This is a genomic window from Haloarchaeobius litoreus, from assembly GCF_024495425.1.
In the GTDB taxonomy this organism is placed as follows: Archaea; Halobacteriota; Halobacteria; order Halobacteriales; family Natrialbaceae; genus Haloarchaeobius; species Haloarchaeobius litoreus.
Window position 1 is genome coordinate 444279 of the sequence record NZ_JANHJR010000001.1, and the last position, 57671, is coordinate 501949.

Here is a 57671-nt window from a genome sequence, read left to right on the forward strand (position 1 = left end):
TATCATGAATGGCCCACTTCGGAGACTATGGCGTTGGACTCGCCGGGGCTTAACCAACGTTACCCCGGGCGTAGGTTAAGCGTCGCCGAGGAAGCTCTCGACGACTTCGCTGTGGAGCCGGGGGTTGTTCGAGCACAAAGAGACGTCTCTGGTGGGCTCGAACAGCTTAGCGAACTCATCGTGATAGCTGTCGGGTCGGTCCACCTTGACCGCGAAGTCAACGACACACCGATATTCATGAATACGGCTCCAGGTGGTGACTTAATTGATTGAAGGTAGGTTTGGACGACTGGGTGGGCGGTGGACCGTTCGTGAGGGGTCTGTTCACGTGGTGAGAGCGCCTATCGGGGTTTAACTATGGAGGTCTCAATGGTGAGGGTGACCAGGTCGTATCCCAGCCTGGTGCGTTGGCGTTTATCCCACACTGGTCGGGCATGGTGCGTCGGGGGTGGCGTACCGTGTCCGGCTGGCTCCACTGACCGCGCGCGAGCAGTGAGACGTGTCGCGATTGGTAATGGTACATAACCCTGTTGGCCACCGCTGGAAAGTGTCAGTTTCGTAGGTGTGTGAATGGGGTAGCGGTTTCAATGTTGATAATCACTTGGTTACTGGAGTTATGAACTATCTCGATACATTTCAATAGAGGCTTGACGCGACCCAAGGAGGGGTTGAAGCAGGCAGGTAATGCCGTATTATACTCAGAATCCCGTCATAGGCCGATGGCTTTATGTCGTCCGATTCTAGTCGGTCGAGTAACACCGGCAAGGCGGACGTCGCGCTGGGACGCGACGGTGGAGCCTCGCCAGGTGTGGGATAACAGAACAATGATGGATCTTAAGCAACTCTTCACAGACGACGACGCCGTGTCGCCGGTCATCGGGGTCATCCTGATGGTCGCGATTACGGTCATCCTCGCCGCAGTGATCGGGGCATTCGTCCTGAACATCGGCGGGAACCAGGAAACGGCACCGCAGACCCAGTTCGACTGGGAGTACAGCGACAATGCCACTGCAGGCGGTACGAACGACAACGTGCTCGTTACGCACGGTGGCGGTGGCAGCCTCGACGCGACCCAGCTTGACCTCGGCGGCGGTTGGTCGGGCGGCGGTTGTTCCGTGGTAGACACGGATGGCCTCAGCGCAGGTACCGTGGTTATCGGAAACGCGTCCCAGAATGCCTGCCTCCACGGGGCTTCTTCTGGCGACACTCTCGAAATCACTTGGACTTCCAGCTCTGGTGACACCAGCCAGATCGTCGGCGACTCCACGGTACCCTGATATACTATGATGGACCTGAAACAACTCTTCACGGACGATAACGCGGTGTCGCCGGTCATCGGCGTCATCCTCATGGTTGCTATCACGGTCATCCTCGCGGCCGTCATCGGCGCATTCGTCCTGAATATCGGCGGAAATCAGGAGACTGCACCCCAGAACCAGTTCGACTTCGAGTACAGCAACAATTCAGATCATGTCATAGTCTCGCACGGTGGCGGCGGCACTCTGGACGCCACCCAGCTTGACCTCTCGGGTGCGTGGACTGGGAGTGATTGTGGTGTTGTGGAACTTAGTGGGCTCGGTGCTGGTGACGTAGTTGTCAACAACAGCACTGGCAGCTGGGGACCGTGCAGCCACGATGCCTCCTCGGGCGACACGCTCGAAATCACGTGGACTTCCAGCTCTGGGGATACCAGCCAGATAATCACTGACTCCACGGTTCCGTAACGCTTCGGAATCAACCATTCGGTTCCCCTTCTTTCGGTCGTTGACCCGCTAGCAGCAGCTTTCTCGGTCGATTCGTCGCTGTACGCCCATCGAAGTACAGGTCCTCGTCGGTTCTGCGTGCAGTATGGCAAAGAACAAGATCGACGTAATCGACGTTACGTCATTGATTCAGGTCTCGTCCATGGCGAAATCGCCCTGGGAGCCATCGCACTACAGATGTACGTCTCGGGAGCTTCTCGTTCTCGAACGTGCTGTACTCCGGGTCCAGACTCGAGCTCACCACCGTGGCGCTCATCTTGATCCTCGGGTGTCGGCTGGATCCTCGCGACGAACGAGCTGGACGGCAGCGACTACGAGTGGTACGAACTCGCCATCGTCGCCGTCACGCTCGGCCTCGTCACCACGTTCGTACTCATCTCGTCGTCGTAGTGCGCAGCTACGAACTCCTGTGAAATCGCATCATTGTGGGGCTGCGTCTTGCAGGTACTCACGAAGTACGGTGACGAGGATATCTGTTCGACCCCCGCCGAGCACGGCCGCCAGCGCGTCCGTTCGGTCTATCAACCGGTTCGGAACATGGAACTGGACTCGGCTTTAATCGGAGCTCATCATGTGTACAATGTGGGCCAGCATTCGGGGATTCTCCACGATCACACCCTAGTCTCGACCACGCCGATGATCTCCCGAGTCGTCGCGACGATCCGCTCCAGCCGCTCTTGAATCGTCTCAACGGGGTCACCGTCCCACGCGGCCACATAGAGGGCACTCCGGGACGCGTCGAGCCCCAAGTACTGCGAGACCACGTAGGCCGTACTCTCGGCTTCAGTCTCGCGCTTCGAACGCTCGTCAGGATCGTCGACATCGAAGTGGAGCAGGGCGTGTGCGTACTCGTGGGCGAGGACGCTCGCGACCTGCGCGTCGTTGTCGTCGTCTCGAACCTCAACGAGCAGCGAGCAGTCGTACGCACTCCGCTTCGTACAGACACCAGCTGCCGCACCGTGAAGCCACTTCTCGGGTGAGACGAGTTCCGCGCGAACGCCGAGCTCGGGAGCGGCGTCGAGAAGCGCGTCCAGGAGTTTGGCTCCCTCACCTCGCGTCGCCGTGTCGAGCTCGGGCAGTGGCTCACCCTCTGTCTGGGAGGCATCGAACACGGGAACGGGCTTGAACCCGACCAGCCCCCTCTCCCACTCCTCAGGTGACGTCTCGTCGTACTCACAGTCGCTGCTGGCGTGGTAGGACTGCGAGTTCCCACAGCCGGGGCATCGCTTCGCGATGATGGGCGCCCAGATCCAGATGGCTGACTCGCCCTTCGAGACGTGACGGTCGAACTCGTTCCGCCACGTGTTGTAGCCAGCGACCTTCGTCGCTTCGGGACACTGGTGTTTGATCAGGAGCGTGTTCCGGTAGGAGTAGTCGTGGAACCGCGACTGGACATCCAGCCATTCTTGTAATTCTGCGCTCGCCCTCGCTTCGTCCGAGAGTTCGGCGAACTGCTCGACCCACGCTTCGAGCGAGTCGTGCATCTCGTCACGACGGGTATCTGAATCGTCGAACTCGATTCTTGACTGGGGTTCGTCAGCCTCGGTGCTATCGGTCTGAGTTGTCTCGCAGGACATCGAGAATCTCCGAGGGAGGTGTTGCTCTCCCTCACCCGGTTAGGGAGTTATAAATGGGCTCTCGATGGCTGACTACTGGAATCAGTTGGCTACTGCTGTTCTTTGAAGAAATCGAGGAGCACCTCGACGTCTTCCGACGAGGCCGCCGATTTGCCAAACATACTCTTGAACCGGTGGTCAAGACCACCTTCTTCGATGAAGGCCTGAGCATCACTCAGTTGGGACTGCAGTGCTTCTGGATCTCCACGGTGCAGATGAGACTCAACTTCGTCGAGGTCGATGGACGGGATCGCGGCAAGCACATCGGCGAGGTCTGTCTTCCGACCGCTGTGGAGTTTGGCGGCGACGAGGATTTCTCCGTTCGCTGTCGGTGCCGTGGTCGAGCGAGTTCCACCTGCGATTGTCGTCTCCGTACTGTGGTCTTGCAGGTATTCGAACGACCATTCCGCATCTGTCTGGCGACAGCCGAGGCCGTTCACGAGAATGTCCACGCCGACCGGGTGCGGTAGTCCCTCGCCCCGTTCGTAGAGTTCGATTTCCCGGTTGTAGATGGTGTCCTCTGGTGGGACCTCGAACTCGGCAGTTCGTTCGAAGTTGCGTTTTTCGAGAAACGCGACGATGGACTCGTAGTCGTCAGGGGCAATGACGAGATCCAGATCGGTCGAAAATCGCGTTTCGAACTGGCTAATCGCGTACCCACCGACGAGGACGAATCCGATATCGGCTGCGGTCAGTTCGTCCAGTACTTCGATGAGGGCTTCGCTTCTGGCTTCTTGGCTCATAGTCAGACTGGTTCCATTCGGTAGTTCGCGTCGGTCTCGACGTCGTCGTACATCCGGTCGAGCATGTCGAGTGCAGATTCGAAAGTTGCGTAGTGGTCGGTGGCGAATTCGACTGTCTCTTCGAGCGGGATGACGGGCCGGCCATCGACCATGTCAGTCGTGATGTCTTCCCGTGGCTCGAGGACGATCTGTATCGTCCCGTCGACCTCTTCCGCTGGGAGTCGTTCCTGTGTTGTTGGGAGTCCGAACTGGGAGAAGAAGGTCGTCCACGCTTCGAGTTCGGATTCGGCAACCGCGATGAACAGCGGATAGTCGTCTGGGGTACGCGCGACCTGGTAGCCGCCGCGGGTCCAGACGTAGACCGCATCGATCGACGTGAATGCGTAGTCCATGCCGGCGAACTGGGGTAGCACGTACGCCTCTGGAATCGTTGGTGGAGATGTACCAGCTGCTGTTGCGAGGAATGTGAGTCCGGCCTCGCGAATCGACTCGTCGACGAGCTGGAGCCCGTTCTCGTACGCGACATACCCCGCATCTTCGAGGCGGTTCACGACACGTCGAATCGTCTCCCGATTCTCGTCGATTTTTCGTGCGACCGCCGAGATCGAGTCCCCGGCGTCGAGCCCGAGGAGGACTTTAAGCTCCTTTTCCCCGCAAGCTTCGTACATCCTATAGCTACACAATTTTGTGCAACAGACAAAAATATTACTATTGTGTCGTTCAATCGTCGAGGCCAGTGAGCCAGCCGCGATGGAAATACGCGAGACAGATCGACGAACGGAAGGTTCGGTCAGTCGGGCGGTGGACGAACCGTTTCGTCTGCGGAAGTGGTTCGACGATGCCGGCGTCGATGAGCGAATCCACGACGTACCGTGCGTCTGATTCTGCGAGCTGGAGTGTTCTGATGCAGTCTCGGTCCTTGGCGAGCTGGCGTCGTTCGAACTGCTCGTAGCCCTCGCGTTCGGGTGGGTAGTCGGTCATAGTAATCACTCACCCTCGTCGACGATGGGTTCGAACGCCCGAGCAGCTTCTGCGAGCCTGCAGAGTTTCGGGAACAGTTCGTCGATGTCGGACTTTGCCTGTTCGACCGTCTGCGCGTTCACCCTGCATTCGAGTCGGTCCTGGTCACGAGTTCCGGTCCCGCGAGTCAGCGAGATCTTGATTGAGGCTCCTTCTTTGGTCTGTGTGAGGTGCTCGGTCGCGTCGAAGTCCGCAGGAAGTTCGGAGTCCTGTTGGAGTCGGTCTGCGTCTTGATCCGTTGGCATCTGAGGTGTCTCCCTCACCCCGTGAGGGAGCAATAAACTGCTTGACGACGAGCAACACTCATTCACCAGGCCTCTTCGTTGGGGCTCCAATTCGAGGATCGTACGTACAGAGGATGCATGTAGTATGGATACCTCGTGTCACCGAGATTCACTGGAGCCCCGGGTCACTCATTGCTAAAGAAGACGGGTGTCAAAACATTAGAACGTCTGGAGTTATACAAACCCATCCAGAACCACGAACTCAAACGAAGAGGGGGCCTCCTCGGGAAGATTCGGTGGTGTTCTTATTGAAATCGTGCCTCTGCTGAATGCTACGGTCTGAACTGGATTTGTCTCTTGCACCCTCATTGTCCCCCGGAGCAGCCCCTGAGAGTCGTAAACAAGTGCAACAATGGTCACCTGGTCAGGATTAGCCCTCCCCAAGTCGATCTCGCCAACCACATCTACGCCCGCCTCTGGCTCTACAACCATGTCCGAATTTACAGCCGATGCTTGTTCAATCAGGGTTCCATTGATATTCGAGTCTGCCTCAACAATACGTAACTCTACTCGATTCAGCTGATCAGGCGTCTCAGTGTAATATCGAGTGTAGTTCCGCCATGTCGTCTGTGTTGGTAGATACACTGTGTATCCATCTCGTACTTCGAGCAGGTTGTCACTGGAATCATAGAATCGGAGTTCCGTGCGGACTTGACCGTGATCGACAGGAGCGGGGTTCCGAACCTCGGTGATCGCCCACGGGGTCTGCGATTCTCGTGGTGCAACAACCGAGTCAGCCAAAATGTATTCCGAACTAACGACCTCCACAGAAGCAGATTGAGGTGTCGGAGTACCTTGCTCAGATTGTGTTGGATTAGTACCGCCATACCCTCCACTTAAGCAGCCACTCAGTAAAGCCGATCCCGCAACAAACGATGAGAGAAAGGTTCGGCGTTTCATATTCACTTGTATAAATTTTACCGACAAAAAACCTCACCTGTAGTGATTAGTATATTCAGTCGCTTAATGACCGGAAGCCAGTAATCGATACTGCTCCGCACTTAACGGTTGGAAGGCTGGACATCGGCGAATCTCGCGACCTCTTCCGATTAACGCTGAATTTCCCTCCTCCCATGTCATAAACGGACTCAGGCCTCTAAATAGAAATCCGTAGTCGATTCAGTGGCCCCCACGGGGGGCAGGAGAACGATGGAAGGAAACCAAAAGACATCGCGTCGCTCCATGCTCAAGTACGCCGCAGCAGGGGTAGTTGCCATTGGAGTCGGTGTGCCGACAGTAGCCGCACAGGGTCGAAACCAAACCGTGACGTTGACGACTGATGACGACCCGCCGTGGATTACGGCCGAAGTAACTCCCAAACAGCGAACCGTCGTCAGCATCGAACTGGACGAAAGCGTCTACGGACGCTGGCCCGACAATCCCACCTCCTACGTCATGGAGGCGAATATCGGCGTTGTCGACCCCGATACGGGCGTCTCCGATGACTTCCGCATCGGCTGGGGAGGTGCAGACGCAGCTACGCGCGATGGAACGGCGGGTGGCTACATCAGGCGAAATGTGGGAGGCACTCGGACCGACTACCTCGAAGAAGACGTGCAGGGGCTGTTCGAAGCGACCGAATCATCTGACCAACAGTCCTACGAGTTCGTCATTGGCTGGCAGACCCCAGTTCCCGACGCACCGGAAGACAAGATTCGGGCAATCCAAGTGAACGAGGTGTTCGGGAGTGACGGTGGTAACGGGGTTCAGTCTGAGCCTGTTGACCACACGACCGAATCCTCGGGCGTGCTGAATCTAACTGGGAGCGGTCCTTAGGAACTTCCATACCATATTTTTGGGGAAGCAGCGTGGCACATTCGCAGACTCACATCCCACTACTCCCTCCCGCGAAACCAGCAGCTCGAGATGCGTCTACAACGAACTCGAATGAACGAAGTCTCTTCCGCCATCAAGGTCGTGGCTGCGCGCACAGCGAGCGAGACGAACGGAGGCACGGAGTGAGTCTCGCGAGTGAGCACGGAGCGGTGGGTGGGGAGGTGGGGTCGCGGTGCCAGGGCGACATGACCCGTCAAACCGGATCCACGACGACCCGCCCCTTGACCAGCGAAGCAATGGCAAAAAAGAGAGCCGAGATTGGGCAGGCGACCACTCCCGACTCAGTCCCTGAGCACGTCCAGCTTCTGTCCCGTCTTCCCGGCGCTGAAGTCCGCGTGGGTCACCGTCCCGTTTCGTGGGCTCGGTCCATCACCGCGTTCGAGCACTCGTACCTCCGACTCCGACGTGCAGGCCAACGTCGGCTGGCCGCCGTACCAGCCAACCTCACAGTTCAGGAGCCGGACCCAGTCGCCCTCACGGAGCACCGTCCCCACTCGGGAACGCTTCCAGATGGTCAACTTCGCCGTCGCCGAGCCGTCGTCGAGCACGCCGACCTGTTGCTGGTTGACCGCCGCTGGCTGGTAGAGCGTTCTGACTTCGGCTTCGACGTTCGCCTGGATGGGGTATCTCGGGTGGCCCATCCACTCCTCGACGGTCGCGATGGGCTGGATCGCATCCGTCCCCTTCGCCACCTCCTCGTTCGTCTTCAACACGGCCGCCGTCAACCCCATGTCCTGGCACGCGACCTTCTCCGCGAGCTGCTTCGCGTATGCTCCCCGAGTCGGCCCACGGAAGCGCTCCGCCAGATGCATCCCGTATCGGTTCACTCCGCCCAGGGTCTCCGCGTCGAGGTGTTCACGCGGGTCGACATCCGGGTCGCCACCGCTCCCGAGCACGCCCCGGTCTCTGAAGTCACGGACGCGCTCGCTCGATTCCCGCTCCGTCTGCGCCCTGCACGACCGCTCCCGGTCGATGCCTGCCTCCTCAGCCGCCAGCGCACGTTCCCGGTTCCGATCTAACTCTTGCTCCTCACCCAGCCGCCGCTCTTCGTCTGCGAGCGTCATCCCGTACGGGTGGTCCAGACCGGCCGTCCGGCTCCAGTCGTAGTCGATCCGACCCTGGCGTTCGAGTTCGACCGTGGGTCGCAGCTCAGGTGCGTGTTCCCCACATTCCGCTTCCGCCAGAAGCCCGCCGTCGTCCTCGATGGCCTCCCCGATGGTCAGCTGTTCAGTCGTCTGTTCGGCATCCGAAACTACATCACGAGTTGCGTTTCTACTAGACATTGGAACTCACAGGTTCCGAAGGCGCTCACTGAGCGTCCACAACCGCGATCATCACTCGCGGTTTTCTGCATCACCGACCGGCCAGACACGTCTGCGCGCTCTCGCTCGCGCCTTCGCGAGCGCCCTTGGGCGCGAGCGAGAGCGCGCCGTAGAGAACGAACAACCAGCACCGCGCGCCGTCCGTCCGGAGCGAGCGTCCAGCGGAGTAACCGTGTGGGGGTGAGCACCCACGGCGCACAACCCTCCGCGGTTACCCGCTGGCGTCGAAACCAGATGCCCGGAACGGGCGCTCGCGGTGCGGGGAGCGCCCGCACGCCCGGAATGGTCGGTCGCGAGCGACGCGGAGGGCGGCACGCGGCGAGCGGGGCGTGCCGTAAAGAGACACCAGTACCATAGTCCGGGTGTTGCCGATCGTTCATTCTCCACGAGCAGATTCTGTTGACTCCCTCGATGGACGACCACCCTCCACTCCGGGCGGGATTGAAAGGGGCCGAGTGGAGGACGAACCCCGGCGAAGCTCCCGTGAGTGAGCGCTAGCGAGTGAACGGGAGGCAGCGAGACGACGGAGGAGTCTCGCCAGCTAAGCACCGCAGCGGAGCGAGGAGCGCAGCGAGCCGCGCGAGTCCTCCGCTCGGGGGCTTTCTGGGTAGTATCGCCCAGCTCTCGGGAAGAATAGCGCCACTTAAATCCTAGATTAGAGAATAGAATTTACAGTAAAATATGGCGAAAGAAGAAGCGAACCCCGACCTTCCGGTTCCCACCGATGACGACCGGACGTACATCAGGATCAGACCGACGGACACCCCGATCAACGCGCAGACGGTTGCCACGCAGCTGTCGCGACTCCACGCTAAACAACTCCCGAAGGCAGATGCCTGGTATCGACGGCCGTTCCAGTCGACGAGACCGACGTACGAAACGCTCCTCGTCAGCGATGGGACGACCGTCACGTACTACGTTGGTGTCGAGAGCGACCTCGCAGACTCCACAGGGCGTCTCCTCCGGAGTCTGTATCCGGACACGTACGAGTTCACCCAGCAGGACTGGGCACCGGACAGAACGCTCCTCGACACCGAGCACCTTGCAGCAGTCGAGTACCTGGGCCAGGTGGAACGGGCGCGTGACTGGCAGACGAAACTCACGGATTTCGAGTCGTTCCTCACGGACGAGCACGCGAGGATCCCGCTCGCGACGATCGTCGAGACGATGGCCGATGCGGAGGTTCCGATGGTGTATCAGGTGTTGTTCCGACCCCGAGCGGAGTGGGCCAGTGAACGTGACGAGCGGGTTCTCGCGTTGAAAGAACAGCACGAGACGATCGGCGACCAGGTCCTGACCGCGGTGTTCGGGCCCCCTGAAGACCCCACGCTCCCGGTTGCTGACGAGGCCAGAGTCGAAGAACTCGGTGAGAGGTTCCCGAGGCGATCGTTCGACGTCACGGCCAGGCTCGCGATTGCCGACGCCAGAAACCAGACGCCGATACAGGCGATCGCTCACGAGCTCGCCGATGCGTTCCGTCACGTGAGCCACACGAGCTACGAGGTCGCAGGCCGCGTCAGGACCGACTCCAAAGCGCAACGAGTCCTGGAGGACATCCGAAACCGGACGGCGCACGAACCGAGTTACAGACGCCTGCGAAAGCGACCGTGGCGTCGCCCGGAGAGTCGAGGCATCGTCATGGACTACCAGGAGCTCGGCGCGCTCACGGTCGTCGACGGCGCGGCGCTCACCGACGCAGGTGACCGTACTGTCGAACCCACACCCGGAGAGCGACAGACGCTGCAACGACCGCCGCCGACGATCCTCGACGAGTACACGACGAGAGGGCTCACGCTCGGCAGGCCGCTCACCGAGGACGCCACAACGGAACCCGACCCCATCGCGCTTCCGGAAGAACTTCAGCCGCTACACGTCGCGTGGTTCGGGAAGACTGGCGCAGGAAAATCCACGGGCCTCACGGCCGGAATCCTTGACAACCATCAGGCGACGGATGGCGCGAGCATCGTCGTCCTCCCGAAGGGAGACGGGATGGCCACGGACTACATGCGGGCGCACTACGCCAAGTACGGCCACCTGAACAACGTGCTGTACTACGACTGTTCGAAGGTCCTCCCCGCGTTCTCGTTCTTCGACATCCGCGACCAGCTCGACGCCGGCATCCCGAGAACGACCGCGGTCGAGGACAGCGTCGACCACTACCTCGAGATCCTCGGACAGGTCATGGGCACCGAACGGTTCGAACGCGCGGTCCGTTCCCCGGACATCATCCGCTACATGGTGAAGGCGCTGTACGACCCGGTGAGCGGTGACGACGCGTTCTCCCATCGAGAGCTGCACGCGGCTGTCCGCCAACTGCACGAACGACAGACTGCACCCGCGGTCTCGGACCCCGATTTAGAGAGGATGCTCGCCGGCGTGACGGCGAACCGCGCCCGGTCGTTCGACGAGATTATGCAGGGCGTGGCGAACCGCATCGAGAAGATTCCCATCGACCAGCGCCTCGCGGCCATCTTCGATCACGTTCCCCAGGACGATGACCCGCACTTCGACCTCGTCGACTACCTCGACGAGAACGTCGTCATCATCCTCGACACGGGCTCCCTCCGTCCAGCCGCTCAGCGCGTGCTCACGCTGCTCGTCCTTTCGAACCTCTGGACGGCGCTCAGGCGTCGGCTGAACAGGAGTGACGGCGACCCACCCCTGGCGAACCTCTACATCGAAGAGGCCGCCAGCGTCGCCGACTCCGAGCTCCTGCAGGAGCTGCTGGCGCAGGCACGGAGTTTCGGCTGTTCGGTCACGCTCGCGATGCAGTTCCCCGCCCAGCTCAAGGAGGATCGACGAATCTACGACGAGCTGCTGAACAACGTCTCCACGGTCGTCACGGGGAACGTCCCCCGGGATCGAGAACTCGCCGCACGACTCGCGACGGACGACATGGATGCGAGAGATGTTGGAAATCGTCTCCGCGCCCTCCAGCGTGGCCAGTGGATGGTGAAGCTGCCCGCGGCATATGGACAGCCCGAACCGCGCCCGTTCACCGTCGAGTCCGTCGCGCCGCCCGCGGGGCACCCTGCCCACGACCACACGCCGAGCCGGTCCGAGGAGTGGGCGTTCCAGGACGCGAAGCTGGACGTCCACGAGCGGACGCTCGATACTGCGGGGCTGGTGCTCGGCTCGCCAAGTGTTCGGATGGGCGACGACGGGGAGACCACAGACGACGCAGAAGATACGGAGTCCGTCGACGACAGCGTGCGCGTCGACTCCGCGCTTCCCTACACCCAGCGCATGCCACCCACGGTCACGTACAAACAGTCGGTCCACGCACTCCAGTGCACCACCTGCGAGAACCGGTACGACCCCGATATTACGGGAATGAAGCGCGCCATCTCGTGCTGTTCCTCGCTCGAGGAGGTCGATAGGGACGATATCCCTGTCTGCAATCTCAACCTGAAGCTCACGCCCGAGGAGCGCGCCGTCTCCGAGTGGTCTACGGAACAGCTGTTGTTCCTTCAGTCCGTCTACAACGCACAGCAGCTTCGGTACGACCCGTTAGAGTACGACTTGCTGTACGATTCGATGATCCGATTGCAGGAGTACGTCGGCATCGACAGCGGGGCCGTCCAGGACCTCATCGACGCGGATCTGCTCCGCAAGGACAGCGAACACCCACATCGTCTGTACTCTGTCTCCCCTGACGGCCGTGACGTCATCGGAGAGAGCTACCGCCAGGGCGTCGACTACGGCCACGGTGCGGGCGACCTCGAAGAGTCCACACTCCACGTCCTCGCCGTCGAAGTCGGCCGGCAGTACCTCGAACAGAACTACGTCGCGAACACCGACTCGCCCGTCACGGAGACCGTCCCCTACTACGACATCGACGAACAACGCCGACTCGACCTCGCCGGCGTCGACGACGACGGCGAGATCGTCGTCGCCCTCGAAGCCGAACGCGTGAACAACGACGTGCTTCGAGCCGCCCCCGAAGACTTCGACAAGATCGCTGACTGCGATGTTGAAGAAGCCATCTGGGTCGTCATGAAACAGTCCGATGCGCACAATATCCTCGGCGTACTCAACGATCCGCCAGAAGGTGAGCCCCGTGTCGAGAAGACGTACTCCACTGGCACTCCACCCCAGCAGTTCCGGATCGATACGCCTGGATTGACCGCGATGTACCCCGTCGAGTGGCTGCGCCACCAGCTCGAAAAGTCATAATCGGCGTTCGGGCCACAGAACCGGCTACAGCGAATCTAGGCTGCACAGCGTTCCCGAAGTGATCTTCATAATCGGCTCAAACGTCCGGTAGAAGACCCCTCCCGTGGATTCCGTGGTGTGATTATGAAGGATGTGAGGGTGACCCCGAGATGACCCGACTTCCCGTATTCGGCCGACTGAGGTACTGAGCCTGCTACTGCCCGAATTCGAAATTCGAATGCAATCGTCAACCCGGATTCCAACCACACAAAACCGCAAGACGCAATCCGATTATGAAGATTTGAGCAGGCTCGATATCCCATCTGTCTCAGAACCCGTGTTTTCTGATACGGCTCAATTTGCAATCTACAGTCCTTCTATCTCCTATATTCCCGTTTCGTTGCACCCCGATATCGGCTTCCTAGATGACCCACACCACCTTCCTCACAACTGTTCTTCCGGATGTTTCACCCGATTATGAAACGCTATTACTGCCTCATATTCTTCCAAAGGCCCTATAACCTGTTCTGCTACCGTTTATGCGATTATGAAAATTGTGGCCTGGGATGGCTCACCCGCCTTCGATGACCGACATCCGAGACCAGACGAATCGGATCGGGATATGCAAACGACTCGAGGAGACCTGATTTGCAGACACCTGCGGCAGTAGGAACCCCACCAATAGTATTGTTCAACCATAACAATACTACTTGCTCCGGTCAAGACGGAGAACCGTGAATCGACGATCGGGAACTAGCCTGAACGCCACTGAAAGATACCCACCCACACAGATCGGAACGTGAGTAATTTACCGTCGGTGCTCCCAGAGACGGTATGACCGACGCTCCGCCGCTCGTCCTCGACATCGACGGCACGCTCACGCGGCCCGAGGGCGGCATCGACCCGCGCGTCTTCGAGCCGGTGCGTGACTGGCCAGCGCCCGTCGTGCTGGCGACGGGGAAGGCGTTCCCGTACCCCGTCGCGCTCTGTACGTTCATCCCTATCGAGGAGCGCGTCATCGCCGAGAACGGCGGTATCGCCCACGTGAACGACGAGGTGCTGGTCCACGGGGACCGACAGCGCACGACCGCCGCCATCGAGGCGTTCCAGGACGCCGGCGGCGACCTCGGCTGGGGCGACGTCGACCTCGTGAACCGCTGGCGCGAGACCGAGGTGGCCATCCGCCTCGACGCGGACGAGGAGCTGCTCCGCGAGGTCGCCGCCGAGCACGGGCTCGAAGTCGTCGATACCGGTTACGCGTTCCACCTCAAACAGCCGGATATGTCGAAGGGACTGATGCTCGAACGCGTCGCCGAGCGCATGGGGTACGAGCCGTCGGCGTTCGTGGCCATCGGCGACTCGGAGAACGACGTGTCCACGTTCGAGCGTGCCGGGCGGAGCTTCGCGCCGGCGAACGCCGACGAGCGTGCGCTGGCGGCTGCCGACGTGGTGCTGGAGGGCGCCCACGCCGACGGGACGCTCGACACGCTCGCTCGACTCCGGGCGGAGTGAGACGGTGGCCAACTCAGGCGACGGGGACGCCCTGTCGGACGAGGAACTCGGTCGCGCGGTCGATCTCGACCGGGCTACCGACGAACCGGTAGGCGCCGTCCGCCTCGCGCATCGTGAGGACGAACCGCTCGTCCAGCTCCCGTCGCAACTCGGGCGACGTTCCTGCTGGCAGGACGATCTGCGTGCTGTCGCGTAACTGCGCCGGGTTTGGCATCCTCTGTGCTGGCGTTTCTTTCGGATTAGTATGAACATGCCGAAACCGAGCAGCCGTGGGGACCACCGCCAGCGGGCCGGAGTGGACAGGTTTTTCGGCACCGACGGCCGAGAGTGGAACGATGGGGCTCGAAGAGGAGATCGAGGCGATCGAGGAGGAGATAGCCACCACGCCTTACAACAAGTCCACCGAGGCCCACATCGGGCGGCTGAAGTCGAAGCTCGCCCAGAAGAAGGAGAAGCTGGAGAACCAGTCCGGCAGCGGCGGCGGGCAGGGCTACGCGGTCGAGAAGCACGGCGACGCCTCGGTCGCGCTGGTCGGCTTCCCCAGCGTCGGCAAGTCGACGCTCATCAACGCGATGACGAACGCCGACTCGGAGACCGGCGAGTACGAGTTCACGACGCTGACCGTCAACCCGGGGATGGTCGACATCAACGGCGCGCACATCCAGTTGCTCGACGTGCCCGGTCTCATCGAGGGTGCGGCGGACGGCCGCGGTGGCGGGAAGGAGGTCCTCTCGGTCGTTCGAAGCGCCGACCTGCTCGTGTTCATGCTCTCCGTGTTCGAGATCGACCAGTACGACCGGCTCAGCAAGGAGTTGTACAAAAACAAGATCCGGATCGACCAGACGGAACCCCGCGTCACCATCCGCAAGAAGATCAAAGACGGCATCAAGGTGACGTCGACGGTCGACCAGCCGATGGACGACGACACCATCAAGCAGGTCCTGCGCGAACACGGCTACGTCAACGCCGACATCAACCTCGGCGAGGAACTCGACATCGACCGGCTCATCGACGGCATCATGGACAACCGGGTGTACACGCCCTCCATCGTCGTCGTCAACAAGGCCGACCTCATCGACCCCTCCTACAAGGAGCAGGTCGACGAGGAACTGCGAAAACGGGACATCGACCCCGAGGAGGCGACGTTCATCTCCGCGGTCGAGGAGAAGGGCCTCGACGCGCTGAAAGAGCGCATCTGGAACAATCTCGGACTCATCCGCGTCTACATGGACAAGCCCGGGCGCGGCGTCGACTGGGAGGAGCCGCTGGTCGTCTCCGAGGGGGCGACCATCGAGGACGCGCTCTCGAAGCTCGGCGGCGACTTCGAGGAGCGGTTCCGGTTCGCGCGCATCCGCGGGCCGAGCGCGAAACACGACGGCCAGCAGGTCGGCGAGGACCACGTCCTGGAGGACGAGGACGTGCTGAAGCTCGTTCTGCGGAAGTAATTCGGCTTCTCCCGCGTGTGCGGGCACGGGAATCGACGGTCGCTACAGCCTGACTGAGGTTCCGCATCCGCTACTGGTTTCAACCGGCTGGGCGTACATTCGTCCATGCAGGCGACACTCGACCACACCATGATGCGCGTCGAGGACCTCGACGCCAGTCTCGACTGGTACACCACACACCTCGACTACGAGGAGAAGGGTCGCTGGGAGGCCGACACGTTCACCAACGTCTTCCTCGGGCCCGAGGACGTCCACGAGGAAGGTGCGCTCCTCGAACTCACCTACAACCACGACGGCCGGAGCTACGACCACGGTGACGCCTGGGGCCACATCGCCGTCCGCGTCGAGGACGTCTACGACGCCTACGAGGAGCTCATGGACGAGGGCGTCGAGGACTACCGCGACCCCGACTCCTGTGGCGGCTCGTACGCGTTCGTCCGCGACTCCGACGGCCACGAGGTCGAGATCGTCGAGCGCGACCACGGCGCGAAGTGGAGCCTCGACCACACGATGCTCCGCGTCGAGGACGCCGACGCCGCCATCGGCTGGTTCGCCCGGAAGCTCGAGTACGACCTGTTCCGGCGCTCGGAGCACGACGACTTCGCGCTCTACTTCCTCAAGCCCGAGGGCGCCGCCGACGAAGCGATGAGCGTCGAACTCACCTACAACTACGACGGCCGGAGCTACGACGTGGGCGACGCCTGGGGCCACGTCGCAGTCCGCTGTGACGACCTCCACGAGACGTGGGACACGCTGATGGCGCGTGGCGCCGAGGACTACCGCGACCCCGCGTCCTGCAACGACCGCTACGCGTTCACCAAGACGCCCGACGGACAGGAAGTCGAAGTCGTCACGCGTGACTGAGACCGCGCGAACCGGCGATTTCCGTCCTCTATCGTCCGTCGAATTGATTGTGAGCCGGGCTGGTTCGGATGTTCACTTAAGTACTTTCTGCGGAAGCGTTCCGGAGAAACGAGACGACGATTTCCCGCTCAGATAGGGTCTGAGAGGGTGTGTGAACCGTTGTCAACTGGTCGGTTCACCACAAAGCATTTATAACAATGGTTCGTGCGTTTGTGATGTACCCCTACCCACGGTGACAGTACTGACTACCGGTCGCGTCCCCCCACAGACTGCGACCGAGAAAGGTGCTCGATCCAAGCAGAACCCAAACAAACTATGACAGGAACCAAAAACAAGGTCCGTGGCCTCTTCCTGGCCGCGCTGATGATTACGTCCGTTTTCGCGGGCGTCGTCGCGTTCTCAGGAAGTGTGGCTGCGGCAGCGAACGACGATGTCACCGCCGGTGACGTTACAACCCCGGCCGGTGCAGCTCACAACCTGAGCAACCACGAAGTTGGAGAAACAGTATCGCACACATTCACTTTCGACGTGACGGTCGCTGAGGACACACCGTACAACAATGTAACGGTCGACCTCAGCGAAACTGTTCAGGATGCAGGCTTTGCTCTGGACAGCTACACCGTTTCGAAGGCCTCCGGCTCGGCTGACCTCACGGTCACTGACGAAGGCCTGAGTGGCACCGACCTCATGGTCGGTGTCGAGGACACTAACAACGGTAGCGGCGGCGACAAGACCGCGACCGTCCAGGTCGACGCGACTCTCGAGGTCACTGATGACACTACCAGTGAGTCCCGCGTCGATCACAACATCGAAGATTCCTTCGGTAACTCGGCAACGGTCTCGTACAAGACCTACTACGAGGGATCGACCCACGTGGTTGAAACCGTCGGGTTCATCGAGGACACTGAAGTGTACGCTGGCGAGACTATCACGGTCAACACGACCGGCGAGAACACGGGCGTTGCTGTCTGGGCGCTCGACAGTGACGGCACGCGCGACACCCGAGTCGCGAACAAGGACACCCTGTTCTCGAACGTCGTCAACATCGATACGAGCGGCTACGACGCCGGTACGACGTATCAGGTCGTAATCGGCGGAGCGACCCCGGCCAACTCGTACAACTTCAGCATCTTCAACCTCAACCTTAACGTCGACTCTCCCGCAAACGTGACTCTCAACGAGGGGGTTTCGGTCGACGTTACGTCGGACAACCCCGGTGGCGCCTACGCCGCCTACCTGTTCGACGCGAGTGACGACGACTCGCCCATCCAGACCACGTCGGGTACCTTCGACGGGGATGGCAATGCTGACGTCAGCTTCGGCGTGAGCCAGACCGGCGAGTACTACGTCGTCGTCGAGCAGACCGCGACTGGTATCACCGCCACATCCGACACGATCAACGTGACCGAGGGTGAGACCGGTAGTGCGAGCTTCGCCAGCAACCTGTTCACGCAGCAGATTGGCGACGTCTCGACCTTCACCGTCGACCTCGACGCGACCAGCACTGCTCGCGTCGCCGTCGGTAGCTCCGGAGCGGGCTACCAGGCCAACCTCACCGTCTCCGACGAGGACGGCGACGGTCAGGTCATGGTGAACATCAACACCTTCGCCATGGGCGACGGTGACGCCACCACGACCTACTCCGCAGTCGGCGACGACCAGATCACCGACTACGGTACCGGTAGCGCCGAGACGAACCTCCGTCCCGGCCTCATCGACACCGGTACGTACGACATCCAGACCATCGCGGGCACCGGCTCCTACGACTTCAACTCGCAGGCAGTCGCGACCCTCGACATCGGCGACCGCAGCACGAACGAGCTCAACATCTGGACCGCACCGGCAGCCGCTGACCTCTCCGGCGCGACCGCAGGTGAGGTCATCGACGCCGCGGACGCAGGCACCGTCACTCAGGACGACACCATCGCCCTGGGCGACTACCTGATCCACGAGTTCGACGCAGAGGGCCTCTCCGGCGCTCTCGCATCGAACGGTCAGGCAGGCAACGCGACGGACCAGTTCTTCGGTCTTGCAGGGACCGACAACCTGTCCGTCCTCGTTGCACAGACGAACCCTGATCAGAACAAGGACCCCAAGGTCCTCAACATCGCACCGAGCAACACGGAAGTCATCGCTGACGCGGAGAACGACACGTACTACCTCGTGACCGACACGAGCAGCCTGACGGCAACCCGTCTCCCGGTTGGTACGTCCGCTTCGCCCGCAGACGGCGACAACTTCCTTGCGAACGTCTCCGTCGGTCCGGACAGCTACCTCGCACTCGAGACCGAGACGCAGACCGCGCAGTTCGGTATGGAAGCGCGTGACGGATCTGTCGATCTCGGTGAGGGCGACGTCGTCCGCGTCGAGTCTGCCGAGAACCAGACCATCTCTGGTTCCTCGACTCTCGCGGCGGGCTCCCAGCTGACCATCCGCGTGCAGGGCACGGACGAGGGCGTCTCGTTCCTGAAGCCGACGTCCGCGACGGTCCAGGAGGACGGCTCCTGGTCCACGTCCGTCGACTTCAGTGACGTCTCCGCCAACAGCACGTTCACCGTCACCGTCCGCTCGGGCGGCCAGACGCTGGCCAGCCCCGACGGCATCGTCGGCGAGGCCGCCGCACCGGCCGCGTTCGAGGTCTCTGACCTCAGCGCACCCGGTACGGCAACCGTCGGTGACGAAGTGACCGCCACGGCCACCGTCGCGAACACCGGTGGCGAGGAAGGCACGACGACTGTCGAATTCACCTTCGGCGGTGACGTCGTCGACTCTCAGGAGGTCACGCTCGCACCCGGCGAGTCCACCACGGTCGAATTCAGCATCACGGCTGACGTCGACGCAGGTACCTACACGCACGGTATCTCCGCCGGCGACTCCAGCCAGACCGCTGAGATAACGATCAACGCAGGCACGGCGACGCCGACGCAGACGGCAACGCCGACGGCAACGCAGACGGCGACGCCGACGGCAACCGCGACTGCGACGCCGACGGACGCACCGACTGACGACCCGACCGAGACTGACGACGGCGATGACGGTGGTCAGCCCGGCTTCGGCATCGGTGTCGCACTCGTCGCTCTGATGGGCGCAGCGCTCCTCGCGCTCCGCCGTCAGAACTAAACTAGCTAACTAACCGGACTTCGTCCGGTCCTTCGCGGTACTTCGCTTTCTTTCGGACGCAACTTCGATCAGCGACAGCAGTCGATTCTCGCGAGTGTCGCGACTCGTCAGGTCGTCCGATTGGAGAAGGAGTCTGTTTCAGTACTCGACCAGTTCGGCGGGCGCGCCGCCGAGTTCGCGGAGCGCGTCGCTCTCGATGGGGTGGAGGTCACCGGGAATCACGAGCAGGTGCAGCGGGTCGCCGAACTCGCGGTCGGCGAGCGCCGAGAGGCGGTCCGCGGCGACGAGCGGTTCGGGGCTCCCGGCACGAGCGACGACGACGCCGAGCGTGTCGGGCAGGTGTTCGGCGAGCTGGCCTGCGGCGTGGTCGGCGGTCATGTACTCCTCGTGTTCCGGGTCGTCGCCGTCTGGACCGCGGCCGACCTTGATGTCGAGGTAGACGACGGTGTGGAGGCCGCGCTCGCGGTTGTCCGCGACGGTGTCGAGGACGCTTTGCGGGACCCCGTCGCCGCCGTGGGCGTACGCGAACGGGAGCGTGGTCGCCTTGCCGAAGCGGTAGTTCTGGAGGCCGGTCAGCGAGCTGGTCGCGGTCTGGGCGGTCGTCCCGTGGATGACCCGTGTCTCGATGCCGCGCTCGTGGGCCCGGAGTCGGAGATCGACGTGGGTCGTCGAGATCATCGTATCGCCAGCGGTGAGGAAGGCGACGTCCCGGTCCTCGGCGGCGTCGAGGATGTCCTCGGGGTGCTGTTCGACGCCGGCGCGGTCGCGCACCTCGATGTCGACGTCGTGGTAGTCAGCGACGTCCTCGATGGACGCCCCGACGAGCTTGCTGGTGTACAGTTCCGCGTAGGCCGCGTCGGCGGCCCGGAGCGCCGCCTGCCCCTCGACCGTGATGGAGCGTTCGTCGTACAGGCCGAGGCCGATGAACGTGAGCATACCAGTGTTCGGGGTGCCGGGCCGATAAGTTGGGCGTGTTCGCCCCGACCAGGGAAAGCGAAGGCGTTAGGACGGCCGCGGGGTACGTTCGACCATGGACGTCCCCTGCGTGCGCGTCGAGCAGTCAGAGGGCGAGGCGACCCGGCAGGTCCTCGTCGAGGTCGGCGTGCTCGACGACGAGTACGCCATCACCGGCGACGACGGCTGGCTCTACCTCCCGGTGACCGACACCGACGCGGTCCCAGGGGAGCTGACGGTCGTGACCCACGACGCACCGGCGCGGCGCACACCGACGACGCCCGCCGATATCCTCGGTGACGACCCGAGCTACGAGCGCCTCGGCGACGTCGCCATCGTGGACGAGGACGACCCGGAGCGGGCCCAGGAGATCGCCCGGGCCATCGTCGACTCCGACCTGCCCGTCGAGACGGTCGTCGACCGCGCGTCCGAGATCCAGGGCGAGCTCCGGGTGCGCGACTGGACCGTGCTCGTCGGCGACGACACCGAGACCGTGCACCGCGAGTACGGCCACGAGTTCGCGCTCGACCTCGACGCGGTGTACTTCTCGCCGCGGCTCGCGACGGAGCGCCACCGGGTCGTCGAGCAGGTCCAGTCCGGCGAGCACGTCTTCGACATGTTCGCCGGGGTCGGCCCGTTCGCGATTCCGGCCGCGGCGCGCGGGGCCGAGGTCGTGGCGGTCGACCTGAACGAGACGGCCGTCGAGTACCTGCGCGAGAACGCCCGTCGGAACGACGTGACGGACCGGCTGACGGCCATCCACGGCGACGTCCGGGACGTGGGCGACGACTACCACGACTGGGCCGACCGCATCGTGATGAACCTCCCCCACAGCGCCCAGGAGTTCCTCGACACTGCGGTCGCCGTCGCCGGCGACGACTGTGTGCTCCACTACTACGACATCCAGCACGAGGACGACCGCTTCGGTCCGGGTGAGCGTGCGATTCGAGCGGCCGCAGAACCCGAGTACGAGGTGACCGTCGAGGAGCGCCACACCGTCCGCTCGTACGCACCCCACGAGTACAACGTCTGCCTGGACGTTCGCCTGACGCGACGGTGACAGCCGGGGCGATTCGCAACCCTTATTGTACTCATCGGACAACGAGAGAATGCGCACCAGCGCCGGTGTAGCTCAGACTGGCTAGAGCGATTCCTTCGTAAGGAATAGGCCGAGGGTTCAAATCCCCCCACCGGCTTACTGAAAAAGGGTTCAGAACCTTCTTGCGATTCTGTTACTTAAATGGTGCTCTGCGGAATCGATCGTCTCTGGCGGTATCAAAATACCGAATAGACGAACGAGTGAGATCGACTGGCGGCCGACTTAGGTGGCTAGAACCACCAGACGTCGGCAGCGACGTCGGCCATCCCCCGAGAGCGCTCCCGGATGTTCTCGAGCGACCACTCCGAGTCGTAGTCAGCGGCGAGTTGCGCCGTCATCGCGTAGTCCGGGTGGCCATCGTAGTACTTGTCGCGCTTCTCGATGTACGGGTCGGTCCCTGCCCGGTAGTTCGCCGGAGCGTCGAGTAGCGTGAGGTTCCCGATGCGGTCTCGGAGGTGCTCGAACTCCTCCTCCATCCCGTCGAGCCGGTGGGCCCAACGTGCGTACTTAAGACAGCGGTATGCACCGTGCGGGGCGATGTGGTCTGGCTCTCCGAGTAGCGGCCCGCCGAACCCGTCGTGCCGGGTCCGCGGGGGACGGAAGTGTTCGTGCTCGAGCACCGCGAGGACGTAGCGACTCTTTTCGCCGCGACCCCAGTCGGTCCGCTCGAACTCTTCGCGGAACGCCGCCTGGTTCGGCAGCTTCTCCTGCAGGATGTCCGTCGCGGCGTCGACGACGTCCGACTGGTCGAAGGCGCTCGTGATCCCGCTTGCGCCGTGGAGCACCTTCAGGTACTGCCGGATCTCCTGGGGCGTCTTCTTGCCGGTCACCCGGCGCGTGAACGCGAGCTTCTCGCCGAGCGCTGCGAGTTCACGCACTTCGTCGGCCGGGCGGTCCCGCACCATCGCGCCCAGCATTAGGATGCGGGGCGGAGTGGCGTTGATGCGGTTGTAGTTCTCCGCGTGCCGGGATAGTTCATCGTCGACACGCTGGACGCCCGCATAGTCGATGTTGGCCGTGACGATGTCGGTGTACATCTCGGCGAGGTCGGCCAGGTGAGCGACCCAGTCTTCGAGGTCGATGCCCGCACTCGGCAGTTCGTCGGTAACGATGGTCCAGATGCGGGCCTGCAGGTCCTGCTTCGTCAGCTTCTGACGTGTCTCGACCATGTTGTCCGCCATGATTGAGTCCCGGACTGCGGCCTCCACGTCGATGTCCTGGGTTGCCCGCCGGAGCCGGTTCCACTCATCTTGGACGCGGTCGAAGTCGACCGAGGGATCGTCCTTCGCGAGTTGGACGATGTCGCTCCAGGCGAGGTCCAGCGAGGTCAGCTGCTTCCGGCGCTTGCCGCTGTTGACCGAGCCGAACACCTCGTTCGCGTCCTGGTCGGTTCCGAGCTGGGTGACCGACACGATGTGCTGGCGGAACAGCTTGTCGTAGAGGTCTTCGGCGTCGGCGAGGTCATCGACGCGCCGGTCGACCTCCTCGACGATGGCGTCCGCCATCTCGTTGAGGTTCGGCCTGTCGACGTCGGCGTGGATGTCCGCGACCAGCTTCTCGAACGCGCCGTCGTCGAGCTCTCCGAGCCGGAGCATCCGTTGGTGACCGGTCCGCGAGGGACACTGCAGGAGGTCACGTCGGATGGTGTCCGCGCGTGCCTGGGCGCCCAGCTCCTCGAACTTCTTGGCCAGTGCGGCCGCCGCCAGGTTGCCCCAGCAGAGTCGCTGCTGGCCATCCGTACACCAGACCGTCGCGGAGCGCGCCCCGTTGGTGTCCTCGAGGTCCAGCAGGACGCCACCGAAGAACCGGGTGTTGTTCGTTAGCGATGCCGCGTCGTCGAACACCTGCTGAGCGATGTCGGCGTCCCAGACGATGGGACGCTGGTAGTCGGGCACCTGTAGCGGTACCCGCATCGCGAGCAGGTCTTCTAGGGTGTTCACCTCGACGGAGACGTCGTGGCGAACACCACCTTGTGTTACAGTCATGATTGGTCTCTCCGGGTCAGCGGGGGCGAGACCATGGGACAGAAAAACTGAAGGACTCAGCCGACCTATCTCGACTAAGCCCCAGATTCACTGTTCCTGGGGTGACCCTCCGGGCTACCACTTGGACCACGTCGGTCAGGCCCGAGGGGCTGACACCGAGGGGCGCTGCAACGCCCCTCTTGGTCTCTATCGACCAGGTCTGTCCTGGTCTTCGCCGACCCATTCTAACCACGTCGCTACGTCACCAAAAGTCCACCGGTTGAGGACGTAGTGAATCTCGCCACCATCCGGGAACGAGGGCGAACCCAGAGACCAATGTTCGGCTGTCTGGATTTCCACCGTAGAAAATTTTGGTACGGTTTTACTGTGTTCTTCTCGTAATGATTATCACCGTGGAGTTTCCAATAGTCAGTATGCTACCCGACAACGGGGACTCCACCGAGATCTCTACTATTGACGTCGCTCCGTCGGGACGAATCGTCGAAACCCTTGCCCGCCGAGAGGCCATCCCCAGCGTCAAGGAGCAGGTCGATAATGCCATCGACGCCGCGCGCAGGCACAATTACCTCATCGAGCAACAGTCCGAGAGCGTCGGAGAGAAGATTACAGACGCACGGATTGAGATCGAGTTCCCCACTACTGACGACGAGGAACAAGATGACGCCGGTGAGGAACAGGCCGAAGTCGGTGAGGAAAGTGATGAATCACAAGACCGTGATAATCAACCCGAAGAAGAGCCCTACATAGAAATTTGGGATAACTGTGGGGGTCTCTCCGAGGACCGGCACGCGATTGTTCTCCGGCCCGGAACGTCTGCGAGCGAGGAGACTGAAGACCTCCCGCAACTTCCTGATGCGATTGGATGGGCGGGCGTCGGCGCCATCAGAGGTGCGATGTCACTCGGACATACCGTCACCTTTGCAAGCCGCCGCGAAGGCGAGGAGATGGGCCACAAGGCGACGGTAACGCTCGACAACTACACGAGCGACGAGACGGAAGTCCCACTAGAACCCTATGAGATGGAGGAGGGAACCTCGTTCATCCGAATTGAGGACCTCACCATCGACCTCGAGGAGGACTTCGGTGAAGACGGAACCGAACTCATCGAGGAACTCGCGTCGACGTATTCGCTTTTCCTTGGCGGTGAATTCCCCGGAGTCAGAGAAGAGGACGACCTCGAGCCCGACATCGATCTCGACCTGTACGTCAATGATACTCTGGTGAACGACCAGGTCGAGGCCAAAGACTACGACTGGGCCTTCGTCTCGATGGATAATCTCCACCCGCGTACGATCCGGGGATACGAGGTCACCCCCGAGAAGTTCGATGGCATCTCGGAGAGACTACGGGTCGATTTCACCGCTGGCCTTCTCCGATCGAAAGACAGCAGCAAGATGGGGCTGACCCTCTACGCGAACCGCCGGAAAATCCTCGACGCTGAAACCGAGCAAGGTTTGAGCCGACAGTTCAATTTCAACTCATTTAATCCGGTCACCCAAGGTCGGCTGTGTATTCTCGTGTCGATCAGAAGCGTCGAGGAGCCGTCCGACATCCCGACCACTGACGAGAAAGACACTCTCAACTTCGATTACACTGCGACCAAGGAGATTCTGAAAGCAGTCGGTCGGCTGGGAGTGGAGTATCAGCGCCATTCGATGAGTAAAAAACTCCCCGGCCCAATCACCAAAGCGTATCCTCGCCGCCACCCGCAGGCGAGTAACGGTGGTGAAATCGAAGATCATGATTACTCAAGCGATCCGGACGATCCGGAGGACGTCGGTCGGAAGAACATCACCAATAAACCAGGACGGCCAGGATCGGGACGATACAATGATTTCCCGGAATACCCGCGGGTTCGAGATACTATCAAAACGCACGCGAAGTTGGGAATCTGGTGCCCGTCGGTTCTCGCTCCCGAATTCCGTCCTGCCTATGTAGGGATCACCGAAGAGATAAGCGAAGAATATGATCTCGAACCCACGGAAGGATACTACGAGAATCAGTTCAGGGAATTCCATGAAGAGGCCTACTGGCTCGAAGAGCCAATCGAAGTTGTTGATGGTCCGGATGAAGAATACGATACGGAAACAAGAGTAGAGTACCTCACCGAACTGGCGCGCCTACACGCACGCGAAGGCATTTACTACACCGGGCTGCCGGAATTTGAGGAACCGTTCTACGAAGAACAACTTGTGACGGCAGGTGCGTCTCTTGATGAACTCCAAGAAGTCGATGAGTTGACGGATGAACTCCAACCTGAGTCACCTGAAGAGCCCGACGAATCCGATGAGGAAGAAGGGGCAGAGACAGAGCGAGCAGGTGTGCTCTCGACGACGACGATTACAAATACTCTAACTGCAGAGCAAAAGGACAGAATCGAAGATCAGCATCTTCCTCCAGGTTACGACTCTCTGGATGAGGTCGACGAGGAAGCGATCGCTCATGTTCTCAAATCCGTACTCGAAGAAGCCGAGGAAGCAGAGGAGAAGCTCAAAAACATCCAGAATATGATACAGACGTAGCCCACCCACAAAATTTTGCTCAGGGGTAATCGTACAGCCCGCTATACCAGCTCTTCATGGGTATCTTCATTCCTCATTATAGCCCGGATAGAACAACTCCCTGTTTTCTACCCACGAAAATTGGAACGCGAGTTCTAGGTGGTCGAGGATCTTCTTTACAAAGCCTGTTTTCTCCTCTTGATAGTTGATCCTCTTACCAAATAACAGTCGCTTGTATCCGTCATCTGCACTGAGGCGGTTATCCGTCAGTATCTCTTCAATCTCCTCCGGATTATGGTGCTCATTCGAGATTCCCCAGCTGTTCCAGAACGAGAACAGTGACAGATCATACTCTCGAGCTAACGAAACGAATTTCTCACTCGATTCAATTAGAACCTGTCTATGCTGCTCATTTTTATTTGGCCGAAGATGGATCCCGACCTCGATTACGGGCTTGAATAGATGAAGATGGACACCAGGATACGTCGAAGAAGTCCCGCGGCCTTCTGGATGATCGCTAAACCCTTCCGGGACAAATGAGACCATTATATTCTCAGGCGCAAGTGGGTTGTACGAGTTGGTAAGGGTACCAAGGGATTTGCTCCCGCCCCAATGATAGATTTCCATTCGGCCTGACGAATAGCGTTCAAGACCAACTTCAGGAGCTAAGCGATCTAAGTCTTGTATGAGTCCAATCAGTTGATCTTGCTGTTCCTTGAAGCGCTCAATCTCCTCCTCGCTGAACTCAAGAAGCCTTGAGAACTGCTCACCGTATCCTTCGTTGGAAAGTGCCTGTTCTAATTGACTAACAAGTGGTTCGTGCTGCGGCTGAATGTGGTCAGGTTCTAATTCTTTCACTCGGGAAAGGAATTCGTCCCAGCTGAACCATACAATGTCGATATCCAGATCCTCGTCTTGAAGACGCCCTCTGACGTCCGCAACTATGCTTGGCTCTCTGCTGTGGTCGGTAATGATGATAAGGGAAACATCCTCATCCGTCGCAACCCGACAAAGTTCCACTGCCTCATTATACAGCTGCTTTGCGCTGAGGGAGGATCCTTTTTTTGACTCATATCCAATCAGGTACTTGTCCTCATCACGGAATACCCAATCAAGTTCCCACTCCGACTGAGAGTCAATTTTTTCTTGGACTGCTATGAGTTCAGTGTCCCCACTAAGTACGAGTTCTCCGTCGAAGTCAGGTTGATGTAGGCCGTTCAAAACCTCAGGACCATAACGAAGCGACTCGCCAAGTATTCCCGCAACTAAGTCATTCTGAGCAACTTCACTACCTTCTATAGAACGAAGGTATTGAGGAGGTCGTCCCATGATACCCCTGGCTTTGGGACCTCCGAATATAAAACTGAGACAGGGCAGATAGCACGTCGGGGAAAGATGGAGGCCGAAGTATCCTTTATTACTCGGTCTGTTGTTTAACGCACCACTCGTACAGCTCTTCTTGGAGTTCTTCTGAAGTCTCGCCGAACAGCTTGCCGAGTCGCCAACCAAGATTCTCCCACGTCAGTTGGTTCAATACCTCATCATCCATCCCATCTCCATCGATAGCCTTGTTCCAGCCTACTTTGAAACGCCCACGGCGATAATTAGCATCAGGATCGTCCATTCGAACATCCTCATCGTAATCCAGAGGATTCTGCGACGTAGATGGGGTTGACGAATCCTCACTCTCACCTGCAGGAGATGTGTAGGTACTACGTTCTATCTCGTCGGCATCCTCGTGTAGGCCATCTTTCGGCGTGAATACGACCTCAAGCGGCGTATGGTCCGAGAGATCATCATACTCGTGGAGGTAGGCCGCTTCCGTCGCGTTGAGCTGTTCGCTCGCAAAAACGTGATCAAACCGTCGGGGGAATTCGTTACCGCGATTTTTCGCTACCCAACTGTATGCATCATCACCATAGCCGTTGACGTCGCGATAGGCATCAGTGAGGTCGTAGTCCGCTAAGTCTACCATGACACTCCGTTCAGATGAAATCCAATCCTCATCACTCCCCCAGACAGTCACTTCTCCATCGTAACTTTCCTCCTTTGGAGAGTTGAAGTCACCACAGAGGAACCGGTAGTCCGGTGGATTTTCTTGTGCGAGCCGTTCGTAAATTGCATCGAACATCTCGGTCTTTTCTTCCCCAAACTGGCTCCCTGGGAGTACATGAACAGTGTGACCTTCCATGCGACCAAACGGTGTGAAGAATTCCGCGGAGAGGGCCTGATGCTTGTATGGCATCTCGAACGTTTCAGGAGGGAGAACGCGAAACGGCCAGCGACTTGCGAATGCACATCCAGAACTGTTTCCTGGGTCATCAAAACGGAGATCATGACTATGAGCAGTGTATTCAAATCCGTGCTCCCGAAGAATCTGGTGTGGTTGGCGGCTAGCTTTCACACCTACTTCCTGTAAGGCGATGATATCGGGAGATCGTTTCTGGATAGATTCCAGCTGGTTTTTGAAACGAGTAATCGAAGCACGCTCCAAATTCCATGTAATGAGCTTCAATTGATTATCGGAAGTACGATTACTCATTGTATTCTTTGTCTCGCTCTTGATTTTCAGGCATGCATCATCACATCGCGGCCGAATATCTGATCATTCTGATCTGCTAAACTCCTGAAAAAGTCCCATCCGTCATCAAGAGGCTGGTTGATATGGAGTTTTCCATTAGATGGAAGAATATTACCGGAAATATACTCGAGTAACTTGCTCGCGATTCCTTGTCTTCTCATTCCTTCGTCGACCCAAATCTGTATCAAAACGTTATCCTTGTTTAACACTACAAATCCACAGTAGACGCCATCCTTGCTGGCGATCCACATACGATGTTCTTCTGGTTTATAACTCCAGAAGCCAATATTATCCACCTTTGTTTGAAGTGAAAATATCCGCCCAATCATTTCCAACCGCTCATTATCAACGGAAACAACCTGTATACCGTTGAGGCTATTTTGAAGAAAATCGATTGGCTGGTAACTTTTCGACTGAAAATCAATCTCCAGTATATTGTCGCAGTCAGAACAGATATAGCCTGGAATATTCCATTGTGAATTTATTATATTTTCACGGATATATGGAACCTCATCGCTACAGTTGGTGCATACTGCAGCCTCTACCGAAGTGGTTGTTTGGCACCGATCAAGATCAAGATATTCATCACACTCTCTACAGTTATTGCCGATTATCTCGCTATACTGACTACCACATGCGGGACATTCAAACACAGTCAGTCTCTTGCTTTGCTTTCCAGAGCGGCCCCGAAATAACTGTGATTGGATCGGCATATCACCATCTGTGTTGATTAGCTTAATGAAGCCATGTCCTCGATCCAGACTACTCGACCACAACTTTTTGCCGTATTAATGAGACACACAGATAGTGACTGAAAAACACGATTCCATAATCACCCTACCTGGTGGAGTCGAAAACTATGCTGAGACGCTTCATCAAGCACTCTCTTTCGTCGAAACTGAATCACCTAATCGCGAAGAATTCGCCAATTGGATCCTCGAGACATTCCCTCAAATGTCGAGTCAGGGATCTGCCGAGGACAAAGGTCGCCTTCTTGGTCGTATGGGTGCTGCCGAAATCCATGACGACGATCGATTTCACCTTACTGAGTTAGGCAACCAACTGCTGAACAACCCTCCGCAAGAAAATGTAGACCTTTACTTTGAGACTCTGACTAACCACTATATCGGCTTCGAGACTCTGCTACAGGCGCTGAAACAACAGCCGGCTTCGATTGAGAAACTACGAGACGTCCTCAATGTGATCCACGACAAAGACTGGGAGTCGATATACCAAGCCGAATATCGGGTTAACTGGCTGCGGAGTCTCGGGATTGTCGAGAAAGACCAAGACAAAGTACGGCTCACATCACGTGGTCAGGAGATTTCTGAAGAGTATCCTCCATTGGAAATCGACATCAGCGACCTATCCAAGTCCTCGATTAGAGCACCTACTGACGGCCCTGATCCGCAGTCGAATATTGATATCAAGGAATTCGATGACGACGTCACCTATTACTGGGTGAACCAGAGCAACGCCGCCGAGCGTGAGGGTAACTACCTCCGATCAAGCGATACGTACTACACTCGCGATTTAACGAAGCTGAACCCGGGTGACGTACTTATACACTACTGGGATGGGGGAGTTCGAGCCTATTCAGTCGTGCAAAATGAGGCATATGAAGTCTCAGGAGAGGAACTCGACGGGGCAGACGATGATGTGACATACTGGCGCGTCGATATCGATCTCCATCCCCTCGATCCTATTCGTGACATCGAAACCATCGCCCCGGTCCTCCGACGAGATGATATCAAACAAGATCGAGAGAAATACGCGATCAATGCGACCGGAGTCCAATCATGGTATCTCTGCAATCTCACACCTGCTGCGGCCGAATACCTCCTTAGTACCTATCCTGATGAACCGGGGAAGACAGAACCAGACAAAGACCGCTATTTCTGGGTGACAGCTAACCCTGAGATCTGGGCGCCTGAGAACATCGCCGACTCCGATGGGGAGGGAGGTCGTGTTTTCTTTGAGGCCTACAATTCACGGGGGAACAAGCGACGGATTTACGACGCGTTTGAACGCGCTAGCCCGGGTGATGAAGTCGTCTTCTACGAGTCGGCTCCAACCCAAGAAATCGTGGCCCTTGGAACAGTAGAACAGGAACTTCACGAAGAGGACGGTACAACCGGCATAACAATCAGATATGACCGGCCAGTTGATGGGATCAGTTGGAATGATCTGACTGCAGTCGGCGATCTCGAAGATTCCGCGCCGATTCGCCAGAACGCTCGTGGCAGCATCTTCGAACTCGATCAGAGTGAGTACGAGACAATCTTGGCCCTCGAGCCCGAGCCCCCAGACCGGGAAGATATCGAGCGGCTTCGCGATCGGCTTTCTCTGCCGAGCATATCGATTTCAATTCCAGACGGCTTGTATTTCGATGATGAAACACGGCTAACGAGGGAGATTGAAGCAGCACTCAACGCTGGTAAGCACATTATTTTCACCGGACCCCCAGGTACTGGCAAGACCAAACTCGCCACTCATGTCGCCAAACTCGCAACCGGGTATGATGCCGTGGATGACTATCGATTTACGACTGCGACCGCCGACTGGACGGCCTTCGACACGATTGGGGGATATGTTCCCAACCGAGACAAACACGGACAGGAATTGCTGTTTGAACCCCGTCTCTTCCTCCAGTGTTTCCGAGATGCGACTGGAGTGAAAAACGAGTGGCTCGTCATTGACGAACTGAACCGAGCGGACATAGACAAAGCGATGGGACAGTTGTTCTCTGTGCTTTCCGGTGATTCAACCGAACTCCCGTACGAACGCGATGATGCAATAGAAGTCGAATCACTGGCTGCTGACACAGACGACGATGTCCTCGAGGCAATCGTCTCTTCCCCGGATACGTTCCCAGTGACGCCTGCCTGGCGACTTCTTGCGACGATGAATACCTATGACAAAGCGTCTCTCTACGAGCTGTCCTATGCGTTCATGCGTCGATTCGCATTCATTCACGTCGGCGTCCCTAACCTCGAGGATACAGATAGTGAACTTCGGACTCAGTTACTCGCCCCGCCGGACGATGATGACGAGAACTACGCGTCAGCCTGGGTCGAGCAGTCGCCTGCTTTGGAAAGCCCGCTATCGGAATGGAGTGAGGAACTTACGGAGATATGGTATCGAGTGAATGAAGAACGAGCAATCGGACCCGCAATAGTCCATGATATGGTCCGCTACATCGCTAATTACGACGGCCGGGCGCAGCCTGAGGAAGCCCTTACAAGTGCGATTGTGACCCATGTCTATCCGCAATTAGAAGGGCTCAGGCAAGAGAAACAGCGGAAGATTATCGAGGGTATCTGTAGCAGTGACGTCCCCGTCGACGCCGATCGTCTCTGGTACCAAGCCGCTGACTTCCTCGGCTTACCCGATACGCGAGATAATGAGTAGTGGTCTCTCACGAGAACAGCTTGAGGACGCAATTCTTGAGGAGCTACTCACGTATCTTCAATCGGGAAATCTTAACACGGACGTCGTTACGAATGCAATCGCTCCTTCGCAGGTCGGCATAAGTGAGTGGGAAAGATTACAGCGACTTCACTTCTGTCTTGCTCCACCGGTTGTCGAATATTGTGAATCGGTTTGGGACGATTTGCGTGGGGTGAAAACCGTTACCGAGCGAGAACGGAACAAAATCCGTGGAGCAATTCAGGGACAGGTTGACTGGGGCCAGACAATCCAAACACGAGCTGAGACCGGATTCAGTGACCGATCGACCTTCGTCTGTTCTGCCCCAGTATCGGAATACGATATCCCCGAAAATCGTGTCTTGAAGCGATTACTCTGGGAAGTCGAGCGGACTGTTGCCGCTCTTAGAGATATCGACCAATCATGGCGGCATGAACGGTGGGACGATACTGCTCTTGACCGTTTCCAGCGACGCTATCGGCGAAATGTTCATCTCAGCCGGATGCCTGCCGGAGAAGACTGTACGGTAACTGGTCGTGACCTCACGGCTGCTCGGCAAGCTCGAACTGAGATGTACCGAACAGCCTCTCGTTGGCTATCCGTGCTACAAAAGATGAGACACGAGGAGTATTCCGATCCAGACGTGCAGGCTGTTCTTTCTAATTCCCTGGTGTTACCGACTACAGATGCTCGGCTACTGGAGCTGTATACTACATTCAAATTGGTGAAGACGCTCCAGGCGGTTTTTCCTGGTCTCACGCTGCAACCGATCGAAAGTGGCGATAAGCCTGTTGCCCGATTAGCGGATGGCGAGACGTCGGTATGGATAGATGTGTACCACGATCAGACCGGCGATCTTTCATTTCATGAACCGTTGCCTGAGGGAATTGAATCACTATTACCGTCTGACCCCTCCTACTTTCGTGACCACGTAGCATCTCAAACTGCGTATAAGCGCGTAGCTGACCGAATGAGTGATTCGAGTCCTCGGTTAGCTCTTTACAGCGGGCGCCCCGATATTGTGGTCGAAATCCGCACGTCCCGTGACAATCAACCGACTGCCGTTCTCTTGGGAGAAGTCAAGCACACAGCCCGACAAGAGACGTTCCGTGAAGGTCTCAAAGAGCTAATCGGGTACTGGCATCACGGCCGGACCACACAGAACCGCCTGGCATCTCCCGAAGGACCGGTCACTCTGGGCTTTGTCGCGACGAATGGTGTGGAATCACGGCAGGCTGCTGGCCCTTGTTTCCATGTTGACGTCGAAGATAGCTTTCAGCAGGTGATCGACCCCTTACTCCAGGGGGGGGATCCTCCCACGCTCGGGAGCGTCATCTTAGCATGGCGCGACCGATTGCTACCTCCTGCAAACTTTTGTGTGTGAGAGCGATTTTACGGAGACCGAAAGGGTGGGGACGGCACCTAATGCACCAGTATAATGACAGACGGTCGTGAAACTGAAAATCAGGCAATGTCGGATGCGTTAGAGTTCTACCACAACTTGATCGAAAAACGAGAAAGCGCTCGAGAGATGTTCGAATTCGACTGGTGCCTCACGATACGGAAAGCGGGAAAGATGTACCGAGATGGAGAATCAACTCGGAATATTGCAGAGGAACTCGATATTGACCGCGACAAGGCGGAAGAGGCGATGACCGTCTCCCATCTCATCTACCGTGACCCACCGGATGACGTCTCAAGTCGGGGGCTGTTGGCCGGCTACCGGTTTTTTGTAGACAATTACGATGTCGAGGATCTCGCAGCTGATAGCGAACGTGCAGCTGAGAAATACAAAGAGGATATCCAAGAGTTCGTGGGATCGGTATATCAAAAGCATGACGTCGAGCAAACAGATCCTGGACCACCATCCGACGAATATAAGGGAAAAAGTCCATCGCAGGTCGCGTGGAAAACAATTCTTCAAAGCGATGTTCCATCAGCTCTTGACGAGATCGTTGAAGCCACGAGGGTTTCACCCGTCGAGCTTGATATCGATTTCGCGCCTTTGATCAGAGCTCTGGAGAAATACGAGGATGAAGTCAATCAGGCACTCCAACAGAGCATCCAAAACTTCGATCCACCGGATAGCTATGATCCTGATCAAACAGTTGTCGACCAGTTCGCCAAACAGACAGGAAAACGGTCACTACGGAAGTTCATTCAGGAGTTGGAAGAACTCAACGATGAACCAATTCAAGGATTCTTAGAGCGGTTACATCGGGGACTCGGTGCCTACGAATCTGGAGACTACCTGCTGGCCTGTTTTGTCTTTATCAGTGTCCAAGATGGGTTGATGACGACGCTCTGTATCAGACGTGATGAGATGAAACGCGGTAAGGACGGGTATTTCACTCCTCAGCAGCGAAAAACCGCTCTCGAAAACAGCTACGAGGAGCTTGACCGAGAATTCCGAGATCTGGAAACCGACGAGGTGATCCCTCACTTAGATGATTTCCTTGATCACAGGGACCATATCATGCACGGGCATCTCGATTCGTTTTTTGATGAGAATATCGCCACTATTGCCCTGCTGTTCCTTGTCTTTACCCTGTTCACTGTTTTGGAGTGGAGCAACGAATAACGGATTCTGAGTTCTACCTCTTCGGTTATTTCGTTGAAGATATACGGCTTCTCATTTTTGAAATGCTCTATCCCCTCCCCGTTGATTTTATCACCTCTAATATAACAGAATTAAAGCCACCTCACTACGAACAACACCTACAAAATTTTGCGTCAGGTACAGTCGATTATTCGATAATGGTGGCAACTTCTCGAGATAATATGTAGTCGATGTAGTCGGGTAGTTTTCGAACCTTCTGCTCTATGTTCACCTAGTGTCTCGTATTTCTAAACCAGCCGCTCAATGCGACTTTCGCAAAGTACCCGACTACATCGACTACATACCTCGAAATAGAACCGCGGGCTGTGTTTTACCCGGGAAATCCTGTAGTCGGGGTCTACAGGTGTAGTCGGGTGAAAATGTTGTAGGATCTACCCTAGCTGTTGCTGGCCGCGCCTGCGTTCCGGCGTGTCGTCGACGTCTGGGGCGTCCTCGGTGAACCCGAGCGCCTTGTATCCTCGCGTCGGCGCGCCGGTCCCGCCGGGGCGGACGCGCGTCGCGTAATCGAGGTCCTCGTTCTTCAGTTCGGCCGTGAGCTTCTGCTGACTCGCCGGACGCTCGCCATTCTCCCGACACCACGCCGCGTAGACCCGATGGACGTCACCGGTCGACACGTTCTCAGCGTCGGGATCTCGCTCGATACATTCGGAAATAAACTTGTCGACGGAGTCGCCCCAGGCCTGCCAGCGCTCGCGCTTTGCCTGTGCGTATTGTTCCTCGCCGGTGAAGTGACTCTGGTCCAGCAACCGAGACCACCCATCGATGGCCCAGTTGAGCACGCCGGACAGTGCGTCTGGGTCGGTGAGCCGCTCCCGTAGGTCGGGTTCGCGTTGGCTCGGGGGATAGTGGTTCGGGAACTCCACGAGAAGCCAACGGCGCCAGAAAGCCTCGTCGTCGTCAGGGACGTTGACGTCCGGCACTTCGTTCGCCGCATACAGATGCTTACCTGTGGCGTCGAATTCGAACCCGTCCTCGTAGAGCCGACGGGCACGGACACGGTCGCCACCGACCAGTTTCTTGAACATCCCGAGCCCCTGACCGAGCTTGCGCGCAGAGAGGTCGTCGTCGATGTTCGCGAGAGCACCGTAGAAGTCAGCCACGGCATCCTTCTCGTTGGCGAGGGTCTGGAGTTCGATAGATGACGTGTTCTCACGCCCAAGTAGCGACCGGACCACGTGGAGAAACGTTCCTTTACCATTCGCACCGGAGCCTACGAGTAGCAGCGCGCGGTGAAGCGGCATGGCGCCGACGTGGAGACAGTAACCGACGTACTCTTGGAGCGCGTCAGCGCGCCCGTCCTCGGACCACTCGTTGACATAGTCGGCCCACTCGTCATAATCCGCGCTCGGATCGTACTCCACGGGCACCCGCGTGAGCGCGTAGTCATTGGGCTCCAGTTCCCGGAGCGCGTTCTCGCTGGCGTCATCCGCAACGGCGTCAAGATTCACGAGTCCGTTCTCAACGGCGATGGTCCCCGGCGCCAGGCCGAACTCGTCGGTTTCGACTTCCACGCGAGGGTCACTCCGCGCCTGTGCTTTCAGTTCGGTGAGCACGTTCTGGCCGTAGTTCATGCTCCCAAGCGCGCGCCGGGCAGCGTGGCGAAGTGCCCGCTCGCCTTCCGGCTTCCACACGCCATCATCGTAAGCCCATAGTGAGCCGTTGTCCCGGCGAACGCGGATGTGGAACTTGTCGGTGTGTTCCAACAGTTCCCACACGCAGGCCGCCTTCTCTCGATCGGTGAGGTCCGATACGTCTTCGTCTTCACCGAGCCCAGCCCACGCCGACACTTCCGCCGGCGTGAGCGTGACGTTCATCCCGTTGGTCTCGCTCCTGTTACTATTGATGTCTTCGCCGGGGTCGTCCGGCCGACTTTCGTTCTCGTTGCTGTGATCATCGGGATCATAGAACTCGGTCCGACCCGAGAGTGTCTTGTCGATAGTACGCTTGCGGTAATCGTCGCGGTCCCACTTCTCCCGGTAGAGATCTGACCGCCGAAACAGCCGATCGATTCGCTGCCGGTCGCCCCCGGTCCAGAATGCGAGGAGCCCAGAAAGTGCGAGGTCGGCCTCGCTGTGGCTTGGGTAGTCAGAGATGTACCCTCTCCACAGTCGCGTAAACTTATCGCCGTTCTCGGCGTTCTTGGCCTTTTTGAGCAACTCGTTGTCGGAGAGCTTGTTCGCGGCGTTGGAGGATCCCATATCCCTGATATCAACGACGGGGTTCACGCCCGGTGAATCGGCTTGCAGACCTCCGTTACCGGCGGGTTTTGGTTCTTCCGTACCTGGCTCATCGTCGACGATATACTCCGCGTGGACGGCCGCGATGTAGTCCCTCACCTGCCGGACATCCGCGGGCGTTTTGTCGAGCGCGTGGCCAGTTACGGTGAGATACCGACTCGTTTCATACATCTCCAGGTGACCCTCGGCACCATCAACATCATTTCGGGTCCCGCCGTCGGGTAAGTCGCCTAGTCCGAACAGCCGGAGGCCAGTTCCGGACGGGGACACCTCGGCGTAGGTCGGGACGGTGTCGAGTACATCCTCGGCCCATGGTTCGAGTGAGCCTGTGTCTGGGTCTCGGCAGTCATCGAGATCGAGCCCGACCACGTCCTCTCCGTCTTGGACAACGAATCCAACGCCGTCTGTATTGGTCTTAGTCCGGTCATGATAGGCGACGGCGTCTGAGAATGACGTCCACGTATCCGGGTCGGTGGACTTGGCGAATTCGCCGGTGTTCGGATCGACCGGTACTTTCGTCCACTCGTCACGACCTGTGTCAAACTGGTAGCGCCAGACGACCCATTGGCACCGATCAGCGAGTGTATCGGGGACAGGTCCCGGATTGAACGGAAGAGGGTCCGGGCGTGGCGGCCGTTCGTCAGTCATATGTTTCACCCCCGGTCCCGGACCTGTTCGTCGCGGTTGAAACAGACAAAGTCGGCGGTCTGATCGGTCGACTGTACAAGCGTTGACCGATCGCAGTAGAGATAACAGTAATTCCCTCGGACACCATAATCACTCACAACGACCTCCATTCAGCGGCGTCCTTTCCAGGAATCATGTTGTCAGTAGCGTAATCACGCATGAGCTATCTCTTCGGCTGCGTGCATGGCCGCGTAAACGTCGCGCCAACTGTAGTGGTCGTGGCTAAACCCAACCGTTCTTTCACAGACTGCCAGTCCACCATCCATCCCAATCACTCCCTGCTGTCTTCGATAACCGCCAACAGTTCCTCTGCGACCCATGAAGCGGGGAGATCAGATTTAGCTACAGTTTCAATTGCCTCCCGGCTTTCCCGCAACGACTGCTCGCTGGAATCCGAAAGGGGCTGAAATTTATTTTCTTGGGTAGCTTTGTTAGACATGTTTCACCTGTAAAATGGTGGAACGGTGACGGACCACCGGATCAATCCCTACCAAAGTCTCGATCCGGCGGTCCGGTTTCTTCAGGCGTTCACCTCCACAGATTCAGGTTCATACTGATTCACCATCTTTTGAAGCAGGTCATCATAATGTTCACCCGCCCTCTTACAGGCCTTCACTCTCTTGCGGGTGTCTTTCGACACCGGAATGGTCGTTTCCGATTTGGACGACATGGTAGGCAGGATGCTGGGAATTATCTTAAATAATCATCACGCTGGTTTTCAGGGGGTAGTGTAAGCAGAGAGAACAGATACAGTATTCTTATAGACCGAAGCGTAACCTAACTAATTCATTCTTCACAATTTGGTAGAAGCTTACCCCCTCGAACACAGACTTTATGTCGCTTTCATCGATTACGATTATAGCCGCTCCGTCACGCTGGAATTTATCTGCGATTACCCTTTGAGCATCCTCGCGGGAGTCTTCGCCAGAGATTCCATTCCTTGCGAATAAGACACCAAGATCTACACGAGATCGATCCAACTTTCCAATGAAATCGCGTACCTCTTTGGCACCAACAGAGCCGTCCCAATTTTCACATTCGAATAGCACGAAATCGCCATAGTTGTAAAATATACTAGAAGGGTCGGTGGACACGTTACTGGCGACCACATCAAGTTCTGAAGTGGTAGTTCGCATCTTCTGTTCTATAGTCTCTAGTCCGGTTAACCCACCAATCATCAGCAGTGCGAAATCTTCCAGGGCGTTACCCTTTTCATATGCCCCTTCTGCATCCAAGACGGGTTTATATGACGTAGCAAGTTCCCGTAAATCCATTTTGAAATATTTTCCATTGATCGTGTCATTGGCATAGAAGACGGAGGATAGATCGTCCACAACAGGCAGCTGATCCGGTGGAGATAGTATTTCTTTCAGTCTCTCGAAGCTACTTTCGGTTAGATCAGCATAGTTTAGAGTGAAGAGTCCGGGTTTCCCTTCCCCCTTGTATGCAGGATACGGTCTGCCATCGAAGTTATCTGACGCAATCATAAGGTATCGGTCGGTAAGTGAAACGGTGTATTCTGCTTCAGTCGCGTGGTGATATTCATCAAGCTCCTCAGCGACAAGTTGGATTTGGTCCCCCCGATGTCCGGGAAATACGTGCGTAATCTCGGGGTCAAAAAGGCCGAGATCGATTACAATCCAGGGCTTTGCACTCGGTCTCGATGCAACCACTAAATCGAAATTGTATGATTCATGGGTGTGTTCGTAGGACACTGACTGGAATATGTGGTCCTCATCATATCCTATATCTTCTAGAAACCACTGAACAGCAATACGAAAGTCTTGACGCGAGGGCCGTAATTCGCGGTCTTGGATTGAATTGAATAATTCAAGAAATTGTTTCCCTTCTGCCTGTTGAAGATCTTCCGCAAATCTTTCGAGTTTGGCTTCCCTTTCGGATGTTCTTTCGGTCATTAGAAGCAGAATTTGTAGTGATGTGTGAAAGGATTTTCCTGGGTTCAATTCACATCAGAAACAGGAACAAACAACTGATATCGAGTCAGTCCATATTGGCTTTTCCATCCTTGACGAGTGCATCTAGGTTATCATGGCCGGAAGCAGCACCTGAATTGTGCTGTGCTGAATTCCCTTCATAGTGCAGTCCCAGCCGGATTTCACGCCGATACCCCTGAAGCGCCTGCACCATCTTATCAGCAAACACATCCACCGGCTGGCCTTCATCGGTGTAGATGGTGGTTTCCTGATCCCCATCGATCAGCTTCCGCATCAGATCCGTTTCCATCACATCCAGAATCGCTATCTTCAGGGCCTGTCTGTCGTTCATGCACTTCTCCCGGTATTCCAGAAACGTCCCTTTCACCGCTTCCCGCTGCTGATCATTCATCACTTCCAGTAGCCGTTCAGCCGTCATGTGCAGCCCATGTTTCATCGCATTAGCGTTCCCATCCGGGGGGGCTGCATCCGGGTTTCCGGAATTCCCTTCAGCGTTCGAATTTCCTGGTGGGCCAGATTTACCTGGCTTCCCGCCTGGATTCCCCTTTGGCGCACCGTGGCCGTCCGGAACGTTCCCATCTGGCCCGTGCAGGTAGCAGTGATCATCCGGATCAGAGACCGGGTTCTGGCACGGTCCCCCTGTGGTCGTATCCTGCCATCCGCATATGGCTGAATTCGTTTCCGTGGTGACCATCTGTTCCTTAGTTCGTGTTTCGTTTCCAGACACTTCTAAACCACCGCTGAAACCGGATGAAGTCACATCTTTAGGATCGACACCGGGACGAGTTCAGTCGTTACCCCACGGGCTGCCCTTCATCCAAAGCCGTGGGGTAACTGCTGCTGGCCAAGGTTCTTCATCGGGCCAGAGAACCTCAGATATGGCTGAATCCGGTCGGATTCCGGAGCTATTCCTTCACGATTTCTTCCAGTTCTTCGATCCGATTTTCCAGTTCTTCGATCTTCGATTGCATGGCTTCGATGTTGTCTTGCCCTGCTACTGCTTCCCCGCCCATGTGTACGAAACCATCATCGGACATGGTTAGATAGAACTGCCGGAGGCTGGCACTTTAATCTAAGCTACGGAATTCGGCTGATACAGATCACTTTCTATCGTTGGGTTAGATCAAGTAGCCTCGATGATTATTGAATGACCGGTAGCACGAGGTTTAGCACGCTCCATAGAATGGCGAGGTAAAGCGTGAGCAGCAGTGAAAACACCTGAAATCCGTTTCTAACATTACGCCAGATCCCTTCTGTAGTGATCCCATCCTTCTTCGGGGGATGGTATTCGATATCAAGATTATCGGGCAGCGCATCTAGCACACCATCTGCGTGTGCACCACCCACGACAGCCAACACGGTATCATGAGCATCCGTCGCTTCCTCGATCTTCTGCGCCATTATTCGATCACGGTTCCGGTCCGTAATATTGAAGCGTGAATTGTATATGCGGATGAACAGCACGGGAAGAGCAAAACTGAAGAACAGTATTCCAGCCCCCAACAGGTATCCCAGCAGCAGCCCGGCAATTATGCTACCAGGAAGCAGCAAGAAGTACAGCACCGCTGAAAACAGGCGCACCAACCTCGGGGCGTTCCGAAGCACTTCTGCATCGCTTTCGCGGGTAAAATAGACGGTCGCATTCTGGTATTCAGCGAAACGAACCAGGATTTCCTTCGAGATGTACAGTGGACTTAGCACGTAGAACATGCCCGCTACCGCCTGCTGAAACCAGCCCTCTGTGGCCCGATACTCTGCATCCCCCTCGTTCCCTTCCAGCACCAGCGCATCGATTCCTTCCTGCATGAGATCCAGTTCTTCGAGGTGATCTGCCTGGCTCGAATGAAATTCACCCTTCAGCACGACATTCGACATATAGATTTGACTTAGTTGGAGATTGATAATAGGTGTTGTAGATACATCAGATCCGGTACTTCCAATCCTAATCGACAATAGTACACCCTTCGCATCTTCATCCGATACATGTACAAGTTCGATGAATTCTTTCGATATACGTCTGAGCTTCTGTGAACTGATATACATTAGTTCGACAAAGATCCGCGAGACGCTACACAGTTCACTCTGAACAGCAGCGAATGTTGGCCAGGTAGCTCACTGGCTATCCTAATACGAACCCATCATTCGATTGACTTTGTGTATGAACGGCTCAATCTGTCACACGTTCCAACAAAGCTTGTTTTATTTCAGGGTCATCAAGCAGACTATCTAACTCTTGAATCTTATCCTGTATGTCGTCGTCTTCTGGATCTGATTCTGCATAAGACTGTTTCAGGTCATCATCTAGTGTCGTTTCAAGCGATTCAGCCGCGTCTTGGTCAATAGCGAACCCGCACCGCATACAGAAAGCCGCATGAGGTTCGTTCAGTTCGTCACACCGAGGGCACTGAACGATATCCGGTTCTTGCTCATCTTCGTCCGGTTCGTACAGACCGTGCATCTGATCGTAGGCGTTGTCGATATCGCGGCCGCTCAGATGAACGTACTTCGCTGGGACGTCAGACCCTTGCACCCACCCGAACCACTCACAGAGTTGTGCTTCAGTCATTTCAGTGGCAAGGTATGAGGCTCGGGAATGGCGGTAGTGGTGCGGATTCGAGGGCTTGTCGATTCCAGCCCGATCCATCGTTGCCGCAAGGATCTTCTCTCGAAGATAGCGGTAGCCAAGTTTCATATCCGACGTGAGAGTTGCGTCAGAATCGAATTGCTGAAGCCACTTTTCGGCTGTTGTGACGTTGACGCTCACTATATCCGCAAGCTCTTCGGCCGAGTAATCTACTAAGTCGGTGCCCGTCTCAATTCCGGCGTCGTTCAGTTTGTCCGCTCGGGACGGACCGATCCCATGCACTTCACGTATGTCGTCAACATCGTGCGGTTTCAGGTGCTCGGCCGGACCACCTTGCTGGATCTTGCACCACAAGGGGGCGTCTTTCTCGGGGTTCGGGTGCTTGTTCAGCCAATTGTTCAGGTGCGGGACAGACTCGACAAGCGGGAGCCGGCGGGCACCCGTCTTCCCGTTGATTACGACTTTCTTGCCGTGCTGCCGGTCTTCAATATCTCCTACGGTTAGATCAATCAGCTCACCGATCCGGGCACCCGTCTCATATAGCAACCAAATAAATGCTTTATCACGGGGATTCTTCGCGGCGTCGGCTTGTGCCTCAATATCTTCTTTGGTGAGCAAGTCCTTCGGAAGTGTATCACCGTTGCCGTTACCGTTGCTCAATTTGATCCATTTCACTTCTGGCGGGGTTTCATTCCGTTCGACGTCCTTCAACCACCCCCAAAACGCCTTGATTACCGACTTGTAGGTATCAATCGTTTCGTCGGTGTAATCCTGTTCGTGCACCCATGTCACCAATCCTTTCACGTCCCGCTTGTCCATCTCATCAAAGGGCTTCTCGGCTTGCTCAGCGATCTTCTTGAGTCGTTGCGTGTTCCGCAATAGCGTTGCTTCACTCAGCCCGTCAAGTACCCGGTCTTGTTTGTAGTTGAGAATCAGATCTTTGTTCCGGTCGAGAATGTCGTCGGAAGCTTCGACGTTTTCGCTCTCCCTCTCAAGTTGGCGGGCAAAGTCGGCTATCGGCATACTTCTACTACAGGTTATAGGTCAAAGAAGGTTTTGAACCCTTGTTCTGTAAGCCCTCCACCGGCTCTTTCTGCTTCGAACTACGTGTTCAGAACCGTCTGAACCGCTTCTCCGGAATAGCACCCGTTCTCGGGTCGAGACGGTACTCGTCACCGCGCCAGTTGAGTGCCTACAGGGCACCGTCCCTCTCGACGAGGTTCATGAACGGTGCGTCTCGCTCGGATGTCGGGACGACTGGTTCGATCTCCCACAGTCTGTCTCCCGACGTGTCCACTCCGATGACGTTCTCGTTGTCCATCTCGTCGGTTGAGACCGCGAGGCAGACGACAATGGCATCGTCCGTGAAGATCGCTTCTCGGATATCCTTTCGAAACGTGATTTCACCGTCTTCGAATTTCAAAACGTTCTCTTCGATTTCGTGTGACAGCTGCCCCTGTTCCGGTTAGTGAATCCCTGAAACAACCAGCTAGAACGGCCGTTACGTGTTCGTAACGTGCCGGAACGCGTTGACGACGAGGACGATGGCGGCGGTGAGGATGCTCAGCATTATGAGGGCGAGGATGACGCCGAACAGGACGTTGCTGAAGCGACCCTGGATCTGGACGAAGAGGTCGTTCGCGAGGTCGAGTGCGACGAGTGCGATGACGAAGAACAGCTGGATGAGTGCGAAAGGCTTGAGCCAGGCGTTCTGCTTGAGGAACCCACCTTCGACGCGTTCCGGGCTTCGAAGCTCGCCATCGGCGTCGGTGTTGTTGGCGCTCATGTGAACGCATCTCGAACGGAGAGTGATAAAAATTGCCTGTTGTGCCGCTCAGTTCGGGGAGGGCGAGTCGGCCTCGGGGTCGGAGGGTTCGACGGTGGTCCGGTCGGACTCCTCGAAGCGGTCCCACGAGCGGGTGTCGGCGGGGTCGTCGTCGTCGCCGGTCTCGGCTTCGACCTTCTCGGCGAGCAGGTCGACGGCCATGCGGTTGGCGCCCTCGGGGATGATGACGTCGGCGTTCTTCTTCGTGGGGTCGACGAACTGCTCGTGCATCGGCTTCACCGTGGAGAGGTACTGGTCGATGACGCCGGCGAGCTCGCGGCCTCGTTCGAGCACGTCGCGGCGGATGCGCCGGAGGATGCGCACGTCGGCGTCGGTCTCGACGAACACGCGGAGGTCGCACATGTCGAGGATGGCGTCGTCGTACAGCGCGAAGATGCCCTCGACGACGATGACGTCGGAGGGCTCGACGGTGACGGTCTCCTCGGTGCGGTTGTGGATCTCGAAGTCGTACTGGGGCATCTCGATGGGCTGGCCCATCAGCAGCGTGTCGAGCTGGTCGACGAGCAGGTCCCACTCGAACGCGTCCGGGTGGTCGTAGTTGACCTGTTCACGCTCCTCCAGTGGCATGTGCGAGAGGTCCTCGTAGTAGTTGTCGAGGGGGATGCGCGTCACGGCCTCGCCCACCGTGTCCGCGACCTCGCGGGCGACGGTCGTCTTCCCCGCCCCCGTCCCGCCCGCGATGCCGATTACGAACGTCGGGATAGTCATCGTGGGTACAAGGTCGTGGGACGGGTTTGAATCTACGGATTCTGTGTCTGAATCGTGGAGCGATGGGGACTGCACGACTACGGGCGGTTGATACCAGCCGGAAAGGCCCGACCCACTCCTTTCAGTCCCGCCCGACAGCGACAGCGCCACAGTCTCGCCAGCCGCGCGCCACCCGGCTGGTCAGAAGACGGTGTTCGAGAGAGTTTACGAAGGATGTAAACTTCGGGGGTGGAGCGAAGGTGCATCGTGGCTCGTTCCGGGCCCGTTAACTGCCGTCGGTGCCTCCGGGCGACCATGCGAACCACGAGCGGGCGGTTCCGCGCACTGTCGAGTCCCCGGAGCGAGGAGGAGTGGGTGTTCGTCTCGCTGCCGGCACCCGACGAGGACCCGGACGCCCACGAGTACGAGCCGGCGTTCGTCGCCGATTCGGAGGTGCTCGCGGCCGTGGAGCCGGGCGCGCTGGTGTCGGCGACGCTGGACTGGGAGGCGTCACCGCCGACGGTCTCGGAGCTGGCCGTCGAGCGCGAGACCCGGTATCGCTTCGTGCCGGAGACGACGAACCTCTTCGAGGCGGCACAGGACGCCTGGGCGGAGGCCGTGACCGGCGGTGCCGGGATGAACTCCACCGTGCTCCGGAACACCGACGGCGAGGAGACGGGCGTCTGCTACGTGTTCGGCGACCGTGGCGGCGACCTCTTCGACGAGTTCCGGCGCGGCACCCGCCCCATCGAGCCGCTGGTGCTGCGGGTGAACCGCTCGCGGGACGATGCGGAGATGGCGCGCTCGGTGTTCGTGCTGGACCCCGTCGGCGACCCGTTCGTCGCCGTCGCGGTGGCGTTCGACCGGGAGGGGCTGCTCGCACGGACGATGCGCGACACGTATCTGGACGACTGACCGAAACGGTGTCTCAGTTCTCGGCGGAGAGCCGCTGGACCCGCCCGTCGGCGTACATGACGTAGATCTCCTCGCTGCCGTCGCCGTCGGTGTCGGCGAGCACCGGGTGCGCGAGGATGGCGACGGCGCGCGAGTGCGTTGCGAGCAGTTCGCCGCTGGCGGGGTCGTACACCGCGACGGTGCCGTCGTTGGCCGCGACGACCAGCTCGGCGTCCCCGTCGCCGTCGACGTCACCGGCGACCGGTGGGGGCATCATGTTGATGGGCTGGTCCGTCACCATCGTCTCCCAGCGAACCGAGCCGTCCGTGCCGTCGATGGCGACGAGCGAGCCGTCGGCGGCGGTCGCGAACACCGTCGGCCGCCCCTCGACCGACAGCACCGCGTTGACCGCCGAGAGCGAGCTGGCGTCGTGGCCCCACTCGCGCTCGCCGGTGCGGCCGTCGTAGGCGACCGTCGCGCCGGACGTGGTCGCGACGACGTACTCCAGTGCGGGATCGTCGTCGAGGTTCGCACTGGTCATCCAGGTTGCGACGGAGCCGGCACCGCTCGACCGGTTCCACAGCACCGAGCCCTCGGGTCCGAAGGCCGTGACGTAGCCGTGTCGGTCGGCGACGACGACCTCGGTCGCTCCGTCGGCGTCCACGTCGTCGACGATGGGCGTCGCCCAGACGTACGCCTCGCGGTCGGCCCGCCACTCGATGCTCCCGTCCGGCGCGAACACCCTGACCGAGCCGAGCACGTCCACGGCGACGGTCTCGTCCTGCCCGTCCTCGTCGATGTCGGCCACCGTGGGTCGGGTGTAGCCGTAGTCGGTCAGCGGGAGGCGGTCCTCGATTCGGCCCTCGACGGCACCGGCGACGAGCACCTCGTCCTCGGTCGTCGGGGCGAGCACCTCACGGTCGCCGTCGCCGTCGGTGTCCGCGACGGCGGGGTCGGCGACGGCGTGGATGGTGCAGTTCCGCCGGGGCACGTCGTAGCGCCAGCGCTCGCTCCCGTCGGTCGCGTCGAGGGCGACCAGCGCGCACTGGTCGGCGTCCTGGGTCGACGAGACCGGCGCGAACACCAGCGGCTCGCCGTCGACGACCGCGACCGCGGGCTCGTGGTGGTTGCCGGCCGTCCCCGGGTCGGGCTCGCTGGTCCACTCCAGTTCGAGCGCCCCCGTCGACTCACCGGCGAGTCCGACGTACACCACGCCGAGGAGGCCGACGACGAGCACGGCGACGGCGAGCAGTGTCCGCGTTCGCATTGCCGGTTCTCGGGACCGCCCGGACAAAACGCTGCTCTTCGACCGCCACGTTTCGACGGCCGAACCACGGGGGCTTTTCGAGTGGGGGGTCAAGGACCGGTGATGGACCGATGGCACTCCCGTTCGGGGGCGGCAGTGCTCGCGGTGCTCGTGCTCGTCTCGTTCACGGGCGTCGTGAGTGCCCACGGTGTGCGCACCGTCTCGACGCCGATCCCGGGCGACCTGCTGCTCGCCGGCGCGGCGGTCACCGTCGGCGGGACGGCGGCCGCCCTCGCCGGGCTGGACGCCAGTCCGTCGCGGTCGGTGCGGGAGCTGGTGACCATTTCGACCGACCGGGGACGGATGGTCCTCTGGCTGCTCCGGGTGCTCCTGCTGGCGGCGGTCGTCGCTGCCATCGCCGAGGGCGTGACCGGGCGACAGGCGCGGGTCAGCCCCGCGACGACGTTCGTCTGGCCGGTGTGGGTGAAGGGGTCGCTGCTCCTCGCCGCGGTCGTCGGTAACCACTGGACCGCGCTCGCGCCGTGGACGACCGGCTACGAACTGCTCTCGCGACTGGAAGGGGAGGACATCGCGCTGTTCGCGTACCCGGCGTGGCTCGGCCGCTGGCCGGCTGCCGTCGGCTTCGTCGTGCTCGTCGGCGTGGTGGAGAACCTGACCGTCGTCCCGACTCGCCCGCGACTCACGGCCACGCTCGTCGCCGGCTACGCGCTCGTCATGCTGGTCGGTGCGGTCGTCTTCGGCCGCCCCTGGCTCCGGAAGGCCGACCCGCTCGGCGTGCTGTACGAACTCGTCGGCCGGGTCGCCCCGCTCTCCGTCGACCACGACGCTGCCACGGACGCGTTCGTCGTCTCGCGACGCCCGCTCTGGCACGAGGCGGCCAAGCCGCTACCCGACGGGGCCAGCGTCGCCCTCGCCGTCGCCGCCGTCTACACGGTGAGCTTCGACGGCATCGTCGAGACCCGTTCGTACCAGCGGCTGCTGTTCCGGCTCGCCGACACCACTCTCGGCCCGGTCACGGGGCTCGCGACCTACCTCGGCGGGCTCCTGCTGTTTCTGGGGGTGTTCGCGGGGGTTGCGGTACTGGCCGCGCGACACGGCGGGGGTGACCCCGGTCGGGTGACCCGGTGGTTCGGCGCGACGCTCCTCCCCATCGCCGTCGCCTACGACGTGGCGCACAACTGGCCGTACGTGCTGGTGAACCTCGTTTCGCTCGGACGGCTGGGCGTCCCCGGACTCCCGTCGGTCACGCCCTCGCCGGTCGTCTACTGGGGCTCGGCCGTCGGACTCGTCGTCGCCGGCCACCTCGTCGCCGTCGTCGCGGCCCACCTGGCCTCCCGGGAGCTGTTCGGGGGCGATGCGGCCCGGGGGCACGCGCCGTTGGTGGCACTCATGGTCGGCTACACGGTCCTCTCCCTGTGGATACTCTCGCGGCCCGTCGGCGGGTGATTCGACCGACGAACCAGAACGATTTTTTACAGGTTCTCGCTAGGAGTTTGCATGCAACGCCGCCAACTCCTCCGAACGCTGCCCGGTGTCGCCCTCGCCGGTGCGGCGGGATGCCTCGGTAACGGTAGCAACGAGGGCGACGGAACCGACACGCCGACTGCGACCGCGACGGGGACCGAGACACCCGCGACCGACGGGCCCGAGGGCGTCTACGTCCAGTCGTTCCTCGAGGGTATGGTGATGCCCGACTCCGGCATGGCGGCGGGTGGTGACTACTCCTTCGCCCTGATGCTCGTGGTCCCGCACAACTTCTGGACGGTCACCGGCTCCGAGCTCTCCCACCACCAGCGCGAGGAGAGCCAGTCGGTCCACCTGATGGTGCAGGTCTGGGACGAGGAGACGGGCGTGGTCCTGCCCGAATCCGGCATCAGCGTCGAGATACTGCAGGACGGCGAGACCGTTAGCGAGGAGGTCATCTACCCGATGCTCTCCCAGCGCATGGGCTTTCACTACGGCGGGAACTTCACGCTCGATGGCGACGGGAGCTACACCGCCCGCGTCTCCGCCAGCCCGCTGAGTGCCGAGCCGATGGGGTCGTTCGCCGGCCGGTTCGACGCGGAGGCGTCGGTCGACCTGCCGTTCGAGTACAACCAGGCCGTCCGCGACCAGATGACCGTCGAGGAGCTCGACCAGGCCGGCGACCCCGGTGCTATCCGCCCGATGGAGATGGGGTCGATGCCTATCGGCGTCGCCGCACCCCCGGAGGAGTTGCCCGGGGAGACGGTCGGAACCCAGCGCGTCGACGACGCCGACCTGGTCCTGAAGTACGCACAGAACGAGCTCGCGGGCGACGCCGGCGCGTACCTCTACGTCTCTGCACGGACGCCGTACAACGACCTCGTCCTGCCGATGATGTCGCTGGATGCGACGGTCACACGCGACGGCGACAGCGTCTACGACGGCCAGCTGACCCGTGCCATCCACCCCGACCTCCAGTACCACTACGGCACGCGGGTCGACGGCATCGAGCCCGGCGACGAGGTCGCGGTCGAGGTCGTCACGCCGCCACAGGTCGGCCGACACGAGGGCTACGAGACCGCCTTCCTGCGGATGGACGGGGCGAGCTTTTCGGTGTAACGACAGTTCTTTCCCGGCGGCTTCCCCACGGAACCACATGCGCAGACCGCTAGCCCTCCTGCTCGCGTTCGCGATGGTGTCGTCGCTGCTGGCGACGCCCGTCGCGGCTCACGGGAGCCACGTCAGAGCGGACCCGCAGGTCTCCGACGACGGGACCATCGTGGTGGAGTCGATGTTCTCGGTGAACGGTGGCTACCTCGTCGTCCACCAGGACCAGGGTGACCAGCCCGGCCGGCCGGTCGGGGTCGCCGACATCGAGAGCGGTGCCCGGTCGAACTTCGAGATACGGATCGACCAGCAGTACTGGGACGACCACGAGGGCGACCGGACCTACTGGATCGTCCTGCACCGCGACCAGAACCCCGACGACGGCGGGTTCGACCCGATGGTCGACAGCGCCGTCACGGGCCTGCACGGGAGCTACGTCGCGGCCCGCATCCCCGTCGGCAAGAGCACCGACGGCCCGGCCCGCGTGCTGGCCGCAGAGTACAACGGCCAGCGCATCGACTCGCCCTCGGTCACGCTCTCGCGCGTCCAGCTGAACCAGCCCGGCTACGTGGTCCTCCAGCGGGTCCAGAGCGGTGCACCGGCGGAGGTGATCGGCACCCGCGCACTCGATCCGGGGACCTACGACAACCTGTCGGTCGATATCGACGACTCGCTGTTCGAGTCGATGAACGTCGACGGCACCCAGAGCATCGCGGCGACGCTCCACACCTCCGACGGCGACGGCTCCTTCCAGGCCGACGGCGACACGGTCGTCGCTCCCGACGGAGAACCCGTCCGCACGTTCTTCTCCTTCTCGAAGGTGGCGAATACGTCGGCGACCACGCAGCCGCTCATCAACACACCCGATGGGACCCAGCGGCAGACTCCCGCCGAGACGTCGGGCACGAGCGAGACGGCGACCACGGAGACCGAAACGGGGGCCTCGACCGGACCGACCCCTGGCTTCGGCGTGGTCGCGACGCTCGTGGGTGCGTTGCTCGCCGTGCTCGCGGTTCGCCGTCGCCGTCGCTGACGGTCGTCGAACCCGAAGACTCCCCGTGGCCCCTTGCTCAGACCGTCGATTCGGGCTCCTGTTCGAACAGGCGCTGGCGGACCGCCGACTCGCCGTAGTCGGTCGTCCCCGTCAGGCAGTTCAGCGAACAGAACCGGTCGACGTCGGTCGATCCGTCCCGGCGTTCGTAGCGCACCTGGTCGGCGTCGAGTGTGTCGCCACACCCCGCACAGCTGTGGGCCATCGCGTTGATGACGTACACGACGACGATATTAAAAGTTCTCCCGCGAAGAAATAAACGCCTGGCAGTTCCCAATATCTCCTCGAAACGTCTCTTCTGGAGCCTCTTGACGCCGGTTGTCGAACTAGTGAACGAAGATGGTGTTTGGAAATCGCTATTGGAGGCCATCGGCCGGGCACCGGGCATGTCGAGCACACACCTATTTGGTCGCGGTCGCCCAACGACGCCACGTGTCGAACCGACCGGGACTGGCCGCGTTGCGCGGAGCGCTGGGGCACCGGCGACGGAACGCCGTCGCACTCGTCCTCGCCGTTGTCCCGGTCGCGGTCGCGCTCGCCGTCGGGTCCCGGGTCGCGCTGTACGGTGCGGCGCTCGCTGCGTTCGTGGTGTGGATGGCCTGGTTCGTGCTGACCGCGGTCGACTGGCTGGAGCGGGCGGACTTCTGAGCTACGGCCCACCTGACTCCCGGTCGGGACCGAACGATTCTACTCGGTGCCGGACGCACTGGCGACCATGCGAGACACCATCGTCGAGCTGCTGGCCGCCAACGCCGAGCACGCCAGCGAGTTCGCGGACCGGTTCGACGACGTACAGGACGCACAGCATCCCGAGGCCGTGACGGTCTGCTGTTCGGACTCGCGTGTCCTTCAGGACCTCGTCTGGGGCAACGAAGAGCCCGGACGGCTGTTCACCTGCGGGAACATCGGCAACCGTGTCGTCCAGGAGAGCGAGGCCGGGCCGGTCGTCTCCGGCGACGTGCTCTACCCGCTGGCACACACCGGCACCGAGGTCGCCGTCGTCGTCGGCCACACCGGCTGTGGCGCGGTGACGGCGACGTACGACGAACTGACCGGCGGCATCGACGAGCCGGCCGGTATCGAGCACTGCGTCTCCCTGCTCGCGGACGAACTCGAAGCCGGCGTCGAGGCGCTCCCCGACGACATCGACCGGGCGGACGCGGTGAATCACCTCGTCGAGTACAACGTCGACCGACAGGTCGAGTTCCTCAAAGAGAGCGACGAGGTCCCCGACGACGTGACGGTCGTCGGCGTCGTTTACGACTTCCAGGACGTCTACACCGACCGTCGTGGCGAGGTCCACGTTGTCAACGTCGACGGCGAGCGCGACGTGGCGACGCTCTGCCAGGAGCACCCTGAAACCGAGGACCGCATCCGTCGGCGCTGGTCGTATTGACTCGTTCCGTGGGCGGCTCGGAAGTTGGCAAGTATCCTGTAACATCGCTTAATTCCGCACTCGGCGTAGTTCCACGTTGGTGACAGACACATGGAGAAGAACGTCGGCGGCTACGACCGACTCGCCAGACTCGTCCTCGGACCGGTGCTGATCGTCGTCGGTGCGGCGGGATTGGCCGACATCCTGACGATCGTGAGCGGGACGGCCGGTCTCCTGTTCGCCGGAGCACTGTTCGTCGTCGGGACGGTGCTCCTCGTGACCGGGGTGACCCAGCGCTGCGTGCTGAACGGTCTCCTCGGCCTCAATTCGTACGAGGAGGGCCCCGAGACCGCGTCAGAATCCGACCGGGTCCGCTCGGAGACGAGTCGCTGAACGCCACGGCGTGAAACCGACTGGAGCGATTCTCTCCACAGACACCGCCGGGATGGCATACACAGAGCCGCCGGTGCGATACCCTGTCTCCCCGCTCAGTCGAGGCGAGAGTGGGGTGGTCGTGGCACTTCGTCGGCACTCGTCAGCGTCTTCGCCCCCCAGATGGCCGTCACGAGGACCGCGAGCAGCACCCAGTGTCCGTAGTAGAACACGTCCCCGACCTCGATGGCCTCGGAGACGAAGTTGACCCAGCCGTGGAACAAGATGATGGCGAGGATGCTCCGTGCGGTGTGGTTGTACACCCACGTGAACGCCACCGAGAGGGCGACGACCCCGACCATGAACAGCCAGAACCCCGGCGTCCCGAAGCCCACGCTCTCGGCCTGGAACGACCCCCCGACGAAGAACAGTGGGAGGTGCCAGACCGCCCAGACGACACCCAGGATCAGGCTGGCACTCAGCGCCGACCAGTTCAGTTGCAGCCGGTCGAGGGCGTAGCCTCGCCACCCCAGCTCTTCGAGGAGTGGCGGCAGCGTCGCGAAGAACAGCGATGGCAGGATCGCCAGCGGGTTCACGGCGAACTCCTGCACGCCCGCACCCAGCGTGGCACCGACGTCACCCGACACCAGCGCGACGACTGCCGCGACGATCGTCACGACCACCGGCACCAGCAGGATGACGAGGGCCCACCTGACACCGATTCGGCGAACCTGCGTGAGGCGATTCCAGAAGTCAGTTCGCCCGGGCTCGTCGTAGACGAGGTAGACGAACCCGATACCGGCGATTCCCGGCCCCGTGAGCCCCGCGAGCAGCACGCCGAGCCCTGCCGCGCTATCGAACCGGAGCCCGAGGGCGATCGCCGCCAGCCAGAACCCCCACGTGATGGCGTACGTCACGGCGAAGAACAGCCATGGATTTCCGGCAGGGCTGGACGTACTGTCGGCCGTCGAACGCGGGATCTCCTCCATACCACATACACTGGCGCAAGGTCCTTAACACGAGCCGGCAGCCGTCAGTTCGCTGTCCTCTGAGGACCTGGGTGAAACAGCCACCCGCGAACACCCTGTCGAATCGCCACTCGCCGGTTGGGAACCGATATCTCGAACAGCGCCCTGGTCACCAGACACTCCAGAGTGCGACCAGTCCGAAGCCTCCAATCACCACACCCGCGAACTGGTTCACCCGGCGCAGGACGGGCGGCGTGAACCGATCACGAAAGAGGCTCACACCAGCGCTCAGGACGAACCACCAGAGCGCCGACCCGAGGAAGACGCCAGTGACCAGCACGGCGGCGTCGGCGTACTCGCCCGATACCCCGACTCCGAGCCCGGTGAAGATGCCGACGAAGGCCAGGATTGTCACCGGGTTGGTGATGGTCAGCAGGAACGTCGACCCGCAGTCGCTGGCGAGCCCCTGCACGTCCGAGGTGGAGACCGCTGTCTCCACTGGTTCGGCCCGGAACGACCGGACGCCGAGATACAGCAGGAGGAGTCCACCGCCGATTCGAATGCCCGTCCGGTAGTCGAGCAGGAGTGCGGAGATAGTCGTGATGCCGAATCCCGCGATGGCCCCGTAGACGGCGTCCGCAGACGCCGCTCCGAGACCGCTGACGAAGCCCGATAGCCGTCCCCTAGAGAGCGTCCGCTGGATACACAGGACGCCGATGGGACCGACGGGAGCCGCGATCGAGAATCCGAGGGCGATACCCTGAACCAGGATGCCGGTTGTCGTCGTTAATACACGTCACCTCCTGTCCACCCCGATGCATTCCCGATTAATGTCCCTTCCGTACCCGTGTAGTATGCTATCATTCTAAGCTGCTTCCACGCTTCTATCGTAGTAGAGGTGAGTGTAGTGCCAGTACCTTCTGAACTGACGGACGTCGAACCTTCAGACACCCCACCGAGTCTTCGGATCCGTGTCCTGCGCCGCTTCCTGCTGGTGTCGGCTGCTGCGATACTGGGGGCGGTCTACTGGACCGTCATCAGGCCACGGATGTTGAACTGGGGGGCAACCACCGAAGAGGTCACGCGATCGCTCCCCGGCGACGAGCGACTCCCGGAACCCGACGGCGAATCGACGATGGCGATCAGTATTTCCGCGCCCCCGGATGCAATCTGGCCGTGGCTCCGCCAACTCGGTCAGGAACAAGGCGGATTCTACAGCTACGAGTGGGCCGAAAACCTGGTCGGTCTCGGAATTCACAACGCTGACGAGATCGTCCCCGCGTATCAGGATCTCTCCGTGGGAGAGACGGTACGACTCGCCCGTGCCGACCGCTTTCCCGACACCACACTCGAAGTCGCTGCGTTCACTCCCGCGCAGTCGCTCGTCCTCCAGAGCCCGGACCAACCACCCTGGTGGGTCTGGGCATTCGTGCTCGAACCCGTCGACGAGACGACGACACGCCTACTCGTCCGGTCACGGATTCGATTACCCAGGAACCTCGTGGTTCGCCTCACCAGCAAAGTCGTGCTCGACCCGATTACGTTCGTGATGACGCGAGGGATGCTCCGTGGCATCAAATCGCGCGTCGAGGGGACTGCCCGCGCCGATGGTCCAGTGGAGGGACAGACCGACGACGGTGAGGGTGCGCACTCGGAACCCGGGTCAGGAACCTCCGAAGCGTAATCGGCGGGGTCTCGATCAGCTCGTCGTCGGGAGTGTGGCAGCAAATCTGGTTCGCAGGAGCGATCGCCCGGTGCTCGTGGTTCCAGCTGCGACGTGAACGTCGGCCGGCTCAGCGGGTGTCGGGGCGCGGGCTGTTCGTCCCGTGCAAGCGGAAGGACGACTCGATGGGAGTCTCCGACACCGACAGTTCGGCACCTGACGAGGGCACGAACCTGGATGGACGGTCTGGCTACCGAACGACGGTCACTGGAACGGGCGACCGGCGAAACACCGTCTGTGCGACGTTGCCGACGAAGAGTCGGTCGGCCACCGACCCCCCATGACTGCCGATCACGACCGTATCGAACGAGTCGGACTGCTTGACGATCACTTTCGCTGGACTCCCCCACGCGACGTCCGTCGAAATGTCGGTGCCGTGTGACTGCGCGATCTCGCGCGCCCGCTCGAATATCTCTGCCGCGTGTTTCTCGGCGGCCTCCTCTATATTGGCTTCCAGTGCGAGCCCCATCGCCTTGCCCATCATTCCTGATGGCTCGCCGACGATGTGGAGCACCGTGATCTCCGCATCGGGATGCGCCTCGAGCGCGTATTCGAGCGCACGCTCCGCCATCTTCGAGTCGTCCATCGGGACGAGCACACGTGAAATCATACCCCGACTACGTTTGCGAGCAGGATAAGGAAACGGTGCGTTCACGCGTCGGACGATGGATTCTGTCGGCAACGACGCACCGACCTGCTGCTGTTAGCGGCGCTGTTCGTCGTGGTCGCTGGCACGAGTATCACGACCGTGGCGTCGGCACTCGGCAGCCCGACGAGTCTGCCCCGCTCGACTGTGCTGTGTATCGTCGACCGCGACTGGGGCCGAGCGACGCGCCCGACGGCGACGACCGGGATGGTGAGCGGCGATTTCGAAACGGATCTCTCGGTGAGTCTGATGACAGCGATAACGCCCGAAGACGTGGAGAATGCGGGAGCGAAGCGCCTCGAGACGGTTCGACCGAGTAGCGACTTCCGGCAGTCAGCTGCCCCGTGAACCGATGCCGTCACATAGTTCGTCACTCTCCGCACGATAGCTCTTCGATTCAGTGGCCGGGGCGGCTATGGAACCGCGTTACCGTGCACCGACCGAGGAACGAGAGCGCAACTGCCGGACGAACAAGTAGTCGTTCGAACGAAAATAGATGGTCTGAAACGCCCGAATTCGGCTACCGGCTCTCTCGTTGCTCCGCCTTCTTCAGGCTGCTAAAATCCCCGATACGGAGTGGAGAACCGAACTACCGGACATTCGTACCAAGTTCCTCAGTCAAACTGGCGACGAAGCCGTTCTTCTCACTCTTCTGCGGACTGTCTGGGGGTGCGTTTTATGAATTTGGGATGCGGATAGTTAGCATGGAACATACTCGGTTCACTCCCGATCTCGAACTTAACGAACTTTCCCCGGACGAGGCCTTCGCCACGTTGGGGAACGAAATTCGGCTAGACATCATCCGCGTGCTCTGGCGGGCAGGTGCCGCCCACGAATACGACGACGGCTCTGACGCCGTCGAGACGGTGTCGTACTCCGAGTTACAAACCGAGATTGATATCGACGATAACGGGAAGTTCAACTACCACCTCTCGAAACTCGCTCCCCATTTCGTCCGACGAACCGACGACGGATACCGGCTGAGCAGTGCGGGTAAACAGATCGCCAGAACGGTGATAGCCGTTTCCGGACCGGGAAGCCTCGAGTTCTCCCAGGAGCTCGATGAGAGCTGCCCGTTATGCGGGGCAGCCGTTGCGGTCACCTACGAGGATCAATGGCTCCGAGTCAGGTGTACCGAGTGCTACGGATTGTTCGGCGATCAGGCACCGGTCGGGACGCTCTTCCTCACGAGCTATCCAGCGGCAGGGCTGACGACTCGTGACTCTGCGCAAGCACTCGCAACCGGACTGTATCGGTGTGCTCTGGACATCACCTATCTGATGTACGGCATCTGCCGTGAGTGTGCAGGGCAGATCTCGTCGTCGGTGATGGTCTGTGACGCACACGAAAGTGAGGGTCAGCCCTGCGACACCTGTGGAACACCGTTCCCGGTTTGGGCAGACATGAAGTGTGATACCTGTGGGTTCGCCAAGCGGTTACCGGTCGAGATGTTCGCGACTGGTCTCGTCTTGGCGACCGAACTGACAGGCAATCCCGAGCTGGACATCGACTCACCGACGGTCGACGAGGCCATCCAACTGCTTCAGAACAACGTCGAGACCGACGTTTCGACGGAGCCTCTCCGCGTATCACTTCGTATCGAGGTCGAGACGGCGGCGTTTACTCTCACGGTGGACGACGAGATGAACATCGTCGAGTTCGATCGGGAGCCACGGACCGACACCGTTGTTCCGTAATCCGGACACGTCTGACTCTGTGAGAGAAATGTTCTTCTCCCAATACATAAGTTCGATCTCAACGCTAGCACTAGCTGCTCGGATCAGCGCACGATCCGGCACCGTGGCGTCCGTTACGCGGAGGTGGTTCAAGGCAACACAAGCGACGGAACGGACGGCACAGGAGGTAGGACTATGACAAGCAAATCGATGCCGAACAGCGAGTGTACCACGGGGGTACCTCCATGAATACGGCAGACAGCGCCACGCAGGAACGCGTCCT

At 59.7% G+C, this 57671-nt stretch carries 53 protein-coding genes and 1 tRNA gene (2 of these 54 cut by a window edge); 26 read left to right on the forward strand and 28 right to left on the reverse strand.

Annotation, left to right across the window (positions count from 1 at the left end; translation table 11 throughout):
• From NOW55_RS02255 to NOW55_RS02265, 3 genes are all read left to right on the forward strand, one after another.
• Positions 1–273: the 3' portion of a hypothetical protein gene (locus tag NOW55_RS02255; protein ID WP_256398431.1), read on the forward strand. The gene continues 96 nt to the left of window position 1, outside the view; only the last 273 of its 369 coding nucleotides appear in the window; its start codon lies off the left edge, out of view; the stop codon is at positions 271–273.
• A gap of 554 nt (positions 274–827) precedes the next feature.
• Positions 828–1277 carry a type IV pilin domain-containing protein gene (locus NOW55_RS02260; RefSeq protein ID WP_390293331.1) on the forward strand — a complete coding sequence of 150 codons (450 nt, stop codon included), beginning with the start codon at positions 828–830 and terminating at the stop codon, positions 1275–1277.
• A 6-nt stretch (positions 1278–1283) separates the two neighbouring features.
• A complete protein-coding gene (locus NOW55_RS02265) occupies positions 1284–1724 on the forward strand; it encodes a type IV pilin domain-containing protein (protein ID WP_256398433.1) in 441 nt (146 codons plus the stop codon).
• Positions 1725–2374: 650 nt separating this feature from the next.
• Here the strand turns inward: NOW55_RS02265 and NOW55_RS02270 are convergent.
• The 6 genes from NOW55_RS02270 to NOW55_RS02295 form a co-directional block, all read right to left on the reverse strand.
• A complete protein-coding gene (locus NOW55_RS02270; protein WP_390293195.1) occupies positions 2375–3340 on the reverse strand; it encodes an ArdC-like ssDNA-binding domain-containing protein in 966 nt (321 codons plus the stop codon).
• Between the two features lie 89 nt (positions 3341–3429).
• On the reverse strand, positions 3430–4122 hold the full coding sequence (locus tag NOW55_RS02275; RefSeq protein ID WP_256398435.1) for a nucleotidyltransferase family protein: 693 nt from the start codon (positions 4120–4122) through the stop codon (positions 3430–3432).
• Between the two features lie 2 nt (positions 4123–4124).
• Positions 4125–4790 (reverse strand): helix-turn-helix domain-containing protein, encoded by a 666-nt coding sequence (locus NOW55_RS02280; RefSeq protein WP_256398436.1) that lies wholly within the window; start codon positions 4788–4790, stop codon positions 4125–4127.
• A 52-nt stretch (positions 4791–4842) separates the two neighbouring features.
• Positions 4843–5103: a DUF8069 family protein gene (locus NOW55_RS02285; RefSeq protein ID WP_256398437.1), complete on the reverse strand. Its 261-nt coding sequence runs from the start codon at positions 5101–5103 to the stop codon at positions 4843–4845.
• Between the two features lie 5 nt (positions 5104–5108).
• Positions 5109–5387 carry a DUF7389 domain-containing protein gene (locus NOW55_RS02290; protein ID WP_256398438.1) on the reverse strand — a complete coding sequence of 93 codons (279 nt, stop codon included), beginning with the start codon at positions 5385–5387 and terminating at the stop codon, positions 5109–5111.
• Between the two features lie 213 nt (positions 5388–5600).
• Complete coding sequence (locus NOW55_RS02295) at positions 5601–6326, reverse strand: hypothetical protein (protein WP_256398439.1); 726 nt, start codon at positions 6324–6326, stop codon at positions 5601–5603.
• A gap of 249 nt (positions 6327–6575) precedes the next feature.
• Here NOW55_RS02295 and NOW55_RS02300 point away from each other — a divergent pair, with 249 nt between their 5' ends.
• Entirely contained in the window at positions 6576–7202 is a 627-nt protein-coding gene (locus NOW55_RS02300; RefSeq protein ID WP_256398440.1) for a twin-arginine translocation signal domain-containing protein, read from the forward strand.
• A gap of 341 nt (positions 7203–7543) precedes the next feature.
• On the opposite strand, the gene NOW55_RS02305 is transcribed toward NOW55_RS02300, so the two are convergent.
• A complete protein-coding gene (locus NOW55_RS02305; RefSeq protein WP_256398441.1) occupies positions 7544–8545 on the reverse strand; it encodes a single stranded DNA-binding domain-containing protein in 1002 nt (333 codons plus the stop codon).
• A gap of 720 nt (positions 8546–9265) precedes the next feature.
• Between NOW55_RS02305 and NOW55_RS02310 the strand changes: the two genes are divergently transcribed.
• Positions 9266–12760, forward strand: a complete 3495-nt coding sequence (locus NOW55_RS02310; protein ID WP_256398442.1) for an ATP-binding protein — start codon at positions 9266–9268, stop codon at positions 12758–12760.
• An 813-nt stretch (positions 12761–13573) separates the two neighbouring features.
• Positions 13574–14251: an HAD-IIB family hydrolase gene (locus NOW55_RS02315; protein WP_256398443.1), complete on the forward strand. Its 678-nt coding sequence runs from the start codon at positions 13574–13576 to the stop codon at positions 14249–14251.
• A gap of 13 nt (positions 14252–14264) precedes the next feature.
• Here NOW55_RS02315 and NOW55_RS02320 read toward each other — a convergent pair whose 3' ends face one another.
• Positions 14265–14465, reverse strand: a complete 201-nt coding sequence (locus NOW55_RS02320) for a VNG_1110C family protein (protein ID WP_256398444.1) — start codon at positions 14463–14465, stop codon at positions 14265–14267.
• A gap of 121 nt (positions 14466–14586) precedes the next feature.
• Between NOW55_RS02320 and NOW55_RS02325 the strand changes: the two genes are divergently transcribed.
• From NOW55_RS02325 to NOW55_RS02335, 3 genes are all read left to right on the forward strand, one after another.
• Positions 14587–15696 carry an OBG GTPase family GTP-binding protein gene (locus NOW55_RS02325; RefSeq protein WP_256398445.1) on the forward strand — a complete coding sequence of 370 codons (1110 nt, stop codon included), beginning with the start codon at positions 14587–14589 and terminating at the stop codon, positions 15694–15696.
• 105 nt (positions 15697–15801) lie between these two features.
• Positions 15802–16560, forward strand: coding sequence for a VOC family protein (locus NOW55_RS02330; protein ID WP_256398446.1), 759 nt, complete (start codon positions 15802–15804; stop codon positions 16558–16560).
• A gap of 315 nt (positions 16561–16875) precedes the next feature.
• Positions 16876–19680, forward strand: coding sequence for a beta strand repeat-containing protein (locus NOW55_RS02335; protein ID WP_256398447.1), 2805 nt, complete (start codon positions 16876–16878; stop codon positions 19678–19680).
• Between the two features lie 138 nt (positions 19681–19818).
• Here NOW55_RS02335 and dph5 read toward each other — a convergent pair whose 3' ends face one another.
• Complete coding sequence (dph5, locus tag NOW55_RS02340; RefSeq protein ID WP_256398449.1) at positions 19819–20616, reverse strand: diphthine synthase; 798 nt, start codon at positions 20614–20616, stop codon at positions 19819–19821.
• Positions 20617–20710: 94 nt separating this feature from the next.
• Here dph5 and NOW55_RS02345 point away from each other — a divergent pair, with 94 nt between their 5' ends.
• The gene (locus NOW55_RS02345; RefSeq protein ID WP_256398450.1) at positions 20711–21694 is read left to right on the forward strand and encodes a class I SAM-dependent methyltransferase; all 984 of its coding nucleotides are present in this window, start codon (positions 20711–20713) and stop codon (positions 21692–21694) included.
• Between the two features lie 61 nt (positions 21695–21755).
• Positions 21756–21830, forward strand: a tRNA-Thr gene (locus tag NOW55_RS02350).
• 133 nt (positions 21831–21963) lie between these two features.
• Here the strand turns inward: NOW55_RS02350 and NOW55_RS02355 are convergent.
• Positions 21964–23718 carry a DUF262 domain-containing protein gene (locus NOW55_RS02355; protein WP_256398451.1) on the reverse strand — a complete coding sequence of 585 codons (1755 nt, stop codon included), beginning with the start codon at positions 23716–23718 and terminating at the stop codon, positions 21964–21966.
• Positions 23719–24131: 413 nt separating this feature from the next.
• On the opposite strand from NOW55_RS02355, the gene NOW55_RS02360 reads away from it, so the two are divergent.
• A complete protein-coding gene (locus NOW55_RS02360; protein ID WP_256398452.1) occupies positions 24132–26240 on the forward strand; it encodes an ATP-binding protein in 2109 nt (702 codons plus the stop codon).
• A 66-nt stretch (positions 26241–26306) separates the two neighbouring features.
• Here the strand turns inward: NOW55_RS02360 and NOW55_RS02365 are convergent, their stop codons facing one another.
• From NOW55_RS02365 to NOW55_RS02375, 3 genes are all read right to left on the reverse strand, one after another.
• Positions 26307–27548 (reverse strand): hypothetical protein, encoded by a 1242-nt coding sequence (locus tag NOW55_RS02365; protein ID WP_256398453.1) that lies wholly within the window; start codon positions 27546–27548, stop codon positions 26307–26309.
• Between the two features lie 88 nt (positions 27549–27636).
• A complete protein-coding gene (locus NOW55_RS02370; RefSeq protein ID WP_256398454.1) occupies positions 27637–28761 on the reverse strand; it encodes an endonuclease/exonuclease/phosphatase family protein in 1125 nt (374 codons plus the stop codon).
• Positions 28762–28787: 26 nt separating this feature from the next.
• A complete protein-coding gene (locus tag NOW55_RS02375) occupies positions 28788–29513 on the reverse strand; it encodes a GNAT family N-acetyltransferase (protein WP_256398456.1) in 726 nt (241 codons plus the stop codon).
• 94 nt (positions 29514–29607) lie between these two features.
• Between NOW55_RS02375 and NOW55_RS02380 the strand changes: the two genes are divergently transcribed.
• Together NOW55_RS02380 and NOW55_RS02385 are read left to right on the forward strand one after the other, a co-directional pair.
• Positions 29608–32211: an AAA family ATPase gene (locus NOW55_RS02380; RefSeq protein ID WP_256398457.1), complete on the forward strand. Its 2604-nt coding sequence runs from the start codon at positions 29608–29610 to the stop codon at positions 32209–32211.
• A 1456-nt stretch (positions 32212–33667) separates the two neighbouring features.
• Positions 33668–34810: a hypothetical protein gene (locus tag NOW55_RS02385; protein ID WP_256398458.1), complete on the forward strand. Its 1143-nt coding sequence runs from the start codon at positions 33668–33670 to the stop codon at positions 34808–34810.
• A gap of 410 nt (positions 34811–35220) precedes the next feature.
• Here NOW55_RS02385 and NOW55_RS02390 read toward each other — a convergent pair whose 3' ends face one another.
• From NOW55_RS02390 to udk, 10 genes are all read right to left on the reverse strand, one after another.
• Entirely contained in the window at positions 35221–37734 is a 2514-nt protein-coding gene (locus NOW55_RS02390; protein WP_256398459.1) for a phage/plasmid primase, P4 family, read from the reverse strand.
• 559 nt (positions 37735–38293) lie between these two features.
• Positions 38294–38443 (reverse strand): DUF7557 family protein, encoded by a 150-nt coding sequence (locus NOW55_RS20920; RefSeq protein WP_438266569.1) that lies wholly within the window; start codon positions 38441–38443, stop codon positions 38294–38296.
• Positions 38444–38531: 88 nt separating this feature from the next.
• Positions 38532–39689: a hypothetical protein gene (locus NOW55_RS02395; protein ID WP_256398460.1), complete on the reverse strand. Its 1158-nt coding sequence runs from the start codon at positions 39687–39689 to the stop codon at positions 38532–38534.
• A gap of 85 nt (positions 39690–39774) precedes the next feature.
• Positions 39775–40164, reverse strand: coding sequence for a hypothetical protein (locus tag NOW55_RS02400; protein WP_256398461.1), 390 nt, complete (start codon positions 40162–40164; stop codon positions 39775–39777).
• A 469-nt stretch (positions 40165–40633) separates the two neighbouring features.
• The gene (locus tag NOW55_RS02405) at positions 40634–40765 is read right to left on the reverse strand and encodes a hypothetical protein (RefSeq protein ID WP_256398462.1); all 132 of its coding nucleotides are present in this window, start codon (positions 40763–40765) and stop codon (positions 40634–40636) included.
• Positions 40766–40868: 103 nt separating this feature from the next.
• The gene (locus NOW55_RS02410; RefSeq protein ID WP_256398463.1) at positions 40869–41603 is read right to left on the reverse strand and encodes a hypothetical protein; all 735 of its coding nucleotides are present in this window, start codon (positions 41601–41603) and stop codon (positions 40869–40871) included.
• Between the two features lie 292 nt (positions 41604–41895).
• Complete coding sequence (locus tag NOW55_RS02415; protein WP_256398464.1) at positions 41896–43335, reverse strand: tyrosine-type recombinase/integrase; 1440 nt, start codon at positions 43333–43335, stop codon at positions 41896–41898.
• A gap of 169 nt (positions 43336–43504) precedes the next feature.
• Complete coding sequence (locus tag NOW55_RS02420) at positions 43505–43762, reverse strand: DUF7957 family protein (protein ID WP_497007272.1); 258 nt, start codon at positions 43760–43762, stop codon at positions 43505–43507.
• A gap of 51 nt (positions 43763–43813) precedes the next feature.
• Positions 43814–44098 (reverse strand): hypothetical protein, encoded by a 285-nt coding sequence (locus NOW55_RS02425; RefSeq protein WP_256398466.1) that lies wholly within the window; start codon positions 44096–44098, stop codon positions 43814–43816.
• Positions 44099–44146: 48 nt separating this feature from the next.
• Entirely contained in the window at positions 44147–44866 is a 720-nt protein-coding gene (gene udk / locus NOW55_RS02430; RefSeq protein ID WP_256398468.1) for a uridine kinase, read from the reverse strand.
• Between the two features lie 294 nt (positions 44867–45160).
• Here udk and NOW55_RS02435 point away from each other — a divergent pair, with 294 nt between their 5' ends.
• A complete protein-coding gene (locus NOW55_RS02435; protein WP_256398469.1) occupies positions 45161–45760 on the forward strand; it encodes a DUF6663 family protein in 600 nt (199 codons plus the stop codon).
• A gap of 13 nt (positions 45761–45773) precedes the next feature.
• Here NOW55_RS02435 and NOW55_RS02440 read toward each other — a convergent pair whose 3' ends face one another.
• On the reverse strand, positions 45774–47006 hold the full coding sequence (locus tag NOW55_RS02440; RefSeq protein ID WP_256398470.1) for an outer membrane protein assembly factor BamB family protein: 1233 nt from the start codon (positions 47004–47006) through the stop codon (positions 45774–45776).
• A 102-nt stretch (positions 47007–47108) separates the two neighbouring features.
• On the opposite strand from NOW55_RS02440, the gene NOW55_RS02445 reads away from it, so the two are divergent.
• From NOW55_RS02445 to NOW55_RS02455, 3 genes are read left to right on the forward strand one after another with little or no spacing between them, the layout of a single operon-like run.
• Positions 47109–48452, forward strand: a complete 1344-nt coding sequence (locus NOW55_RS02445; protein WP_256398471.1) for a hypothetical protein — start codon at positions 47109–47111, stop codon at positions 48450–48452.
• 51 nt (positions 48453–48503) lie between these two features.
• Positions 48504–49589, forward strand: a complete 1086-nt coding sequence (locus NOW55_RS02450; protein ID WP_256398472.1) for a DUF7350 domain-containing protein — start codon at positions 48504–48506, stop codon at positions 49587–49589.
• A 37-nt stretch (positions 49590–49626) separates the two neighbouring features.
• The gene (locus NOW55_RS02455) at positions 49627–50610 is read left to right on the forward strand and encodes a DUF7282 domain-containing protein (RefSeq protein WP_256398473.1); all 984 of its coding nucleotides are present in this window, start codon (positions 49627–49629) and stop codon (positions 50608–50610) included.
• A 37-nt stretch (positions 50611–50647) separates the two neighbouring features.
• On the opposite strand, the gene NOW55_RS02460 is transcribed toward NOW55_RS02455, so the two are convergent.
• Complete coding sequence (locus NOW55_RS02460) at positions 50648–50851, reverse strand: hypothetical protein (RefSeq protein ID WP_256398474.1); 204 nt, start codon at positions 50849–50851, stop codon at positions 50648–50650.
• Positions 50852–51060: 209 nt separating this feature from the next.
• On the opposite strand from NOW55_RS02460, the gene NOW55_RS02465 reads away from it, so the two are divergent.
• The 3 genes from NOW55_RS02465 (at position 51061) to NOW55_RS02475 (ending at position 52396) form a co-directional block, all read left to right on the forward strand.
• Positions 51061–51276 carry a hypothetical protein gene (locus tag NOW55_RS02465; protein ID WP_256398475.1) on the forward strand — a complete coding sequence of 72 codons (216 nt, stop codon included), beginning with the start codon at positions 51061–51063 and terminating at the stop codon, positions 51274–51276.
• A 67-nt stretch (positions 51277–51343) separates the two neighbouring features.
• Entirely contained in the window at positions 51344–52024 is a 681-nt protein-coding gene (locus NOW55_RS02470) for a carbonic anhydrase (RefSeq protein WP_256398476.1), read from the forward strand.
• A 90-nt stretch (positions 52025–52114) separates the two neighbouring features.
• A complete protein-coding gene (locus NOW55_RS02475) occupies positions 52115–52396 on the forward strand; it encodes a YgaP family membrane protein (RefSeq protein WP_256398477.1) in 282 nt (93 codons plus the stop codon).
• Between the two features lie 95 nt (positions 52397–52491).
• On the opposite strand, the gene NOW55_RS02480 is transcribed toward NOW55_RS02475, so the two are convergent.
• Both NOW55_RS02480 and NOW55_RS02485 read right to left on the reverse strand, forming a co-directional pair.
• On the reverse strand, positions 52492–53364 hold the full coding sequence (locus NOW55_RS02480; protein WP_256398478.1) for a CPBP family intramembrane glutamic endopeptidase: 873 nt from the start codon (positions 53362–53364) through the stop codon (positions 52492–52494).
• Positions 53365–53512: 148 nt separating this feature from the next.
• Positions 53513–54115: a LysE family translocator gene (locus NOW55_RS02485; protein ID WP_368407723.1), complete on the reverse strand. Its 603-nt coding sequence runs from the start codon at positions 54113–54115 to the stop codon at positions 53513–53515.
• Positions 54116–54250: 135 nt separating this feature from the next.
• On the opposite strand from NOW55_RS02485, the gene NOW55_RS02490 reads away from it, so the two are divergent.
• Together NOW55_RS02490 and NOW55_RS20715 are read left to right on the forward strand one after the other, a co-directional pair.
• Complete coding sequence (locus NOW55_RS02490) at positions 54251–55027, forward strand: hypothetical protein (RefSeq protein WP_256398479.1); 777 nt, start codon at positions 54251–54253, stop codon at positions 55025–55027.
• Positions 54951–55124 carry a universal stress protein gene (locus tag NOW55_RS20715; RefSeq protein WP_368407683.1) on the forward strand — a complete coding sequence of 58 codons (174 nt, stop codon included), beginning with the start codon at positions 54951–54953 and terminating at the stop codon, positions 55122–55124. Before NOW55_RS02490 ends, NOW55_RS20715 begins: the two co-directional genes overlap by 77 nt.
• A 132-nt stretch (positions 55125–55256) precedes the next feature.
• Here NOW55_RS20715 and NOW55_RS02495 read toward each other — a convergent pair whose 3' ends face one another.
• Positions 55257–55676, reverse strand: coding sequence for a universal stress protein (locus NOW55_RS02495; RefSeq protein ID WP_256398480.1), 420 nt, complete (start codon positions 55674–55676; stop codon positions 55257–55259).
• Between the two features lie 138 nt (positions 55677–55814).
• On the opposite strand from NOW55_RS02495, the gene NOW55_RS02500 reads away from it, so the two are divergent.
• The 3 genes from NOW55_RS02500 to NOW55_RS02510 all read left to right on the forward strand — a co-directional run.
• On the forward strand, positions 55815–56060 hold the full coding sequence (locus NOW55_RS02500) for a hypothetical protein (protein WP_256398481.1): 246 nt from the start codon (positions 55815–55817) through the stop codon (positions 56058–56060).
• 356 nt (positions 56061–56416) lie between these two features.
• Complete coding sequence (locus NOW55_RS02505) at positions 56417–57409, forward strand: DUF7351 domain-containing protein (protein ID WP_256398482.1); 993 nt, start codon at positions 56417–56419, stop codon at positions 57407–57409.
• 224 nt (positions 57410–57633) lie between these two features.
• Positions 57634–57671, forward strand: partial view of a cupin domain-containing protein gene (locus NOW55_RS02510; protein ID WP_256398483.1) — the start only. Its footprint extends 505 nt past the window's final position; 38 of the gene's 543 nt are visible here — the first part of the coding sequence; the start codon lies at positions 57634–57636; its stop codon lies beyond the right edge, outside the window.

What these genes read in the sequence shown, in the direction of transcription:
- NOW55_RS02260 (WP_390293331.1), top strand. Translation starts at nt 828, where the DNA reads ATGGATCTTAAGCAACTCTTCACAGACGACGACGCCGTGTCGCCGGTC.
- NOW55_RS02265 (WP_256398433.1), top strand. Translation starts at nt 1,284, where the DNA reads ATGATGGACCTGAAACAACTCTTCACGGACGATAACGCGGTGTCGCCG.
- NOW55_RS02270 (WP_390293195.1), bottom strand. Translation starts at nt 3,340, where the DNA reads ATGTCCTGCGAGACAACTCAGACCGATAGCACCGAGGCTGACGAACCC.
- NOW55_RS02275 (WP_256398435.1), bottom strand. Translation starts at nt 4,122, where the DNA reads ATGAGCCAAGAAGCCAGAAGCGAAGCCCTCATCGAAGTACTGGACGAA.
- NOW55_RS02280 (WP_256398436.1), bottom strand. Translation starts at nt 4,790, where the DNA reads ATGTACGAAGCTTGCGGGGAAAAGGAGCTTAAAGTCCTCCTCGGGCTC.
- NOW55_RS02285 (WP_256398437.1), bottom strand. Translation starts at nt 5,103, where the DNA reads ATGACCGACTACCCACCCGAACGCGAGGGCTACGAGCAGTTCGAACGA.
- NOW55_RS02290 (WP_256398438.1), bottom strand. Translation starts at nt 5,387, where the DNA reads ATGCCAACGGATCAAGACGCAGACCGACTCCAACAGGACTCCGAACTT.
- NOW55_RS02295 (WP_256398439.1), bottom strand. Translation starts at nt 6,326, where the DNA reads ATGAAACGCCGAACCTTTCTCTCATCGTTTGTTGCGGGATCGGCTTTA.
- NOW55_RS02300 (WP_256398440.1), top strand. Translation starts at nt 6,576, where the DNA reads ATGGAAGGAAACCAAAAGACATCGCGTCGCTCCATGCTCAAGTACGCC.
- NOW55_RS02305 (WP_256398441.1), bottom strand. Translation starts at nt 8,545, where the DNA reads ATGTCTAGTAGAAACGCAACTCGTGATGTAGTTTCGGATGCCGAACAG.
- NOW55_RS02310 (WP_256398442.1), top strand. Translation starts at nt 9,266, where the DNA reads ATGGCGAAAGAAGAAGCGAACCCCGACCTTCCGGTTCCCACCGATGAC.
- NOW55_RS02315 (WP_256398443.1), top strand. Translation starts at nt 13,574, where the DNA reads ATGACCGACGCTCCGCCGCTCGTCCTCGACATCGACGGCACGCTCACG.
- NOW55_RS02320 (WP_256398444.1), bottom strand. Translation starts at nt 14,465, where the DNA reads ATGCCAAACCCGGCGCAGTTACGCGACAGCACGCAGATCGTCCTGCCA.
- NOW55_RS02325 (WP_256398445.1), top strand. Translation starts at nt 14,587, where the DNA reads ATGGGGCTCGAAGAGGAGATCGAGGCGATCGAGGAGGAGATAGCCACC.
- NOW55_RS02330 (WP_256398446.1), top strand. Translation starts at nt 15,802, where the DNA reads ATGCAGGCGACACTCGACCACACCATGATGCGCGTCGAGGACCTCGAC.
- NOW55_RS02335 (WP_256398447.1), top strand. Translation starts at nt 16,876, where the DNA reads ATGACAGGAACCAAAAACAAGGTCCGTGGCCTCTTCCTGGCCGCGCTG.
- dph5 (WP_256398449.1), bottom strand. Translation starts at nt 20,616, where the DNA reads ATGCTCACGTTCATCGGCCTCGGCCTGTACGACGAACGCTCCATCACG.
- NOW55_RS02345 (WP_256398450.1), top strand. Translation starts at nt 20,711, where the DNA reads ATGGACGTCCCCTGCGTGCGCGTCGAGCAGTCAGAGGGCGAGGCGACC.
- NOW55_RS02355 (WP_256398451.1), bottom strand. Translation starts at nt 23,718, where the DNA reads ATGACTGTAACACAAGGTGGTGTTCGCCACGACGTCTCCGTCGAGGTG.
- NOW55_RS02360 (WP_256398452.1), top strand. Translation starts at nt 24,132, where the DNA reads ATGCTACCCGACAACGGGGACTCCACCGAGATCTCTACTATTGACGTC.
- NOW55_RS02365 (WP_256398453.1), bottom strand. Translation starts at nt 27,548, where the DNA reads ATGGGACGACCTCCTCAATACCTTCGTTCTATAGAAGGTAGTGAAGTT.
- NOW55_RS02370 (WP_256398454.1), bottom strand. Translation starts at nt 28,761, where the DNA reads ATGAGTAATCGTACTTCCGATAATCAATTGAAGCTCATTACATGGAAT.
- NOW55_RS02375 (WP_256398456.1), bottom strand. Translation starts at nt 29,513, where the DNA reads ATGCCGATCCAATCACAGTTATTTCGGGGCCGCTCTGGAAAGCAAAGC.
- NOW55_RS02385 (WP_256398458.1), top strand. Translation starts at nt 33,668, where the DNA reads ATGACAGACGGTCGTGAAACTGAAAATCAGGCAATGTCGGATGCGTTA.
- NOW55_RS02390 (WP_256398459.1), bottom strand. Translation starts at nt 37,734, where the DNA reads ATGACTGACGAACGGCCGCCACGCCCGGACCCTCTTCCGTTCAATCCG.
- NOW55_RS20920 (WP_438266569.1), bottom strand. Translation starts at nt 38,443, where the DNA reads ATGTCGTCCAAATCGGAAACGACCATTCCGGTGTCGAAAGACACCCGC.
- NOW55_RS02395 (WP_256398460.1), bottom strand. Translation starts at nt 39,689, where the DNA reads ATGACCGAAAGAACATCCGAAAGGGAAGCCAAACTCGAAAGATTTGCG.
- NOW55_RS02400 (WP_256398461.1), bottom strand. Translation starts at nt 40,164, where the DNA reads ATGAAACATGGGCTGCACATGACGGCTGAACGGCTACTGGAAGTGATG.
- NOW55_RS02405 (WP_256398462.1), bottom strand. Translation starts at nt 40,765, where the DNA reads ATGTCCGATGATGGTTTCGTACACATGGGCGGGGAAGCAGTAGCAGGG.
- NOW55_RS02410 (WP_256398463.1), bottom strand. Translation starts at nt 41,603, where the DNA reads ATGTCGAATGTCGTGCTGAAGGGTGAATTTCATTCGAGCCAGGCAGAT.
- NOW55_RS02415 (WP_256398464.1), bottom strand. Translation starts at nt 43,335, where the DNA reads ATGCCGATAGCCGACTTTGCCCGCCAACTTGAGAGGGAGAGCGAAAAC.
- NOW55_RS02425 (WP_256398466.1), bottom strand. Translation starts at nt 44,098, where the DNA reads ATGAGCGCCAACAACACCGACGCCGATGGCGAGCTTCGAAGCCCGGAA.
- udk (WP_256398468.1), bottom strand. Translation starts at nt 44,866, where the DNA reads ATGACTATCCCGACGTTCGTAATCGGCATCGCGGGCGGGACGGGGGCG.
- NOW55_RS02435 (WP_256398469.1), top strand. Translation starts at nt 45,161, where the DNA reads ATGCGAACCACGAGCGGGCGGTTCCGCGCACTGTCGAGTCCCCGGAGC.
- NOW55_RS02440 (WP_256398470.1), bottom strand. Translation starts at nt 47,006, where the DNA reads ATGCGAACGCGGACACTGCTCGCCGTCGCCGTGCTCGTCGTCGGCCTC.
- NOW55_RS02445 (WP_256398471.1), top strand. Translation starts at nt 47,109, where the DNA reads ATGGACCGATGGCACTCCCGTTCGGGGGCGGCAGTGCTCGCGGTGCTC.
- NOW55_RS02450 (WP_256398472.1), top strand. Translation starts at nt 48,504, where the DNA reads ATGCAACGCCGCCAACTCCTCCGAACGCTGCCCGGTGTCGCCCTCGCC.
- NOW55_RS02455 (WP_256398473.1), top strand. Translation starts at nt 49,627, where the DNA reads ATGCGCAGACCGCTAGCCCTCCTGCTCGCGTTCGCGATGGTGTCGTCG.
- NOW55_RS02470 (WP_256398476.1), top strand. Translation starts at nt 51,344, where the DNA reads ATGCGAGACACCATCGTCGAGCTGCTGGCCGCCAACGCCGAGCACGCC.
- NOW55_RS02475 (WP_256398477.1), top strand. Translation starts at nt 52,115, where the DNA reads ATGGAGAAGAACGTCGGCGGCTACGACCGACTCGCCAGACTCGTCCTC.
- NOW55_RS02480 (WP_256398478.1), bottom strand. Translation starts at nt 53,364, where the DNA reads ATGGAGGAGATCCCGCGTTCGACGGCCGACAGTACGTCCAGCCCTGCC.
- NOW55_RS20715 (WP_368407683.1), top strand. Translation starts at nt 54,951, where the DNA reads ATGGTCCAGTGGAGGGACAGACCGACGACGGTGAGGGTGCGCACTCGG.
- NOW55_RS02495 (WP_256398480.1), bottom strand. Translation starts at nt 55,676, where the DNA reads ATGATTTCACGTGTGCTCGTCCCGATGGACGACTCGAAGATGGCGGAG.
- NOW55_RS02505 (WP_256398482.1), top strand. Translation starts at nt 56,417, where the DNA reads ATGGAACATACTCGGTTCACTCCCGATCTCGAACTTAACGAACTTTCC.